This is a genomic window from Kitasatospora sp. NPDC001095 (assembly GCF_053598615.1).
The window spans coordinates 111568-166943 of the sequence record NZ_JBSFKQ010000008.1; the positions used below are offsets into that span (position 1 = coordinate 111568).

Below are 55376 nucleotides of genomic sequence, written 5' to 3' on the forward strand. Positions count from 1 at the left end.
CGAAGCGGTCGCTGAGCGGTCTGATGCTCGGCCAGCGCCTTGTTTCCATCGATGAGTCTCTGGTCGCCCTTCAGACCGTCTCCGACATAGGCGATCCAGTCCGAGTCTGCAAGTCGGCCATCGTCATAAGGGCCCTTGTCCGTGGAGAACGTGCTGAGGATGCCATCGCCGAGACTGCCGATGCCAGCCATCCGTTCCCCGCCGTAGGAGTGCCAGATGGCTTCGCGCTTCTCGAACTTCTCCCCGATGAGCGGCCGGAGGGAATCCGCCCACCGGCTGGTGAGGATGTCTCGAAGGCCGAGGTCCTCCAGGAGATTAGCGGGCAGCGGGTAGAAGAACCGCAAGATGAGTCCTGCTGCGGCTTCCGCAGCTATCTCCGGCTGCGCCTGGAGCAGTTGGTAGTCCGGTTCCGGGAACCCTGCCTTGGGGTTGATCCGGTTCAGCGAGTCGAGGGTGGGGCGCCGGGACCTGGTCTCGGTGGCCGAATCGCTGGGCTCGCTGGGTTCGATCTCCCAGAGGTCGTCACCGACGAGCGCGGTGAACGGATAGTGGGCGGCTTTCGAACCATCTCGAACATTGCCGTACTTCTCCAGGAGCGGGGCGAGTGCAGCGCGTGTCTCCGTCCACGATCGTTCACGGGGGGCGCCCGCGATCGCCTGACCGATGGCCCACAGGACCAGGAGCGGGCGGTGCGGGGCCGGTCCGGTCTTGCGCATGGCCGGACGGAGGCTCCCGACACGCCGGCTGAACGTTCGGGGCGGTTTTGTCGTCGCGAACCCTTCGCGTTCCAGCCACTTCAGGGCTTGCTTCGGACCACCGCTGAACTGTCCTTGTTTGAGCGCCTCTCCGCAGTCAAAGAGATGTGCCACTCCCGCGATGGCCTTGGAGTCGTAGTGGCGGCCCTCGTGAAGGAGGAGGTGGGCCGAGACCGCTCGGTACCCGTAAGTGTCACGGAAGACTTGTTCCCCGAGTCGGTCGTGTTCTGCGATTGCTTGCAGGATGCCTGAGCGCGTGATGCCACCGATCTCCATGGAGGAACGGTAGAGCACGCCTCCGACATGGCGGGGCCACGGGCCCGTGCTGGTGATGAGCAGCGTCTTCGCCGCTTGCCGGAGCGGTCCGGCGGCGGTGTGGTCGTGGGTGGCGGGGGACGGGGTGGGGGGTGAGGATCGGGGGGACCGGGCGGACCCATGAGAGTGGTGGGCGGATGGCTGAGCAGGTCGGGGAGTCGCGGGCGGAGCTGTCCTCGCGCCTGAACTGGCTGCGGGCGGCCGTGCTGGGGGCCAATGACGGCGTGGTGTCGACGGCCGGTCTGGTGACCGGTGTGGCGGGGGCGGCGGGTTCGCGGACGGCGCTGCTCGCGGCCGGGGTGGCCGGGCTGTTGGCGGGGGCGATGTCGATGGCGGCCGGCGAGTACGTGTCGGTCAGCACCCAACGGGACACCGAGCGGGCCGCGTTGGCGCAGGAGCGGCGGGAGCTCGCGGAGGATCCGGAGGGGGAGCTCGACGAGCTGACCGACTACTACCGGGGGAGCGGGCTGGCGGACGGGCTGGCCCGGGAGGTGGCGATGGCGCTGACCGAGCGGGATGCGCTGGCCGCCCACGCGCAGACCGAACTCGGCATCGACCCGGACGTGTTGACCAACCCCTGGGAGGCGGCGCTGGCCAGTGCGGCGGCGTTCACGCTGGGCGCGCTGGTGCCGCTGCTGGCGGTGCTGCTGCCGCCGGAGTCGTGGCGGCTGCAGGTGACGGTGGCGGCGGTGGTGGTGGCGCTGACCCTGTCGGGCTGGGCGAGCGCCCGGCTGGGGGGTGCCGGCCCGGGTCGGGCGGTCCTGCGCAACGTCATGGGCGGGTTGTTGGCGATGGCGGTGACGTACAGCGGCGGTGTGCTGCTGGAGCAGGTCGCCGGGTGACCGTGCTCCCCCGGCCTGCCGACCGGGCGCGGGCGTGGCCCGGGCACGCGGGGTGACGGCGCCGGGCGGCTCGACAGGCGAGCGGGTGCGGCCTGTGTTTGTGTGGCTGCAAACCGCTTGGGAGAGGTGAATCGCCGTGACCATGCCCCCGTTCGGATCGAACGATCCGTTCTCCGACCTGCTCAGCCGGTTCTTCGGGATGAGCCCGCTGGCCTCTCCGCCCGCCGTGCAGCGGGTGCCGATCGGGCGGCTGCTCAGCGAGTCCTCGCAGGAACTGCTGACGCTGGCCGCGCGGCGGGCCGCCGAGGACGGATCCAGCGACCTCGACACCGCGCACCTGGCCTGGGCGGCCACCCGGGTGGAGCCCTCGCGCCGGATGCTGGAGCGGGCCGGCATCGACCCGGACCGGCTCTCCGGCGACCTGGAGCACGCCCTGCCGTCCGGAAGTCCCGATGTGGTGGGCGGCCGGCCGGCGCTCACCCCCTCGGCCAAGCGCGCGCTGCTCGCCGCGCACGCCCGCTCGCAGGAGGTCGGCGCCTCGTACATCGGTCCCGAGCACATCCTCGGCGCGCTGCTCGACCAGGAGCGCTCGGGCGCCGGCGTGGCGCTGCGCAACGCCGCGCCCTCGCAGGAGGCGCTGAAGTCGGTGCTGGAGGGGCACGGCACCGGCGGTGAGCGCAGCAGCACGGGAGCCCACCCGAGCGAGACGCCGACGCTGGACGAGTACGGGCGCGACCTCACCGAGGAGGCGCGCTCGGGCCGGCTGGACCCGGTGGTGGGGCGGGCCGAGGAGATCGAGCAGACCGTCGAGATCCTCTCCCGGCGGACCAAGAACAATCCGGTGCTGATCGGCGAGCCGGGTGTCGGCAAGACCGCGATCGTCGAGGGCCTGGCCCAGCGGATCGTCTCCGGGGACGTGCCCCGGAGCCTGCGGGAGAAGCGGGTGGTCACCCTCGACCTGACCTCGTTGGTGGCCGGCTCCAAGTACCGGGGCGAGTTCGAGGAACGGCTGAAGAACGTGATCGACGAGGTCACCGCGGCCGAGAAGAGCGTCATTCTGTTCCTGGACGAGCTGCACACCGTGGTCGGCGCGGGCAGCGGCGGCGAGGGCTCGATGGACGCCGGCAACATCCTCAAACCGGCGCTCGCGCGCGGCGAGTTGAGCGTGGTCGGCGCGACCACGCTGGACGAGTACCGCAAGCACGTGGAGAAGGACGCCGCACTGGAGCGCCGCTTCCAGCCGGTGCTGGTGCCCGAGCCGAGCGTCGAGGAGACGATCGAGATCCTCCAGGGGCTGCGCGACGCGTACGAGGCGCACCACCAGGTGCGGTTCACCGACGAGGCGTTGGATGCCGCCGCGACGCTCTCCGACCGGTACGTCAGTGACCGCTTCCTGCCCGACAAGGCGATCGACCTGCTGGACCAGGCCGGTGCGCGGGTCCGGCTGCGCAGTCTGAGCGGGTCCACCGAGGCGACCGGGGTGCAGGACCGGATCACCAAGCTGAAGCGGGAGTTGGAGGAGGCCGTCGCGGACGAGGAGTTCGTCCGGGCCGCCAACCTGAAGACGGAGCTGCGGCAGACCGAGGACGAGCTGGCGGCGATCGCCGAGTCCCACGAGGGGGTCGTCGACGTGACGGCCGACGACATCGCGCAGGTGCTGTCCTCCCGGACCGGCATCCCGGTCGCGGAGCTGAACGCGACGGAGAAGGAGCGGCTGCTCAAGCTGGAGGAGCACCTGCACGAGAAGGTGATCGGCCAGGAGGAGGCGGTCACCGCCGTCGCCCAGGCGGTACGCCGCGGCCGGGCCGGGATGGGCGACCCGGAGCGGCCGACCGGCTCCTTCCTCTTCCTCGGCCCGACCGGCGTCGGCAAGACCGAGCTGGCGAAGGCGCTGGCGGCGCTGCTGTTCGGCGACCCGGACCGGATGATCCGCTTCGACATGAGCGAGTTCCAGGAGAAGCACACCGTCTCCCGGCTGGTCGGCTCCCCGCCCGGGTACGTCGGCTACGAGGAGGCCGGGCAGCTGACCGAGGCGGTGCGCCGCAAGCCGTACAGCGTGCTGCTCTTCGACGAGGTGGAGAAGGCGCACCCGGACGTCTTCAACCTGCTGCTCCAGGTGTTGGACGACGGACGGCTGACCGACTCCCAGGGGCGTACGGTCGACTTCCGCAACACTGTGGTGATCATGACCAGCAACATCGGTTCGCAGCGGATCCTCGACCGTGTCGGAAGCGTGGACGCCCGGAGCGGAGCTCCTGATCAGACACTCAGGGACGACCTGATGCGCGACCTGCGGCAGCAGTTCCGTCCCGAGTTCCTCAACCGGATCGACGAGGTGATCGTCTTCCACGCGCTCACCCGGAAGGACCTGCTGTCGGTGGTGGACCTGCTGCTGGAGCGCAGCCGGCGGCGGCTGCGGGCCCAGGACGTCCGCCTGGAGGTCACCGAGGCGGCCAAGGAGTACCTGGTCAACCGGGGTCACCAACCGGAGTTCGGGGCCCGGCCGCTGCGCCGGACGATCCAGTCGGAGCTGGACAACCGGATCTCCAACCTGCTGCTGGACGGTTCGGTGCGGGAGGGGGACACCCTGATCGCGGACGTGGGCGACGGGGAGCTGGTGGTCACCCTGGCGCGGCCGGAGGCGTCGGCGACCTTCGCGGAGGCGGGGGCGGGGGCGGGGGCGGGGGCGGAGGCGGAGGCGGGGGCCGGCGCGGCCGCCGCGGAGGGCTGAGGACGACCGGCCGAGGGCGTCCTTCCCAAGGGCGGACTCCCCATGGGCGTACTCCAGCGGGAGTACGCCTGAACGCCACTGGTGGAGGACGCGCGGGGACGGGGCGCGGGTCTAGCTTGTGGGCATGATGCCGCCCACGCCCCCGCCGACCGAGCCGCCCCAGGCACAGCGGCCGGCGGAACAGCCACCGGGGCAGCCGCCCGGGAAGCCACCGGAGCGGCCGCCCGACCCGTGGCGCCCGCCGTGGGCGCGTGCGGCCGGGGCGGGGTACCCGCTCGGGGTCGCGGCGGCGGTCGCGGTGCTCCAGGTGGTCGGCTCGACCTTCGCCGCGCACGAACAGCGCGGGCGGGCCCCGCTGGACGCCTTCGGCTACCTGCTGCTGCTGATCGGGCCGGCCCTGCTGGTGCTGCGCCACCGCCGGCCGGTCGCGGTGGTGGCCGGCACTTCGGTGGTCACCGCCGGGTACCTGGCCGCCGGGTACCCGTACGGGCCGGTCTTCGTGAGCTGGCTGATCGCCTGCTGCGTGGCGATCGGCTCCGGGCACCGCCGGGCGGCCTGGGCCGGCGCCGGCGGCGTCTACCTGGTGCACCTGCTCGGATCCTTCGCCCTGCCGGAGAGCTGGCAGCGTGCCGCCCCGCCGTCCGGCAGCGTCTGGCCGCAGGAACTCGGGCTGCTGGCCTGGCTGCTGCTGGTGATGGCGGGCGGCGAGCTGGTCCGGTTCCGGCGCGAGCGGATCGCCGCCCACCGGGCCTACCGACAGCAGCTGGAGGAGCGCCGGGCCGACGACGAACGGCTCAAGATGGCCCGGGAGTTGCACGACATCCTGGCGCACAGCCTGTCGCTGATCAACATCCAGGCCGGGGTGGCGCTCGCGTTGCTCGACCGGCGGCCGGAGGAGGCCCGCAGCGCGCTGGTGACCATCAAGTCGGCCAGCAAGGAGGCGCTCGGCGAGGTCCGCCAGGTGCTCGCCACGCTGCGCGGGCCCGGGGCGGCGCCACGCGGGCCGGCCCCGGGGCTGGACCGGTTGGACGAACTCACCGAGCAGGCGGACCGGGTGGGCCTGGAGGCGGAGGTGCAGGAGCGTGGGGAGCGGCGCGCTCTCCCCGCCACCGTCGACCTCACCGCCTTCCGGATCGTCCAGGAGGCGCTCACCAACGTGGTCCGGCACTCGGCGGCCCGGCAGGCGGTCGTGGTGCTGGACTGGACGGACCAGGCCGTGCTGGTGGTCCGGGTGGAGGACCCGGGGCCGGCGGTGCTCGGTGACGCGGGCGGATCCGGCAGCGGGCTGGTCGGGATGCGGGAACGCGCGGCGGCGTTCGGTGGCACCATCAGCGCGGGGCCGCTGCCCGACGGCGGCTTCCGGGTCCGGGCCGAGCTGCCGACACCGAAGGCGGAGAGCGATTGATTCGGGTACTGCTGGCGGATGATCAACTGCTGGTCAGGGCGGGCTTCCGGGCCCTGCTGGACCTCCAGGACGACGTCACGGTGGTCGGCGAGGCGGACGACGGGGAGGCCGCGCTGTGGCTCGCCCGCGAACTCGTGCCGGACGTCGTGCTGATGGACATCCGGATGCCGCGAATGGACGGGCTGGAGGCGACCAGGAGGATCGCCGACGACCCTGCGCTGTCCTCCGTACGGGTGGTCGTGCTGACCACCTTCGAACTGGACGAGTACGTCTTCGAGTCGCTGCGCTCCGGGGCGGCGGGCTTCCTGGTCAAGGACACCGAGCCGGCCGACCTGCTGCGGGCGATCCGGGTCGCCGTCGCGGGGGACGCGCTGCTCTCGCCGGGGGTCACCAGGCGGCTGATCGGCGAGTTCGCCGCCCGGTCGAAGGCACCCGAGGCCGGGCCGCAGGGGCTGCCGGACATCTCGATGCTGACCGAGCGGGAGCGCGAGGTGCTGGCGCTGGTCGGCATGGGGCTGTCCAACGAGGAGATCGCCCGGCGGCTGGTGGTCAGCCCGCTGACGGCGAAGACGCACGTCAGCCGGGCGATGCTGAAGGTCGGCGCGCGGGACCGGGCGCAACTGGTGGTGCTGGCCTACGAGTCGGGGCTGGTGCGGCCGGGGTGGCTGGGCTGAGCGGGCACGGTCCGTGAGCGGGTCGCGGTCCGTGAGCGGGCCTAATTCCGGCCCGGCGTGTCGCGGACGGTGCCTACTCTCCGGGGAGTATCCCAACTGCCGCCGCTGGTGGGACGCGTGATGAGACCTCTCGGAGGGACGCTCTAGGCACCTCGGGAACCACCCGAGGTCCTGGAGGCCCACCACCGAGGAGTTGAACCACCATGTACACCCAGCTGGCCGACTGGTACGGCCCCGGCCCGTGGATCGGCGGCGGAACGAAGGCGGTGGCGGGGCGGCTCAGCCCGCGGCCTGCGGGAAGACCTCCCGCAGCAGCGGGTCCGGCAGGCCGCGCTTGCGCCACTCGCGCGGGTAGCCGAGCGAGACCTCCGTGAACGGGACGCCGTCGTAGGTGGTCCGGCGCGGGATGTGGAGGTGGCCGTAGATCATTGCCGCGGTGTTGAACCGGGTGTGCCAGTCTGCGGTCAGCTCGGTCCCGCACCACTGGGCGAACTCGGGGTACCAGAGGATCTCGGTGGGCTGCCGGACCAGCGGGTAGTGGTTGACGAAGACGAGCGGGACGTCCGGGTCACAGGCCGCCAGCCGCTTCTCGGTCAGCCGGACGCGCTCGCGGCACCAGGAGTCGCGGTCCGGGAACGGGTCCGGGTAGAGCATCCGCTCGTCCGCGCACACGATGCCGCTCTCGTAGGCGGCCGCCAGGGAGGCCTCCTTGGTGGTCGTGCCGGGAGCACGGAAGGTGTAGTCGTAGAGGAGGAAGAGCGGGACGATGCGGACCGGTCCGCCGGGGCCCTCCCAGAGCGGGTACGGGTCCTCGGGAGTCACCACGCCGAGCCGGCGGCACAGCTCCACCAGGTGTTCGTAGCGGGCCACCCCGCGCAGCTGGACCGGGTCCTCCGGGTGGGTCCACAGCTCGTGGTTGCCCGGGACCCACACCACGCGGGCGAAGCGTTCGGCGAGCAGGCCGAGGGCCCACTCGATGCTGGTGGTGAGCTCGGCGACGTCACCGGCGACGAGCAGCCAGTCGTCGGGGTGGGAGGGTTGGAGCTTCTCCACCAGGTCGCGGTTCTCCTGGTAGGAGATGTGCAGATCGCTCACGGCGAGCAGCCGTCCCCCCGTCGGGGTGGGCCGCGTCGCCTGTGCGTCGCTGCGGTTCTCCGTGGTCACTCCTGCCCCCTGAGGTCGTCCGGCCGGTGCGGCCGATGGGCCCACTCTATGTGGCGGGCCGGGGGATCGGGGCAGGTTGACGGGATCAGTCGTTCGAACCGTCGGCCCGGGGGTCGAGGTTCGCCCGGTGCCTCAGGGGCGGACGGTGGCGCGGAGACGGATCGGGAGGTGCGGGAGGGACGTGCGGGAGGGACGTGCGGAACGGAGCGGGAGACGGAGTCAGGAGCCAGGAGTGGAAGGGGAGTTGGATCGGGTTCAGGAGCCGATGTCGATGATCACCCCGTGGGAGGTGATAACGGTGACGGCGAGGATCACCAGCGAGGTGATGCCGAGGGTCAGGCCGAGGAGGGCGCGGCCGCGTCGGCGGGTGCCGCGGAGCAGGGCCAGGGTGGCCAGGGTGATGGCGATCGGCCCGAGGACGATGTTGAACAGCAGTAGACCGGGCAGGCCGAGGAGGAAGGAGGCGATGGCGAGGCCGTCGGCCTCGGCTGTGCTCTGACGGGTGGTCGCCTGGCTGCGGAGCTCCGAGCGGCTGGTGCTCCGAGGGGCGATCGCCTGGCGGTCGGTGACGATGCTCATGGTGGTGCGGGTCCTCTCTGGGCAGTGGCCGCGGCGCGGCCGGGTCGGCGGTGCGGCCGGGTCAGCGGTGCCGGAGGCGGGCGATGCCCTCGCGTGCGCCGAAGGCGAGCAGCCAGGCGGTGATGGCGGCGGAGGCGGCGAGGAAGACCGGGAGCGAGGTGTGGGCGGCGGTGCCGATCAGGATGCCCATGGCGACGAGGGCGGAGAGCAGGATCACGGCTGGCTCCTTCGGCTGCGGCTGGGACTGCGCCGATTTCGGTTGACAACTGTTCACTGACTTCGTCGTCACTGTACGCCCGGCTGGCCAAGTTCAGCAAACGAATGTTTACTGAATGGCGTGAGTCACACCGTTGGGGCCAGGCAGGCCCAGAAGCAGCAGAGTCGGCGGGCATTGCTGGACGCCGGGCTGCACCTGTTGGCCGATCAGAACCTGGCGAGCCTGGGCGTCCGCGAGGTCACCCGGGAGGCCGGGCTCTCGCCGGCCGCCTTCTACCGGCACTTCCCGGACCTCGCCGCCCTCGGGGTGGCGCTGGTCGAGGAGTCGCTGGCCAGCCTGCACGTCATGATCCGCTCGGTGCTCGCCGAGTCCGGCGGGTCCGAGGAGCTGATCGACCGTGCGGTGGACGTGATCGAGCGGCACGTCCGCGAACACCGGGGGCACGTGCGCTTCCTGGCGCGCGAGCGGCACGGCGGAGTGCGGCAGGTGCGTGAGGCGATCGACGCCGAACTCGGCCGCTTCGCCGCCGAGGTGGGGGCCGCCCTGGCGCTGCAGTCGGAGTCGCGCGGGTGGAGCGAGCAGGACCTGCGGATGCTCGCCGAGCTGTACGTCGACCACATGGTCTCCACGGCCGCTGCCTTCCTGGAGGCGCTGGAGACGGACCCGGCGCGGGAGCAACGGATCGCCGCCACCGCACGTCTCCAGCTGCGCCTGATCAGCATCGGCCGGGAGCACTGGCGGGCGGGCTGAGCTCTTCCGTCGAGGAGTTGACGGACGCGTCGTGTGGTGGGTGGGCTGGGTCGCGGGTCGCGGGTCGCGGGTCGCGGGTCGAGGCGGGCCGGGCCTCGTGCCGGGTGGCGGCGGTAACCGGTCATTGCGGCTTGGGCGGTTCTTGGTGTTGCTTTGACTCTTGACAGTGGGTCATGTCCGCGACAGCTTTGGTGCACCCCCACCCGTGGACCCCCACAGCGAGAGGTCTCTCATGAAGAAGCCGCTCATAGGCATGGTCGCCACGTTCCTGGTCGCCGGTGCCACCGCCTTCGTCGGTGGCGTTCCGGCTCAGGCCGCCGCCCCTGCCGCCACGTCTGTCACGTCTGTTACGTCCGCTGACAAGTCCGTCGCCAAGCCCGTCGCCGCCGTCAACTTCGCCGGGACAGTCGCACTCAGCAACTGCTCCGGCTCGTTGGTGCGGATGCCCGGCTCGGCCGCGAGCGACCCGGCCCTCGTGCTCTCCAACGGGCACTGCCTGGAGACCGGCATGCCCGGCCCGGGTCAGGTGGTCCTCAACCAGTCCTCCAGCCGCAGCTTCACCCTGCTCAACGCGAGCGGCAGCGGTGTCGCCACGCTGCGCGCGACCAAGATCGTGTACGGCGCGATGACCGACACCGACGTGTCGATCTACCAGCTGAACACCACCTACGCCTCGATCCAGTCCCGGTACGGGATAGCCCCGTTGACGATCGCGGCCACCCACCCCGTCCAGGGCACCTCGATCAAGGTCGTCTCCGGCTACTGGAAGAAGATCTACTCCTGCTCGGTCGACGGCTTCGCCTACCGGCTGAAGGAAGCCGACTGGACCTTCAAGGACTCGCTCCGCTACACCTCCACCTGCAACGTGATCGGAGGGACCTCCGGCTCGCCGGTGGTCGACGCCTCGACCAACCAGGTGGTCGCGGTGAACAACACGATCAACGAGAACGGCGAGACCTGCACCCTGGACAACCCCTGCGAGGTTGACCAGAACGGCGCGGTGACGGTCCGCCCGGGCATCGGCTACGCCCAGGAGACCTACGGGATACCGGCCTGCTTCGCCGCCGGCAACCGCTTCGACCTCACCCTCCCGGGCTGCACCCTGCCCCGCCCGTAGAGCATCAGGGCAACCCGCTGACCAGCACTTTCCTCCCGATGGGCCATCCGCGAACGGCGGGTGGCCCATTCGGCCGTCCATCGGCCGGCCGCCGTACCGCCTGTCGTGGCGCCTGCTGTACCGACCGCACCGACCGCACCGACCGCTGTACCGCCTGCCACCCCGACCGCCGTACCGATCGCACCACCTGCACCGCAGATATGGAGAGTTGATGACCACCACCGTGAGAAGACTGCTGGCCTCCGCCCTGCTGATACCGCTGCTCGCGGTCGGCGGCCTGGCGAGCCCGGCATCCGCCGCCGACGGCCGGAGCGCTACCCAGGGCCCGCAGGGCGACCAGGGCGACCAGGGCGGCCAGGGTGACCAGAACGACCAGGGCAACGGCTCCCGCCACGGCCGGAGCCCCGCCGACGACCCGACCGCCGACATCAAGGACCGCCTCGCGGCGATCCCCGGGGTGACCGTCACCGAGGAGAAGCCGACCACCACCGGTCACCGCTACTTCATCGCCACCTACACCCAGCCGATCGACCACAACCGCCCCTGGCTGGGCACCTTCCAGCAGCGCTTCAGTCTGCTGCACCGCGGCTACGACCGCCCGACCGTCTTCTACACCAACGGCTACACCCTGGGCACCAACCCGTCCCGCACCGAGCCGACCCGGCTGGTGGACGGCAACCAGGTGTCCATCGAGTACCGGTTCTTCACCCCCTCCCGCCCGGACCCGGCGGACTGGTCCAAGGCCGGCATCCGCCAGGGCGCCGCGGACTCGCACCGGCTGGTGACCGCGCTCAAGCGGATCTACCAGGAGGAGTGGCTGTCCACCGGCGCCAGCAAGGGCGGCATGTCCTCGACCTACTACCGCCGCTTCTACCCGGGCGACGTGGCCGGCACGATCGCCTACGTCGCGCCGAACAACACCAACGTCAACGACTACGAGGCGTACAGCGAGTTCTTCCGCACCGTCGGCACGCCCGAGTGCCGGGCCCGGCTGAACGCCGCCCAGCGCGAGCTGCTGGTGCGCCGCGACCGTCTGGAGGCCCGCTACGTCGCCGACAACAAGGCGGCCGGCTCCACCTTCAGCACCCTCGGCACCCCGGACCGCGCGTACGAGGCCGGCGTGCTGGACGTGGTCTGGGCGTTCTGGCAGTACAGCCTGGAGTCCGACTGCGCCAAGGTCCCGGTGGCGGCCACCGCGACCGACGACGAGCTGTACGCCTGGTTCGACTCGCAGTCCGGCGTCACCGGCAACAGCGACCAGTCGCTGGCGAAGTACACCGCGTACTACTACCAGGCCGCGACCGAGCTGGGCGCGCCGTTCTTCGACGTCTCGCACCTCAAGGGCGTGCTGCACTACGACTACAAGGAGCTCTACTCGGTCCGCAGCTACGTGCCGAAGGAGATCCCGACCGTCTTCAACCCGAACGCGATGCCCGACATCGACCGCTGGGTGAAGCGCGAGGGTGAGCGGATCATGTACGTCTACGGCGGCAACGACCCGTGGGGCGCCAAGCCGTTCCGCCTCGGCCGGGGCAGCGAGGACAGCTACGTCTACACCGTGCCCGGCGGCAACCACGGCTCCAAGATCGGGCAGCTGCCCGCCGCGCAGTCGGCGGAGGCCACCGCCAAGGTGCTGGAGTGGGCGGGCCTGAGCGACCCGAACGCCGCCCGCTCGCTCGCCAAGTCGCCCGGGGCGGGTGCGGACTTCGGTCCGCTGGACGTCGAGGGCCAGCGGCTGGAGCAGGAGCGCCGCCCGCTGTAACGCCGACGCGCGCAGCAGGCGGTACCACCAGGCACGCAGTCGAGGAGGTCGCCCCGGGTTCCGGGGCGGCCTCCTCGCGTCGTTCGGGGAACGGCGGGCGCAGCCGAAGAAGCAGCGGACCGACCCCTCCCCGAAGCAATGAATCAGTGCTTCAATGCTTCCATGGCCTACCGACGCACGCCCGCCGTACAAGCCCGCCTGGACGCCCAGCGCGAAGCGGTGCTCCAGGCAGCGGTCGGCCTGCTCGCCGAGCGTGGCTACGGCGGCTGCACGATGGCCGCCGTGGCGGACCGCGCCGGGATCGCCACCGGCAGCCTCTACCAGCACTTCAGCGGCAAGGCCGAGCTGTCGGTGCAGTTGTTCCGCCGGGTGGTCACGCACGAGATCGACGCGGTCAACGCCGCCGTCGCGCTCCGGGACACCCCGCGGCAGCGGATCGCCGCCGTGGTCGAGACCTTCGCGGCCCGCGCCCTGCGCGCACCCCGGCTGGCGTACGCGCTGCTGGTCGAGCCGGCCGACGCGGTCGTGGACGAGGAGCGCCTGGTGTTCCGGCGGGCGTTCCGGGACGTGATCGCCACCGAGATCACCGCCGCGGTGGCGAGCGGCGAACTGCCCGAGCAGGAGCCGGTGCTGACCGCGGCCGCCCTGGTCGGCGCGGTCGGCGAGGCGCTGGCCGGCCCGCTCGCCGCCGCACCGGTCGGAACCGCCCGGCCCGGACCCGGCGAGTCCGGGAACGGCAGGCCCGAACCCAGCGAGCCCGGACGCAGCGCGCCCGGACACGGCGAGTCCGAACACAGCAAGAACACCACGGTGGTCCCCGCCCTGGTCTCCTTCACCCTGCGTGCCCTGGGAGGACGCGATGACAGCGACGCATGAGGTCACCAACCAGGTGCCCCTGCCGTACGGACACGACACCGCCGCCGACCCCACCCTGCTCGCCGCCCTCCAGCGGGCCGACGCCGGCTGGGCCGAGCCCGAGCTGCGCGAGCTGGGCCGGCTGGCCGGCTCCGAGCAGGCCGCCGAGTGGGGCCGGCTGGCGAACGAGAACCCGCCGGTGCTGCGCACCCACGACCGCTTCGGAAACCGCGTCGACGAGGTCGAGTTCCACCCGGCCTGGCACGAGCTGATGCGCACCGCCGTCTCGTACGGCCTGCACGCCGCGCCCTGGCGCGACGAGCGTCCCGGCGCGCACTCCGCCCGTGCCGCCAGGTTCTTCGTCTGGGGCCAGGTCGAGGCCGGCCACACCTGCCCGATCTCGATGACCTACGCCGCCGTCCCGGCGCTGCGCGCCAACCCCGAGCTGACCGCTGAGCTGGAGCCGCTGCTGGCCGCGCGGGAGTACGACTTCGGGCTGCGCGAGCCGCGCACCAAGCGCGGGCTGATCGCGGGTATGTCGATGACCGAGAAGCAGGGCGGCTCGGACGTCCGCACCAACACCACCACCGCCGCTCCGCAGCCGGACGGTACCTACCGGCTCACCGGCCACAAGTGGTTCACCTCGGCGCCGATGTCCGACCTCTTCCTGACGCTGGCCCAGGCGCCGGGCGGCCTCAGCTGCTTCGCGCTGCCGCGCGTCCTGCCGGACGGCAGCCGCAACCGCCTGCAGCTGATGCGCCTCAAGGACAAGCTCGGCAACAAGTCCAACGCTTCCGCCGAGTTGGAGTACGACGGCGCGGTCGGCTGGCTGGTGGGCGAGGAGGGGCGGGGCGTCCCGACCATCATCGAGATGGTCAACATGACCCGCCTGGACTGCACCATCGGTGCGGCCTCCGGCATGCGCTACGGCGCCACCCGGGCGGTCCACCACGCCCTGCACCGGCGGGCGTTCGGCAAGGCGCTGGTCGACCAGCCGCTGATGCGCAACGTGCTCGCCGACCTGGTGGTGGAGTCCGAGGCGGCCACGATCGTCGCCATGCGGCTCGCCCAGGCGACCGACCGCACCCTCGCCGGGGACGGGAACGAGGCGCTGGTCCGGCGGCTGGGCCTGGCGGTGGCCAAGTACTGGGTGTGCAAGCGCGGTCCGGCGCACTCCGCCGAGGCGCTGGAGTGCCTGGGCGGCAACGGCTACGTGGAGGAGTCCGGGATGCCCCGGCTCTACCGGGAGGCGCCGCTGGTGTCGATCTGGGAGGGCTCCGGCAATGTCGCCGCCCTGGACGCGCTGCGCGCCATGGCCAAGCGCCCCGAGAGCGTGGAGGCCTTCCTCGGCGAACTCGACGCCGCCGCGGGTGCGGACCGCCGGCTGGACGCGGCCGTCGCCGCGCTGCGCAAGGAGCTGACCGACCTGGGCGACCTGGAGTACCGCACCCGCCGACTGGTCGAGTCGATGGCACTGGCCTTCCAGGGCTCGCTGCTGGTCCGCTACGGCAGCCCGGCGGTGGCCGACGCGTTCTGCGCGAGCCGGCTGGGCGGCGACCACGGCGCGGCCTTCGGCACCCTGCCGGCCGGGGTCGACACCGGAACGATCATCGACCGCGCCCTGCCGGTGCCCGCGTGAACGACCGAACAGTGAACGACCGAACGGCGAACAACCGAGCAGTGAACGACCGAGCAGTGAACGACCGAGCGGTGAACGGCCACGAGGCGGACGGTCCGGAAACGGACGGCCAGGAGGCCGAGAGGGTCAGGGAGTTCTGGCAGACGCTCGGCCTTCCCGGGCTGATCGACGTGCACACCCACTTCATGCCGAAGAACGTTCTCGACAAGGTGTGGGCGTACTTCGACGCGGCCGGTCCGCTGGTGAACCGTCCCTGGCCGATCACCTACCGCGAGGCCGAGGAGCAACGGGTCCGACGGCTGCGGGACTTCGGAGTCCGGGCGTTCACGTCCATGCTGTACCCGCACAAGCCCGGCATGGCCGGCTGGCTGAACGCCTGGGCCGCCGACTTCGCCGCCCGCACCCCGGACTGCCTGCACACCGCGACCTTCTTCCCCGAGCCCGAGGCGACCAACTACGTGGCCCGGGCGATCGAGGACGGCGCCCGGGTGTTCAAGGCGCACCTCCAGGTCGGCGGCTACGACCCGGCGGACCCGCTGCTGGACGAGGTCTGGGGGCTGCTCGCCGAGACCGGCACCCCGGTGGTCACCCACTGCGGATCCGGGCCGGTGCCGGGCAGGTTCACCGGCCCGGGCCCGATCGGCACGGTGCTGGAGCGGCACCCGGGCCTGGTCGTGGTGGTCGCCCATCTCGGGATGCCCGAGTACCGCGGCTTCCTCGACCTGGCCGAGCGCCACCCGGCCGTCCGGCTGGACACCACCATCGCGTTCACCGACTTCGCCGAGGCCGACGACCCGTTCCCGCGCGAGGAACTGCGGCGCCTGCGCGGGCTGGCGGACCGCGTCCTGCTCGGCAGCGACTTCCCCAACATCCCCTACCGGTACGTCCACCAGCTGGAGGCGCTGGCCGGGCTGGGGCTGGGGGAGGAGTGGCTGCGGGCGGTCTGCCACGACAACGCGGCTGCCCTCTTCGGCGTCAAGCCCGAAGGCTGATCACCGCACCGCCGATCACCGCACCGTCCGCAGCACCTCCAGCGCCCGAGTGTGCAGCCCGGGCGCGGCGGCGAGGAAGCCGTCGGAGCCGGCCGTCCAGGCCGACCCGGCGGCGTCCGTCACCGCCGCGCCCGCCTCGCGCGCGATCAGGGCGCCGGGCAACAGGTTGCCCGCGTCGAGGCCGTACTCCCAGAACAGCGCCAGGTGCCCCGAGCCGACCTGGGCCACCTGGAGTGCGGTCGGGCCGAGGTTGCGCACCGCCAGGACCGCTCCCGCCATCGCGGACAGCGACTCGCCCGCCCGGCGCAGCGCCACCGGGTCGGCGGCCACCCGCGGCGGCTGGCTGGTGGCGGCGACGGTGACGGCCAACTCCCGTTCCAGGGGCGCGATCGGCCGCTCGTCCAGCCGGGCCCCGCCGCCGAGCACCGCCCGGTAGGTGCGGCCGTCCTGCTCCGGGGCGTGCACCACGGCCAGTACCGCCGTGCCGTCCCGCACCAGGGTGGCGGTCACCGCCCAGTGCGGCTGCCCGAGCAGGTACTGCACCGCGCCGTCGGTCGTGTCGCACAGCCACCACTCGCCCTCGGCGGGCACCGTGCCGTCCAGTTCCTCGGGCACCCAGCCGGCCTGCGGGCGCAGCGCCGTCAGCCGCTCCCGCAACGCTGCTGCGGCCGTGCCGTCCAGTTCGGCGAAGGCGGCCGCCGCCTCCTCGACGGTCCGCGCCGTGACCGGGTCGGCGGACCGGCGTGCCGCCAGCCCCGCCCCGACCTCGCGCACTGCGGCCTCCACACCGTCCGCCAGCGTCCACAGTTCCTTCGTCACGGCGACCCCTCCTCGATTCCTCACGCTCGATTCCTCACGCCGGGGCGGGGCTCCGGCCCGGCGTCCGCTCCGTCCGCTGCGTCCACTCCGTCCGCTCCGGCCGGTCGGTCGGGACAAGGAGTACCGTCAGGTTGCCGATCAGGACGCAACTACTGCCGAGAGTGACGGAAATCGGACACCATGGACCTCTCCACCACCGATCCGGACAGCGTGCTGGACACCCTGGACCGCCGCCTGGTGTGCGCCCTCCAGGTGGACGGAAGGGCCGAGCCCGGCCGGATCGCCGGGGTGCTGGACGTCTCCGCCCGGACGGTCACCCGCCGGCTGGGCCGGATGCGTCAGGCCGGGGTGCTGCGGGTGGTCCGGTTGCCGGACGTCGAGGACGCCGCCGTGGGTGCGCTGCTGCTGCGGGTCCGGGTGCTGAGCGGGCGGGTGGACGCCATCGCCCAGGCCCTCGCCGACCGCTCGGACGTCCCGTTCGTCGACGTGATGCTCGGCGGCCACGAGGTGGGCGCCGTGATGCTCACCGACGCCGGCTCCCGCGACCGGCTGCTGTACGGGCAGTTGCCCGCGACCGGTGCCGTCACCGAGACCACCACCCACGCCGTGCTGCACGCCTTCGCCGACGCCGGGCAGTGGCGGGCCGGGTACCTCACCGACGAGGAGGCCGCCGCACTCGCCAGGCCCACCACTTCCCGCCCGGCCGCTCCCCGCCCCGCCGCGCCCCCGCCGCTGGACGGTCTCGACCGCGCGCTGCTGGAGCGGCTGGGCGAGGACGCCCGGCAGTCCCACGCCGCGCTGGCCGGGGCCGTCGGCGCGCCCGAGTCCACGGTGCGCCGCCGACTGCATCGGCTGGACGAGGCCGGGCTGCTGCGCACCCACGCCACCGTGGACCCGCGGCTGCTCGGCATGGCCGTGGACGCCAACCTCTGGCTGGACGTGCCGCCCGGCCGGATCGCCGAGGTCGGCACGGCGCTGGCCCGGCACCCGCAGGTGCACGGGGTGTTCGCCACCAGCGGCCCGGCCAACCTGCTGGCCACGGTGTTCTGTCCGGACCACGGCGAGCTGTACCGCTTTCTCACCGACACCCTCGGCCCGCTCGGTGCCGCCCGGGCCGAGACCACCATCACCGCCCGCGCGGTGAAGCGGGCCGGCGTCCTGCTCCGGCAGCCGGCCCGGCGGCCGTAGCGGGCCGGTCGTCACCCGCGGGGGGACGGGCCCCCTGCCCCCGGCCCGGCTCCCGGCCCCTGCCCCCGGCCCGGCCCCGGGGCCCTGCCCCCGGTCCGCCGTTACCTGAGGGGTAATCGACGCCCGCCGCCCCACGGGGCAGGGTGGTGGCATCCGGTGCGGCCGCCACGGCCCCGGGATCCCACCCCCTGACAGGAGGCGATCCGCCATGTCCGTCCACGCGAACACCCTCACGCCCGCCCGACCCGGTTCCGCCTTCTCGCCGTGGACGGTGCGCGGCGCCCTCACCCTGGACGCCCTGGTCACCGGCGGCAACGGCCTCGCCTACCTGGCCTTCTCCGGCCCGCTCGGCGAACTGCTCGGCGCCGGCCGCACCACCCTGGTCGACCTCGGGCTCCTCCTCCTCGGCTACGCGCTCGCGGTCGGCGCGCTGGCCGCCCGTCGGCGGCCGCCGGTGCTCGGAGTGCGGGCCGTGATCGACCTCAACCTCGTCTGGGTGGTGCTCAGCCTGGTCGCGATGGAGCTGTGGCTGGAGCCGACCACCGCCGGGTTCGTCTGGATCCCCGCACAGGCTGCGGCGGTGGGCCTGTTCGCCGTCCTCCAGTTCACCGCCCTGCGGCGCCAGGCCCAAGGCCAGACCCGGGGTCAGACCCGGGGCCAGGGCTAACGGTCCGGCCCGATCGCGGCTTGCAGGAACCGCACGGTCTCCGCGTCGGCCGGTAGGAAGGTCTCCATGGCCAGCTCGGAGACGGTGACGTCCAGCGGGGTGTTGAAGGTGGCGATGGTGGAGAGGAAGGAGAGCACCTGCCCGTCGTGCCGGACCCGCATCGGCAGCGCGAACGGGAACCCGTCGGCTCCCCCCGGAGCGCCCGCAGCCGCGCCGCCGCCCGCCCCGCCGCCCGCAGCCGCGCCGCCGCCCGCCCCGCCGCCCGCGCCCGGGGCGTCCGCGGGGTCGCCGGCCGGCTCGGGGTAGCCGCGGACCTCCTCGTACAGCCGGCGCAGCGGCTCGGCCCGCACCAGTTCCAGCTGCCGTTCCATCCGCTCCAGCAGGTGCTGCCGCCACTGCCGAAGGTTGAGGATGCGCGGTGCCAGCCCGTCCGGGTGGAGGGTGATCCGGATCGCGTTGAGCGGCGGCTCCAGCAGGTGCGGGGCGATGCCGTCCAGCAGCAGTCCGAGCGCGCGGTTGGCCGCCAGCACCCGGAAGGAGCCGTCGACCACCACCGCCGGGTACGGGTCGTGGGCGGCCAGCAGCCGTTCCAGCCCGCCGCGCAGCGCGGACATCGACGGGTCGTCCAGCGGCGTCTCGGGGTAGTGCGGGGCGTAGCCGGCCGCGAGCAGCAGGGTGTTGCGCTCGCGCACCGGCACGTCCAGGTGCTCGGCCAGCCGCAGCACCAGCTCCCGGCTCGGCCGGGAGCGGCCGTTCTCGACGAAGCTGAGGTGGCGGGCCGAGGAGTCGGCCCGCAGCGCCAGTTGCAGCTGGCTGAGCTGTCGTCGCTCCCGCCAGCCGCGCAGCAGCGGCCCGACTCCGGTTCCCGTCGGGCTGCCCATGCCCGCCATGATCGTCATGGCCCAGGACGGTACTCGAACGACCCCGGTCGGCGGGAGGGGGCGGTGGCGATCAGGGGCCGGGGACCAGCGGCCCGAAAGCCGGGGGGCCAGGGAGCAGGGGAGCGGCGGCTCAGACGCCGGTGCTCGACCCCGGGCGGATGACCATGATCACCACGACCACGGCCCACAGCAGGTTGAACACCCCGGCGGTCATCGGCAGCAGCTTCAGGCCGCTGACGGCCTTGCCGTGCTGCTCGTCCGACGGGTCCAGTTCGAGCGCGTCCACGGCGGCCTGCTGGCCGGGCAGCACGAAGAGCAGCAGTGCGAGCGCGGCGAGGCCGGTCAGCACCATCGAGACGATCACCCAGGACTGCCCGAGCACGTCCATCACCTGGGCCAGGCCGATGCCGAGCACCGGCACCGCGACCCCGAGCAGCGCGTAGAGCTGGGTGATCCGGTGCAGTACGCGCAGCACACCGGCGTCGGAGGCCCGGTCCGGTCCGCCGGCCAGCGCGGCCTTCGCCCGGCGGGGGAACATGCTGACGGCCACCGCGACCGGGCCTATGAACAGGACCGACACGAGGACGTGCAGGCTCAGCAGGAACTTGGCCATGGCGGGGCACCCTTTTGAATCCGGTGGGCAGCTGGTAGGCGGGCGCGCGTCCGGCGTGCCCACGCCAGGCACGCTAACACCGCTTATCCACCGGCCCACCGCGCGGGCCCGCCCCGGCCCCGCTCCAAGGCCCACCCCGGCCCGGCCTCAGGGCCCGCCCCGGCCCCGCCCCAAGGCCCACCCCCCACCCCGATCAGCTCGAAGCCGTGAGCTCCACGATCCGGGGCGGGGCGGTGCTGACGGCCGCGACGGCGGCGACGTGCTCCGGGTCGGCCAGGTCGGTCCAGTCGAGCAGGTGCAGGTCCTCGTACCGGCTGCGCAGCGGCGCGCCCGGCGGGACGGCCAGCGGCAGGGCGGAGAGGTCGACCCGGCCGAGGGTGTCCAGGGTGGCCCTGCCGATCTTGATCAGCGACTCCTTGCGCACCCAGAGCCGCAGGAACGCCCGCTCCGGCTGCGGGTCGGCCTCGACGAGGGCGAGCTCGGCCGGGGCGAGCACCCGGCGGGCGACCGAACGCAGCGAGCCGCCCCGGGTGGACAGCTCGACGTCCACCCCGACCGGCTGGAACCCGGCACCGGCCGCGACCACGCCCCGGGTGTGGGAGAGGCTCACGTGCACCCCGGGGTGGTCCGGCAGGTAGGGCTTGCCGTGGTCGGCGAGCCCGCAGTCCGGGCACTGCTGGGCGAGGACGAGGCCGGCCATCGGCACGCCGAGCAGCCGGGCGGCGCAGAGCCGGACCAGCAGGTGCCCGGCGGTGAAGTCGATCCGCCCGGACTCGTGCCGGAAGCGCGCGGCGCGCTCCCGCTCCATGGCGGTCAGCAGGTGCTCGCCCGCCTCGGGGTGCCGCAGTACGGCGTCGGCGGACGCGACGGCGACGAGCGGTGCGCTCTCTTCCTGGGCCTCGGTGCTCATGCTTCCAACCTAAGGCTTCCCCCGAACTCGCGTCCGCCCGGGCGGACGCTGCTCCGTGCGGATGAATTTCGGATCAGATCTGAGGATCTATAGGGTGAGAATGTCTGATTTGATGTTTGATGTCCCGAATCTCTGGAATCGCCGAGCAGACGTCGCAGACGTCGCAGCAGCGCAGACATCACGTCACGGCAGGTCGTCCCGGCCTGCCCTTTCCCATGCACGGAGGAATTGTCGATGGGTCAGGCCACCGGTTCGCCGGAGCACAGAACGACCACCGTGAGAACTCCGGCCCCGCGCGGGCGCCGGTCCGCCCTGGTCGCGGTGGCGACCACCGTCACCGCGCTGCCGCTGGCCGCGGTCCTGACGGTCGGTTCGGCCGCTCCGCTGGCCCCGCCGCTGGGCGCCTGCTCCGGGCCCGACTGCCCCAGCACCTGGCCGCCGGCGCACAACGGCGACTTCCCCGGCCGGGACGCCACCGTCAACGTCTTCACCGGCGGCGACTACACCGTGAACGGCCGGGCCGCGGAGGCCGAGGGCAGGATCGTCGCGCTGGGGAACCTGACCGTCGACAAGAACGGCGGCGGCGCCTACAACATGGGCGTCGTCGGCGTCGGCTCGCGCGTGGTGCCGCCGAACGGCAGCGACTTCGTCACCACCGGCGGCGACGTCGACGTCAGGGCCGGCAACACCGTCCTGATCGGCGGCATCGACTCGCGCGGCCCGGCCTTCGGTCATCTGCGCCACGCGGGCTCGGTCACCGGTGCCGTGAACATCGACCCCACGGGTGAGTCGATCCAGGATCCGAACGCCGCCGCGCCCTACCGGTCGGTGCTGACCCGGATCGAGGAGGTCTCCGGCTGCGTCGGCCGGGCCGCCGCGACCGGCACCGTCGCCGTCACCTCCAGCGAGGCGACCTTCACCGGCGACGGGACCAGCGCGAAGCAGGTCTTCAATGTCACCCAGGACCTCGCCTCGCCGTCCGGCGGGCAGATCGGCCTGGTCTTCGCCGGCATACCGGCCGGCGCCACCGTCGTGGTGAACATGCTCGGGGACAACCCGGTCGTCAACACCTACACCGGCACCGGCCTGGCCGGGGACCAGACCACCGAGATGCGCTCGAAGCTCATGTACAACTTCCCGACCGCGACCTCGGCGCAGATCCTCGGCAGCGCCCAGTTCCAGGGCTCGGTCCTGGCAGGCAACCCCCGCGGCACCACGACCATCGCCCAGCCGGGCATGAACGGCCGGGTGTACCTCGCGGGCAGCCTGGTCCACACCGGCACCGGCGGCTACGAGATCCACAGCTACCCGTTCGACGGCGACCTGCCGGACTGCGCCGTGACGCCCAGCCCGTCGCCGACCTCGTCGACGCCGTCGCCCTCGCCGACGTCCCCGGCGCCCACCTCGCCGAGCCCCACCTCCCCGGCCCCGACCTCCCCGACCTCCCCGACCTCCCCGGCGTCCACCTCGCCGACCTCGCCGTCGGCCGGTGCGACGACGTCGAGCGCCGGCCCGGCCCCGACCGGCCTCCACCCGACCGAGGAGCCGACCGGCCACCCCGGTGGCGGCGGTCAGCTGCCCTCCACCGGCGCGGGCAACGCCCCGGTGGTCTTCGGTGTGGCGGGCGTCGGCCTGCTCGGCCTCGGCGGTCTGGCCGTGCTGGCCGCCCGCCGCCGTCGCGGCCGCCACGGCTGACGGCCGTACGGGCCGTACGGCCGAGAAGTCGGACAGCCGGGCAGTCGGACAGCCGAACTGCCGCGCAGGCCGCCCGAGTCGACCCGACCGGGCGGCCTGCGCCGTTCCCGCTCCGCCCTCGCCCCGCCCCGCCGTCGCGCCGAACGCCGCCCGGGTCGCCTACCGCCCGGCCGGGTAGTGGGCGAGGCCCGAGGCGAGCAGCCCGAAGGCCCGCTCGACCGCGGCCTCGACCCGGGTCCGTACCGTTCCGGCCGGTTCCCCGGCCACCATCGCCCGCCGGACCTCGCCGAGCACCGCCCGGTGGGCCCCCGCGACGGCTCCGGCCACGATCCGGGGGAGCGGGTCGTCCCGGCCGGCTCCCGACTCCTCGGCCAGGACGGCCGCCAGTGCCGCCTCGGCCCGGTCGCCGAGCTCCAGCAGTCGGGCCCGCAGGGCGGCGCTGTCCTCGACGATCCGCCAGAACGCCGCCATCCCGGGGTTCAGCCCGACCGTCGGTTCCCCCTCCGCGAAGGCCGCCAGCAGGTCGGCCCGGACGGCGTCCACGGCCGAGCTGCCCGCGGGGCGGCGGCGGACCACCTCGGCGAGGCGGGCGACCACCTCCTCCTGCCGGTCGAAGAACAGGTCCTCTTTGGTCGGGAAGTAGTTGAAGACCGTGTTCGGCGAGACCCCGGCGGCCCGGGCCACCTCGACCACCGTGACCCGGTCGAAGCCGCGCTCGGCGAACAGGCCCATGGCGGTGTCGGAGAGCAGTTCCCGGGTCTGCTGCTTCTTGAGTTCGCGAAGTCCCATGGCCGGATCCTATCCGTGAATCATGGTGTCACTTGAAACTTGCAGTGACACCAAAAATATCCGCTACGGTGACGGCATGACCTTCACCTTCGGCATCTATCCCGGCGGACTCCTCGGTGACGACACCGGCGTCATCGCGCCCGCCCGCCCCGACGAGCCGGCCAGGATCGCCGCGGCGCTGCACGAACTCCAGGGCGACGCAAGGGAGTTCCTGGTCCGCGCCTACCGCTCGTACCCGGGGGGCGAGCACACCCCGGAACGGCCCGAGCAGTACGCCGGGGAGGGCCGCCGGCTCGACCTGGTGGTGCAGTACCGGGAGCGCGGCGACGAGTTGGCGGGCTGGCTGGACTTCGTCCGGCGCACGGTCCGGGCCGAGGGCCACCGGCTCGCCCTGCTCCAGATCTGCGAGGAGCCCAACCTCGACCTCCCGCCCGTGGACGGGAGCATGCCGAACGTCCGCCGCGCGCTGGTCGAGGGCGTGGTCGCGGCCAAGGAGGAGGCGCTGGCCCGAGGATTCGACCGGCTGGCCGTCGGCTTCAACGCGGTGCCCTCCTTCGACCCCGCGGACACCTTCTGGTCCGAGCTCGGCCGGCTCGCCGACGAGCGCTTCCACCGTGCCCTGGACTACGTCGGCCTGGACTTCTTCCCGGACGTCTTCCGCCCCGTCCCGCCGGAGCAACTCGCCGACGCGGTAAGGGCGGTGCTCACCGACTTCCGCGAGAGCGCGCTGCCCCGGGCAGGGATCGGCCCCGGCGTCCCGGTGCGGATCTGCGAGAACGGCTGGCCCACCGGCCCCGGGCGGAGCGAGGCGCGGCAGGCCGAGGTGGTGGCGGAGGTGGTCCGGGCCGTCGCCGGGCTCGCCGCCGAACTCAACGTCACCGGCTACGCGTTCTTCGCGCTGCGGGACGCGGACAGCGCGGGCGCCGGGCTGTTCCCGCACTTCGGCCTGCTGCGCGACGACTACACGCCCAAGCCGGCCTTCGCCGTCTACCGTGAACTGGTCGCCGAGCTGACGCGATCCGGCGGGGCGGACGGCGAACTCCCGCCCCGTGCAGGCTAGTTCGCCTCGAAGAAGCGCTCCACAGTGCGCCGCCGGGCGGCGACGGCGTGCACCGGCTCGCCGATCACCCGGCTGGCCAGGGTGACGGCCAGCTCGCCGACGTCCCGGCGCAGCACCCGGGCCGCCTCGGCCCGGTCGGCGGCGATCCGGGCGCGGCCGGCGGTGAGCAGTTCGTCCCGGTCGCGGATGCCCTCCGCGCGGGCCGTGACCATCGCCGCCGCGCCGCGCTCGGCGTATTCCTCGCGGATCCGGGCCGCCTCGTGCCGGGCCTCGGCCAGCTCCCGCAGGCGGGCCTCCCGGGTGGCCTCGGCCTCGGCGAGCAGGGCCTCGGCGTGTTCGGCGCGCCCCTCGGTGGCCTCCCAGCGTTCGGACTGCACCCGTTCGATCCGGGGGAGCAGGTGGCGGCCGAGCGTCCACAGCAGCAGGAAGAACAGCGCCAGCCCCAGGAGCAGCGGGGCCGGTTCGGGCTTGAGCGGGCCGAGTTCGAGGTTCACGCACTACCTCCCCAGGGTGTGACGGTCCGTCAGTCCGGAGCGTTCCCGAGGACGAAGGGGATCGAACTCGGCCCGGACATGAGCTGCGTCACGACCGGCCCCGGCCCCCGGCCCAGGCCCCCGGTTCCAGGGCTCGGCCCCGGCCCCCCCGGCTCGGCCCCGGTCCCAGGACCCGGCCTCCGGCCCCCCGGCTCGGCCCCGGTCCCAGGACCCGGCCTCCGGCCCCCGGGCTACGTCACCTCGCCCCGGCGGGAGAAGCGCTCCGCCCGCCACTCGCCGCTCTCCAGTACCTCGGCCAGCTGCCGGGCCGCGTCCCAGACCTCGGTGTACGAGAGGTAGAGCGGGGTGAAGCCGAAGCGCATCAGGTCCGGCGCGCGGAAGTCGCCGATCACCCCGCGCTCGATCAGTGCCTGCACCACCGGGTAGCCGTCGGCGTGCCGCAGCGCGACCTGGCTGCCGCGCCGGGCGTGCTCGCGCGGGGTCACCACCTCGACGCCGTCCAGCCCCTCGGTCAGCGACACGAACAGGTCGGTCAGGGCCAGGCTCTTCGCCCGCACCGCGGCCAGGTCGGCCCGCTCCCAGATGTCCAGCGAGGCGCCGAGGGCGGCCTGGCCGAGCAGCGAGGGCGAGCTGGTCAGGAAGCGGCCGATGCCCGTCTTCGGGTCGTACCCGGGCTCGAAGGCGAACGGTCGGGCGTGGCCGAACCAGCCGCTCAGCGGCTGGAGCGGGCCGGCCGCCAGGTGCCGCCCGGCGACGTACAGGAAGGCCGGTGAGCCGGGGCCGCCGTTCAGGTACTTGTAGGTGCAGCCGATCGCGAAGTCCGCTCCGGCGGCGTCGAGTTCGACCGGCAGCGCGCCCACCGAGTGGCAGACGTCCCAGATCATCAGGGCGCCCGAGGCCCGTACCCGGGCGGTGATCCCGGGCATGTCCAGCAGCTCACCGGTGCGGTAGTCCACGTGCGAGAGGACGACCGCGGCGACGTCCCCGTCCAGGTGCCGGTCCAGCTCCTCCGGGCGGATCAGCGCGCTGCGCGCGCCCTCGACCAGGCCGGTCACGCCCTCGGCGATGTACAGGTCGGTCGGGAAGGCCTCGGCGTCGCCGAGCACGGTGCGCCGGCCGGGGCGCAGCCGCAGCGCGGCCGACAGCACCTTGAACAGGTTGACCGAGGTGGTGTCGCAGACGACCACTTCCGCCGGGTCGGCGCCGACCAGCGGCGCGATCCGCCGCCCCAGCCGGTACGGCTGCTCGAACCAGCCGGCGTCGTTCCAGCTGCGGATCAGCTCCCGGCCCCACTCCTCCTCGACCACCCGGCGCACCCGTTCGGGCGTGCGCGCCGGCAGGGCGCCCAGCGAGTTGCCGTCCAGGTAGATCACCCCGTCCGGCAGGGTGAACTCCTTGCGGAATTCCGCCAGCGGGTCGACGGCGTCCAGCGCCGCGCAGTCCTCGCGCGTGGTCATGCCCGTCCCTCCCTCGTCATCCGTGTGCACGGTTCGTCCAGTCCCGTCAGGGCGCGTCCGGTCCCGTCCCGGTCGTGCCCCGTCCCGCGGCCCGCGCCGGCGAGCCACGGCCCGTCGCAGTCCGTCACAGCCCGTCCCGGATCGTCCAGAGTTCCGGAAAGACGTCCTGCTCGGCCGACTTGCGCAGCCAGGTCAGCCCGCTGGAGCCGCCCGAGCCGGGCTTGCCGCCCATGGTCCGCTTGACCGCCGAGAGGTGGCGCTGGCGCCACCGGGTGACCCGCTCGGCCACGTCCAGCAGGGCCTCGCCGAGCGGCTGGAACGCGGCGAGCTCCGGCTCGGTGTAGACGCGCCTCCAGGCCGCCTCGACCTCAGCGGACGGCTGGTAGCGCTGCTCGGAGGGCGCCCGGTGCGGGGCCAGGCCGCGGCGGGCCAGCAGCGCCAGGGCCTCGTCGTACAGCCCGGGGGAGCGCAGCGCCTCGGTCAGCTCGGCCTGGGTGTCGGGCATCCCGTCGTACATCGCCAGCAGTGCGGCGTTCTTGTTGCCGAGCAGGAACTCCAGCCGCAGGAAGGCCGCGGACTGGAAGCCGGAGGCCTCGCCGAACAGCGCGCGGAAGGAGTTGAACTCGTGCGGGGTCATGGTGGCCAGCAGGTCCCAGGACTCCACCAGCACGTCCTGCACGTGGGTGCCCCGGCGCAGCGCGGCCAGGGCGGCGGCCAGGTCGTCCTCGCGCAGCGCCCGCCGGGCGAGCGTCCACTCGTGCCGCAGCAGGTCGAACAGCAGCTCCATCACCTGGGTGGTGACGATGAACGACAGCTCGGCCGGCTCCTCGCTGCGCGGGTGCTGCAGGCCGTGCAGCTCGTCCAGGCGCACGTACTGGGCGTACGGGGTGCCCCGACCCGGCGCTCCGTCCCGACCGAACGACAGGTTGGGTGTCTCCACCGTGTCGTGCCCCATCCCGATCCTCCTGCTCCTCCGGGCCCCGTCGCCCGGTCCGGTGAACCAGCCGGACTGCCGGGTTCCACCGGGTGCCCATTGTGCGGCGGCGGTGGCCCCCGCTTGAATGGGTGACGGGCATCGCAACCGCCCTTTGAGCTGTCGTTCGCGAGGCGTTCCGCCGATCCGCCTTACGAACGGAAACCCCTTGATCCCGACCGCCCGGGAGGCCGCCTTGGACGCCGTCGACCGCCGCCTGCTCGCCGAGCTCCAGGCCGACGCCCGGCTCTCGTACAACGAACTCTCCCGCCGGGTGAGCCTGTCCGCACCCGCGGTGGCCGAACGGGTCCGCCGGCTGGAGTCGGAGGGGGTGATCAGCGGCTACCACGCCCACGTGGACCTCACCCGGGCCGGGCTGCCGATCACCGCGCTGGTCCAGATCCAGTGCTACGGCCCGCGCTGCGTGCTGCGCGACCCGGACGTGCCGACCTGGCCGGAGGTGGTCCAGCTGCACCGGGTCACCGGCGGGGCGTGCTGCGTGCTGCTGGTCGCGGTGTCGACGATGGCCGAGTTCGAGGCGGTGTGCGACCGGCTCGGCGGCTACGGCCAGCCGTCCAGTTCGATGATCCTCTCCAGCCCGGTGCCCTGGCGGCCGGTGGTGCCGCGCTGAGCGCGGCCCGGGCGGTCCCCGGGCGGGTCCCGGCGGCCGCTGGCGTTGACGCGGGCGTCAAGGAGTAGGTTGCCCGGCATGCCGAACGAGCGCCACATCCTGCTGCTGCCCGGGAGCCTGCGGGCCGGTTCCACCAACGAGACGGTGCTGCGCACCGCGGCCGAGGTGGCCGCCGCCATCCCGGGTCTGCGGGCCACGTACTACGCCGGGCTGGCCGGGTTGCCGCACTTCAACCCGGACCACGACACCGACCCGCTGCCGGAGCCGGTGGCCGCGCTGCGGGCCGCCATCGAGGCGGCCGACGCGCTGCTGGTCTGCACGCCCGAGTACGCCGGGACGCTGCCGGGCGCGTTCAAGAACCTGCTGGACTGGACGGTCGGCGGGGTCGAGATCTCGGACAAGCCCACCGGCTGGATCAACGCCGCGGGCCCGGGCCGCGGTCTGGGCGCCGAGGCCGCCCTGCGCACCGTCCTCGGCTACACCGGCGCCGCGGTGCTGGACGAGGCCTGCGTCCGGCTTCCGCTGGAGCGCGGCGCGGTCGGCCCGGACGGGCTGGTCGCCGACCCGCTGGTGCGCGAGCGGATCGGCGAGGTGCTGGCCCGCCTCGTGGCGGGCTGACCGGCGGACTGACCGGCTGGCCGACCGACCGGCTGGCCGGCGGGACGGCTGGCGGGCCGGGCCGAGGGCGGCCCGGCTCAGTGCCCGTCCGGCAGGTGCACCCCGAGCCCGGACAGCCCCTCCAGGAACAGCTCGACGCCGACCGCCGCCAGCAGCAGTCCGAGCAGCCGGGACAGCACCTCCAGCGAGGTGCGGTGGGTGCGCCGCATCAGCGGGGCGAGCACCGCCACGCAGAGGTAGTTGATGACCGCGACGGCCACGTACGCCCCGGAGACGGCGGCCTTCCAGCCCCAGTTGTCCTGGTTGAGCGAGGCGACCAGGACGGCCGTGATGGCGAGCGGGCTGGCGATGTACGGCAGCAGCAGTTCGCGGATGCCGTCCACGAGCGGGTTCGCCAGGTGCTCGTCCTCGTCGCCGTCCGCGCCGAGGTGGACGCCGAAGACCAGCGCGACGGCGTAGACGAAGAAGATCGCCCCGCCGGCGAGCCGCAGGGACTGGTCGCTGATGTGGAACAGGGTGGTCAGTTCGTCGGCCCCGAAGCCGAGCACCAGGCCGATCACCGACGAGATGGCCGTGCTCAGGGCCGCCAGCCGGCGCAGCTCCAGGTTGCTCCTGGTCCCGGCCAGCCGGGCGAAGGCCAGCAGGGTCTTCGGTGGGCCGACCACGGCGAAGAAGGTGATGAAGGCGCTGCTCAGGTTGAAGACGAACATGGGCCAAGCATGACCGCGGGGCTGCGGGCGGCCGGACCGCCACGCTCCGCGTCCGGGCGTGGCGTGCGTCTCGTCGGCCGCGGTTCATTCCCGGTCGCGGAGGAATTCGCCCGGATGGCGGCCCCGGCTCGAAGGGGCGCGCGCTGTCGGGTCCCATGGAGGTAGGACTGCCGCCGAGCAGGACCACTCCGCCGCGGAAGCGAGGATGCGACATGGGCACGTGCCTGAACCGTAAGGACCTGGGCCTGCTGGCCCTGCGCGGCGCGGTCGGCGGGGTGCTGATCGCGCACGGCACCCAGAAGCTGTTCGGCTGGTTCGGGGGCGGCGGCCTGGAGGGCGCCACCCAGGCCATGGAACAGATGGGCTTCCACCCGGCGCGGCAGAGCGCGCTCGCGGCCGGCCTCGGCGAGGCGGGCGGCGGCGCGCTGCTGGTGGCCGGGCTGGCCACGCCGGCGGCCGGCGCGGTGGTGGCCGGGACGATGGCGGGCGCCGTGTCGGTGCACGCCCCGGCCGGCTTCTTCGCGATGTCCGGCGGCTACGAGTACCCGGCCTTCCTCGGCGCGACCGGGCTGGCGATCGGCCTGGCCGGGGCCGGCCGCTACTCGCTGGACCACCTGACCGGCCACGTCTTCGACCGGCCGTGGGTCGGCCTGGTGTCGTTCGTGGCGAGCGCCGCCGGGGCGTACGGCACGGTCGCGCGGCGCCGGCACGTGATGCGGCTGCGCGAGGAGCGGGCCGCGGTCGAGGCGGACGCGCAGGAGGGCTCGGGGCTCTCCTAGGGACCGGACCGTCTCCTGGGTTCGGCGGACCCGGCAGGGATCCGAGCGAGGCCCTGGCCGGGAGCCGCCCCGGGCACCGGCCCGCGGCCGACTCACGGCGGCGCGGCCGGGTCACCCGGAGGCAGCAGCCCTGCTGGCGGCGGTCCGCCGGTCCTCGGAGGGTGGGCGGGGAGGTGTGCCGGGCAGCCCGGCGCCGACCGGAAACGAGGGACCGCATGGACCGCCAGCCGCTCACCCGAGCCAGCCACCCGACCCCGCCGAGGGCCACCGCGCAGGATCTGGACGCGCCGCCGCTGGGCCGCCGACGGCGTGCGGTGGCAGGGGTGTTGGCCGTGGCGGTGGTCGGTGCGGCGACGCTCGCGGGCTGCTCCTCCGGGAAGAGCGCGGAGAGCGTGGCCTCCTCGGCGACGGCCGCGGTGAAGAAGGGCGCGAGCGCCGCCGCCTCCGCCGCCTCGGCGCTGGCCTCGGCGGCCGGCGGGGCGGGCTCGGCGATCGCCTCGGCCCAGGCGCAGGCCTCGGCGGCGGTGTCGGCGGCCTCCTCGGCCGTCGCCGGGATCAAGGGCGGGCTGGACGCCAAGGGGGACATCGCCGTCGGGGCGGTGACCACCGGTCCGGACGGCAAGCCGCAGGCGCCGTTGAGCGTCACCAACCACGGGCAGCAGTCGTACCGGTACGCGATCCAGGTGAACTTCACCGACGAGTCCGGCAAGGTGCTGGACGCGGCCGCGGTGACCGTCCAGGACGTGGCCCCTGGGCAGAGCGCCCAGGCCACCGCGCACGCCCACCGGGACCTCTCCGGCACGGTCAAGGCCGAGGTGGCCAATGCCGTCGGCTACTGATCTCCGGTTACGGGGCCGGGTGCGGCCGCCCAGGTCGGTGCGGGGGTGGAACCTTAAGCGGGTCTCAAGGCCCGACGGCCCCTCTTGACGGGTGAGTTGGTCTAGTCCATTTTTATTGCCCAGGTGCAGGGAGCCCCTGAACCGGCGTCAGCGACCGCGTGTCGCCGGCGCCGGTTCGGCACATCCCGGTAGTCCGTCATGGCCCGATCCGCTCGATTCCCCACCCATGCCTGTCATGTCCCGGTCGTCCGGCCCCACCCCGGACGCGCGCCCCCGGGACGGCGGGAACCCCCACAACCAGGAGTCACGCACCCATGCTGCGCTCACGCATTGAAAGGGCCGGGACCCCGGCTCCGCAGGGCGGCCGCCGACGTCGCCCCAAGAGCATGGCCGCCATCGCGGCCGGCACCACCGCCTCCCTGCTGCTCGGCGCCGGCCTCGCGCTGTCCGGCGGCGGCGCGGCCAACGCCGCGACCACCAACTCCACCGGTGCGCCCGCCACCAGCGGCGGCATCAAGGTCGCGTACTACGACCAGTGGTCGGTCTACGCGAACGCGTACTACCCCAAGACGATCCAGGACACCGGCGTCGCCGGGAAGCTGGACTACCTGATCTACGACTTCGCCAACATCCACCCGACCGACCTGGGATGTTTCGAGGCCACCAAGGCCGCGGACACGAACGACAACAACCCCAACGCGGGTGACGGCGCCGCCGACGCGTTCGCCGACTACCAGAAGAGCTTCGGCGCGGACATCTCGGTCGACGGCGTCGGCGACGTCTGGAACCAGCCGATCGCGGGCAACTTCAACCAGCTGAAGAAGCTGAAGGCGAAGAACCCGAACCTCAAGGTCCTGCTCTCGCTGGGTGGTTGGACCTACTCCAAGTACTTCTCGCCGGCCTCGGCCACGGACGCCTCGCGCAAGCACCTGGTGTCGTCCTGCATCGACATGTTCATCAAGGGCAACCTGCCCGTCGACGCGGGCTTCGGCGGTCCGGGCTCGGCGGCCGGCGTCTTCGACGGCATCGACATCGACTGGGAGTACCCGGGCGGCGGCGGCCACACCGGCAACATCTCCAGCCCGGCCGACAAGCAGAACTTCACGGCGCTGCTGAAGGAGTTCCGCACCCAGCTGGACGCGCAGGGCGCGGCCGACAAGAAGACCTACGCCCTGTCGGCGGCGGTCGGCGCCGGCCAGGACAAGATCATGAACGTCGAGACCGACAAGATCGGTCAGTACCTGACCTTCCTCGACGTCATGACCTACGACATGCACGGCGGCTGGGACGCGCAGGGCCCGACCAACCACCAGGCCGCGCTCTACGCGGGCCCGAACGACCCGTCGACCCCGGTCAAGCCGGGCAACGGCAAGTACTCGATCGACAACGCCATCAAGGCGTGGACGGTCGGCGACAAGGACTACGGCATCCCCGGCGGCTTCCCCGCCAACAAGATCAACATGGGGGTGCCGTTCTACTACCGCGGCTGGACCGGCGTGAAGGACAACGGCCAGCACGGCCTGTTCCAGCCCGCCACCCAGCCGGCGGCCGGTGCGGCGATGTCCGGCAACGTCCCCGGCATCCAGATGTACAAGGAGCTCGCGGGCTTCGTCGACAACCCGTCCAAGACCTTCTGGGACGACGCCGCGCAGGCCACGTACTTCTACGACGGCAACACCTTCTGGAGCGGTGAGGACGCCAAGTCGATCCAGGCCAAGCTCGACTACGCGCACTGCAACGGCCTCGGCGGCTCCTTCGCCTTCTCGCTGTACGACCTGGGTACCAAGACCGCCCTGTTCGACAAGATGGTGAGCGCCACCAACGGCTCCGCCACCGGCTGCCCGGCCCCGCCGTCCCCGACCGGTTCGGCGACCCCGACCCCGACCCCGACCGGCTCCGGCACCCCGAGCCCGACCCCGACCAGCACCCAGACCACGCCGGCGCCGGCCTGCTCGGCGGCCCCGAGCTGGGACGCGAACACCACCTACGCGGCCGGTGGCACCAAGGTCTCGTGGAAGGGCCACTACTACACCAACAAGTGGTGGACCATGGGCGACGACCCGAGCCTGAGCGGCCAGTGGGGCGTCTGGACCGACAACGGCCCCTGCTGACGGTCGACCGGCCGCCGAGGGCCTGACGGACCCTCGCAGCACCTGAAGTGACGAAGTCCGGCCCGCCGGGAGGATCATCCTCCCGGCGGGCCGGACCCGTTCGCGTTCCCGGAGCGGCTACGCCAGGTCGTCGGTGCGCCCGAGCGCGTCCGGCTGGCTCTCCTCGATCCGCCGCAGCATCCGGCCCAGTGTCGCGGAGAGCTCGGCGCGCTCCTCGCCCGCGACGTCCTGGAGGAACTCCTCCTCGAACACCGCCGCCATCCGCATCGACTCCAGCCACTTGTCGCGGCCGGTCTCGGTCAGCTCGATGATCACCCGAACCCGGTTGGTCTCGTCCCGCTCCCGGGTGACCAGGCCGTCGGCCACCATGCGGTCGATCCGGTGCGTCATCGCGGCCGGGGTGAGCCCGAGCCGCTTGGCCAGCTCGCCCGGCCCCAGCCGGTACGGGCTGCCGGAGACCACCAGGGCCTTGAGCACCTCCCACTCGGCGGAGGTGATCCCGAGCACGGTCAGCTGCCGGTCGTACGCCACGCCCATCCGCCGGGAGACCCGTAGGAGGGTCTGCACGATGGTCTCCACCTGCGGGTCGACAGTGGGGAACTCCCGCTGGTAGAGCGCCACTTGTTCGGCGATGCCGAGCTCCAGGCGGGTGGCCGGGGCGGGCTTGTCGGCATCCGGCCGCGGCTTGTCCGTAGTCATGCCGACCAGTCTCCCATGTGCGTGCACCCCTTAAGCCTTTGACTCCGCACTCTTCCGGTGCTAAGACTTTATCTCGTCAAACTTTAGCTCTGAAATCTTCTGGACTTAAGAGTATCCAGTCGAAACCAGGAAGGGATGTGCACGGTGACCGGCACGGTGAAGCAGCAGAGGCAGCGGCGTGGAGCGGGCGGCCCGCTGCGCCGCGTCCAGATCGGCAACGCGCTCAGCGCGTTCGGCAGCGGATTCACGCTTCCGTACATGTACGTGTACGTGGAGCAGGTGCGCGGGCTGGGGCCGGTGGTCGCCTGGATGGTGTTCACGCTGTTCGCGCTGGCCGCCCTCGCCGTCCTCCCGTTCATCGGCCGCGGCATCGACAGGTACGGCCCCCGCCCGGTGCTGCTGGCCGGTACGGCGCTCGCCGCCACCGGCGCGTTCGCCTTCGGGCACGCCACCGGCACCCCGGGTCTGCTGGTCTCCTCCTTCCTGTTCGGCGCGGGCGTCACGGCCTGCCAGCCGGCGCTCGCCACGATGATCGTCCGCTGCTCCACGGCGGCCACCCGCTCGCACGCCTTCGCGCTCCAGTTCACCCTGGTCAACCTGGGCATGGGCATCGGTGCGCTGGTCGGCGGCCAGATCGTGAACGTGGCCGACCCTTCCAGCCTCACCCGGCTGTTCACCATCGAGGCGGCCACCTTCCTCGGCCTCGCCCTGGTCACCGGCACCGCCCGGATACCGAGGGCCCAGCTGACGGCGGTCCACGAGAAGGCGGACGGCCCGACGGGCCTGCGCGCGCTGGTCGCGGACAAGGCGATGCTGCGGCTCTGCCTGCTCGCCGGGCTGATCTTCTTCACCTGCTACGGCCAGTTCGAGTCCGGTGTCGCGGCCTTCGCCACCTCCACCGTCCACACCGCGCCGTCCACCCTGGGCTTCGCGATCGGTGCCAATGCGCTGACCATCGTGGTGCTGCAGATGTTCGTGGTGCGGATCACGGCGCGCCGCCGCCGCACCACCGCGATGGCCGCGGCCGGCCTGGTCTGGCTCGGCGCCTGGGCGATGGCCCTGCTGGCCGGCCTGATCCGGACCGAGACCATGGCCGCCACGATCGCGATCGTCTCCGTCTACGCCCTGTTCGGCGTCGGCGAGTCGCTGCTGGCGCCCACCATGGGCCCGATCGTCGCGGACCTCGCCCCGGTCCGGCTGCTCGGCACCTACAACGCCGGGTACGCCCTGGTGAAGCAGATCGCGGTCGCGGTCGGTCCGGCCGTCGGCGTGCTGCTGGTCGGCTCCGGCGCCTGGCCGCTCTACCTCGCGGCCATGGCGGGCTGCACGCTGCTGATCGTCACCCTGGCGCTGCGGCTGCGCCCGTACCTCACGCCGGAGCAGGACAACGCGGCCCCGGCCGTGGTCCACACCGTCCAGGTCCGGGAACTGCAGACCGCCGCGTAGCGGAACTGCCCGCGAGGGCGTTCGCGACGGGCGCCGGCCAGGTCACCTGGTCGGCGCCCGTCGCGCTTGGCTTCGCGCGCACCGCCACATAGTGTCAGTGGCTGTTGACCGCCCGGCCCAGGCCGGAGCGGCGCGACCCCGGGCGGAGCCAGGACCCGGGCAGAGCAGACAGGCGAATCGGCGAGGCTATGACGCAAGCGGCGCTCACGCACCCACCGGCGGCCCCGGCCCCCGCGGCCCCGGCAGAGGCCTCGCGCGGCGGTCTGGTCCGCTGGGCGGCCGACCGCTCCGGCTGGCTCGGACCGATCGCCGTCGCGCTCTTCGCCGGCCTGCTGCGGTTCTGGAACCTCGGCCACCCCAACGCCTTCGTCTTCGACGAGACGTACTACCCCAAGGACGCGTGGTCCCTGCTCCAGCAGGGCTACGAGGGCACCTGGCCCGACCACGCCAACGCCGACATCCTGTCCGTCCCGCAGTCGATCCCGCTGAGCTCCGCGCCCGAATTCATCGCGCACCCGCCGCTCGGCAAGTGGGTGATGTCGATCGGCGAGCAGTTGTTCGGGCTGAACCCCTTCGGCTGGCGGTTCATGACCGCCCTGCTCGGCACCGTCACCGTGCTGATGCTGGCCCGGATCGGCCGCCGCCTCTTCGGCTCCACCCTGATCGGCTGCACCGCCGCGCTGCTGATGGCGGTGGACGGCCTCCAGCTGGTGATGAGCCGGGTCGGCCTGCTCGACGGCATCCAGATGTTCTTCGTGCTGGCCTCCTTCGGCAGCCTGCTGATCGACCGCGACCACGCCCGCGCCCGGCTCGCCGCGGTCGCCGAGGGCGGCGGCGACGCCGACGCGGTGCGGCTCGGGTGGCGCCCCTGGCGGATCGCCGCCGGGGTGCTCGTCGGCGCCGCCTGCGCGGTCAAGTGGAACGGCGCCCCGATCCTCGCCGCCTTCGGCGTCCTGACCGTCCTGTGGGACCAGGCCGGCCGCCGCGGCGCCGGCGCCCACCGCCCCTGGCGCTCCATGCTGCGCCGGGACGCCCTGCCCGCCTTCCTCGCCATGGTCGGCTCAGCCGTCGTGGTGTACGTCGGCGCCTGGAGCGGCTGGCTGGCCAGTGGCGGCAACGGCCAGGGCGGCTACGACCGGCACTGGGCCGACGGCCGCGCCGGGCTCTCCCCGGACAGCGTCCTCGGCATCCCGCTGCCGCAGGTCCCGATGAGCTGGGTGCCCGCCCCGCTGCGCAGCCTGTGGCACTTCCACTCGCAGATGTTCGACTTCAACACCGGCCTGAACCAGCCGCACACCTACCAGTCCAACCCCTTCGCCTGGCTGGTCGACGGCCGCCCGGTGTCGATGTACTGGGAGCAGATCCCGTACGGGCAGCACGGCTGCACCTCCTCGGGCGGCTGCGCGGCACAGATCCTCGGCCTCGGCACCCCGTTCCTGTGGTGGACGGCCTGCTTCGCGCTGGTCTACCTGCTGTGGCGCTGGTTCTTCCGGCGGGACTGGCGCTCGGGCGCGGTGCTCTGCGCGGTGGCCGCGATCTACCTGCCCTGGTTCAAGTACCAGGAGCGGACGATCTTCTCCTTCTACATGGTCGTGCTGGTGCCGTTCCTGTGCCTGGCCGTCGCCCAGATGCTCGGGGCGATGCTCGGCCCGGCCGGGTGCAGCCCCGAGCGCCGTCGGATCGGTGCGATCGGTGCCGGGGTGATCGTGCTCGCGATCGTCGGCTGCTTCGCCTTCTTCTACCCGCTGTACACGGCGGAGGTGATCCCCATGTCGTCCTGGCAGGACCGGATGTGGTTCACCAGCTGGATCTGACGGGCCGGACGTGACGCCGCCCTCGGCCCTGGTGCCCTCGGCCGGTCCGGTGGCGTCCGGTGGCCAGCTGCTGCCCGTCACCCCGGTGCTCGGGGTGGTCACGGCCGTGCTGCTGCTGGCCGCCGTCGCGGTGGCCGGGTGGGGCCTGCTCGGGCACGGCCACGCGGTGCTGCGGGCCGGACTGCGCGCGGTGGTGCAGCTGGCCGCCGTCGCCGCGGTGATCACCTGGGTGGTCGGATCGCTCTGGTGGTCGGCGCTGTTCGTGCTGCTGATGTTCTCGGTCGCGGTGCGCACCGCCGGGCGGCGGATGACCCGCGGCCCGGGCTGGGTCTGGGCGGCCGCCCCGATCGGGGCGGGGGTGCTGCCGGTGCTCGCCCTGCTGCTGGGTGTCGGACTGCTGCCGCCCGAGGGCCTGTCCGTCATCCCGGTCGCCGGCATCCTGATCGGCGGCGCGCTCAGCGCGACCTCGCTGGCCGGGCGGCGGGCCCTGGACGAGCTGCGGCTGCGGCGCGGCGAGGTGGAGGCCGCGCTCGCGCTCGGCTTCGAGGAGCGCGACGCCCGGCTGGAGATCTGCCGGACGGCGGCCGCGACCTCGCTCGTCCCGGCGCTGGACCAGACCCGGACGGTCGGCCTGGTCACCCTGCCCGGGGCCTTCGTCGGGATGCTGCTGGGCGGGGCCTCGCCGGTCCAGGCGGGGGCGGTGCAGCTGTTCGTGCTGATCGGGTTGCTGGCGGTGGAGTCGGTGGCGATCGTGGCGGTACTGGAACTGGTCGGGCGCGGGCTGGTCGCCGCCGAGCCGGAGGAGGGCTTCCGGTAGCGGGGGGCCGGTCGGCGCGGTCGGGTACGCTTGGGGCCGTTGAAGGGGAGTAGCCCTCCACCGGACCGTCGACATACTGGCCCCCAGGGGCCCGGCGCCCGGGGCACCGCCCGAAGGGGCGTTGCCGGCGAGACCTTCGGCCGCAGTGCTGTGACTATGACCAGTGCTGTCGGGCCGAAGCGTCCCCTGACGGGCCTGCGGAGGCCTGGCAGCCCGACCGAGGAACTCCTGATGAGTATCACCGTTGCCGCGTTGACCTTCGGCATCATCTTCCTGGCCGAACTGCCGGACAAGACCGCGCTGGCCAGCCTGGTGCTCGGCACGAAGTACCGCGCGAGCTACGTCTTCGCGGGCATCGCCGCCGCCTTCGCCCTCCAGGTGGGCATCGCGCTCGTCGCCGGGCACCTGCTCTCGCTGCTGCCGCACCGCTGGGTGGAGGGCGTCACCGGCGTGCTGTTCCTGGTCGGTGCGGCGATGCTGCTGTTCCACGGCGGGGGCGACGACGAGGACGGGCACGCGGCCAAGGAGCCGTCCTCGAACAGCTTCTGGAAGGTGGCCGGGGCCAGCTTCGTGGTCGTCGCGATCGCCGAGTTCGGCGACCTGACCCAGATCATGACCGCCAACCTGGCCGCCAAGTACGCCGATCCGCTGGCCGTCGGCATCGGCTCCTGGCTGGCGCTGTGCGCGGTCGGCGGGGTCGCCATCGTGGGCGGGCAGAAGCTGCTCAAGTACGTGCCGATGAAGCTGATCATCCGGGTGGCGGCAGCGATCATGGTGGCGCTGGCGGGCTACAGCCTCTTCGGGGCGATCACCGGCTGACGACTGCCCGGCGAGGCGCGGGTCGACGTGCGGGGCGGCGGCTGCCGGTGGGCGGCCGCCGCCTTTCGCGTGTCGCGGGTCAGGGGTCAGCAGCCCGGGTCGGCGGTGAGGGTGGCCTGGGTCTTGGGGCCGTAGACGCCGTTCTCGCCCTTGATCCGGTTCTCGCGCTGGTAGCCGCTGAGCACCGTCCTGGTCCAGTCGTCGAAGGTGCCGCTGACGATCGACTTGTCGACGAACCCGCATTCGGCCACGTACAGGCGCTGCTGCATGTCCCTGACGTCCGGCCCGGTCATCCCGACCTGGAGCAGCCGGGGGCTGGGCGTCGGGGTGGGCGTCGGCGTGGGTGCGGGCGTCGGGGTGGGGGCCGGCACGGGTGCCTGGACCGGGGGAGGCGGCGTCGTCGGCGCGACGGTCGGCGGCGGGGTGGCCGTCTTGGTCGGGCTCGGCTTGCGGGTGGGGGTGGGCGTCGGGCTCGGCGCCTCGCTGGTCGGCGGCGGCGCGCTCGGGGCGGGCGCGGCCAGGGTCGGCGGGTCCACCGGCGCGGGCGCCAGGGTGGTCGTCGGCAGCGGCTGCGCCTGTTTGGCCGACGGCTCAGCGGAGGGCGTCACCGCGTACGCGACGCCGATGGTGAGCGCCACCAGGGCGGCACCGACCCCGGCGAGCAGCCCCTTGCGCTGGGCGAGCGGGCGGCGCCCGGCCTGCTCGGCCGCCCGTCGGGCGGCCCGGCCGCCCCCCTCCGGGCCGGGCCCGGACGGGCCCGTCCGGAAGTCCTGGGCCTGCCCGAAGGGGAAGAGGCCGATCTCGTTCCCGGCCGGCGCCGAAGCCGGTGTCCGCGGCTGCGTGGCCGCCGCCGGGTACCCGCCCGGCCCGGCCGGCGGGACCGGGGGCAGCACGGTGGTGGCGTACGCGTCCGGGTGGGCGCCGGCGCCCGGGTAGGCCCCGTCCGGGCCGAACGGCGCCTGCTCCGCACCGAACGGCGCCTGCCCCGGGCCGACCGGCGGCAGCACCGTGGTGGCGTACGCGTCCGCGTCCGGTCCCAGCGGGGGAACGACCGGCGACCCGGGCGCGGCGGGCTGCCCCGGAGGCACCGGCGGCAGCACCGTGGTCGCGAACGGGTCGACCACCGGGGTGTTCGGATGCGCCTCGTCGGCCACCTGGTCGGCCGTCCGCGGGACGTACGGGCGGACCAGTGGCGGGCCCTCCAGGTGGGGCAGGACGGCGGTCTCGGTGAGGCTCGGGTCCGGGACGCAGCCGCACCCGGTGGAGCGTGCGGCGCCGCACGTCGGGCAGTGCTGGTCCGGCATCGGCCGGTCCTCCTCGGTTGCGCGTCGAATTTCGTGGGCGGTCGTTCGGGTCGTTCGGGTCGTCCGTCGACCGGCCGGCTGTCGTCCGGTCGTCCCGAGCACGCTCCGGGCGGACCCGGGCGGCGCGCGGACGCGCCTGATTATGCAGGACCGTCCGAGGGGTGGACAGGGGCGTCCGTCCCTCGGCGGAGTGTCGTGCCGGTGGGTGCCGGTCGGCCCTTCGGGGAACGCCCGGAGCGCGGCGGTTGTCCCCGGCGCTTACGCTCGGCTCAAACCGACGGAACGAATCGGGACGAAGCGACCAGCGCGGTCAGCTGGGAGTGACCATCCGCACGGCCCGGCCGACGGGCCCGCGACCCCATGGAGACGCCATGTCCACGGAGACGCCGTGACGCCCGCGGAGAAGCCGTGACGGAGCCGAGCACCGCATCCGACCGGAGCCCGGCGGGCGAGCCGGTCCCGCCGGCGGTCACCGTGTCCAACGTCTGGGTGCCGATCGGCGCCCTGCTGCTCGCGATGCTGCTCGCCGCCCTCGACCAGACCATCGTCTCCACCGCGCTGCCGACCATCGTCAGCGACCTCGGCGGCCTCCAACACCTCTCGTGGGTGGTCACCGCCTACCTGCTGGCCTCCACCGCCGCGACCCCGCTGTGGGGCAAGCTCGGCGACATGTACGGCCGGAAGCGCTTCTTCCAGGCCTCCATCGTGATCTTCCTGCTCGGCTCGGTGCTGTGCGGGATCGCCCAGAACATGGGCGAGCTGATCGCCTTCCGCGCCCTCCAGGGCCTGGGCGGCGGCGGGCTGATCGTGCTCTCCCAGGCGATCGTCGGCGACCTCGTCGCCCCGCGGGACCGCGGCCGCTACCAGGGCCTGTTCGGCGCCGTGTTCGGCGTCACCAGCGTGCTCGGGCCGCTGCTCGGCGGACTGTTCGTCGACCACCTCAGCTGGCGCTGGGTCTTCTACATCAACCTGCCGATCGGCATCGTCGCCCTGGTGGTGATCGCGACGGCGCTGCACGGGCTGGAGGTCCGGCGCGAGCACCGGATCGACTACCTCGGCACCGTCCTGATCGCCGCCGTCGCCACCTGCCTGGTGCTGATGACCTCGCTCGGCGGGACCACCTGGGCCTGGACGTCCTGGCAGATCGTCGGCCTCGGCGTGCTCGGGCTGGTGCTGCTGCTCGCCTTCGTCCTGGTCGAGCGGACGGCGGTGGAGCCGGTGCTGCCGCTGCGGCTGTTCCGCTCGCGGACGTTCAGCCTGGTCGCGGTGATCTCCTTCGTGGTCGGCTTCGCGATGTTCGGCGCGCTGACCTACCTGCCGACCTTCCTCCAGGTGGTCCAGCAGGTCTCACCCACCCTGTCCGGCATCCACATGCTGCCGATGGTGCTCGGCATGCTGCTCACCTCGATCGGCTCCGGCCAGATCGTCGCCCGCACCGGCCACTACCGGATCTTCCCGATCGTCGGGACGGCCGTGACCACCGTCGGACTGCTGCTGCTCTCCCGGTTGGACGAGCACAGCAGCACCGCCGAGATGAGCCTGTACTTCCTGGTCTTCGGGCTCGGGCTGGGCCTGGTGATGCAGGTGCTGGTGCTGATCGTGCAGAACTCGGTCGGCTACGAGGACCTCGGCGTGGCCACCGCGGGCGCCACCTTCTTCCGCTCCATCGGGGCCTCCTTCGGCGTCTCCATCTTCGGGACGGTCTTCGCGAGCGGACTGCGCAGCCGGCTCGCCGACGCCCTGGCCGGGGTGCCGCTGCCGCCCGGCTTCCAGCCGGAGGCCATCACCGCCGACCCGCGGGTCATCCCCCGGCTGCCGGCCGCCGTCCAGCCGGCGGTCTACCACGCGTACGCCGAGTCGATCACCCGGGTGTTCCTGTACGCGGTGCCGGTCGCGGGGGTCGCCTTCGTGCTGTCGCTGTTCCTGCGCGAACAGAAGCTGCGCTCCACCGTCACCGCCCCCGACCTCGGCGAGTCCATCGGGATCAACCCCGTGGAACGCAGCTCGCTGGACGAGATCGCCCGCGCCCTGTCGGTGCTGAACAGCCGGGAGGCCCGGCGCGACCTCTTCCGGCGGATCACCGAGACCGCAGGGCTGGACCTGCTGCCCGCCTCCAGCTGGCTGCTCCTCCAGATCCACCAGCACGGCTCGGTCGAGCCGGCCGAACTGGCCGAGGCGCGGATCGTCCCGATGGCCACCGTCGAGGAGGCCGTCCGGGAGGTGGAGGGCCGGGGGCTGGCGGCGCGGTCCGGCGGGCTGCCGCTGCGGCTCACCGAGCCGGGGGAGGAGACGGCCCTGCGGCTGGTGGCCGCCCGGCGCACCCAGCTCGCCGAACTGCTGGGGGACTGGGACGAGCAGCGGCACGCCGAGATCGCGGGGCTGCTGAACCGGCTCAGCTCCTCGCTGTGCGCGGACCCGCGGGACCGGCCGGACCCGTCGGGGCCCCAGGGGCCGTACCGTGGTGAGGGGCGGTCGTTCTGATGGTCCGACGGTTCGACGGTCCGATGGCTTGACGGCCCGTTCGGCGTGATGGGGAAGGGTGGTGCGGCATGCCGCTCGAGATCGAGCGCAAGTTCCTGCTGAGCGCCTTCGAGCCGCCGCAGACGGCGGTGCGGCAGCACATCGAGCAGGGGTACATCGCGATCAAGGACGACGGGACGGAGGTGCGGCTGCGGCGGATCGGCGGCAGCCGCGTCCTCGGCGTCAAGCGGAGCGCCTCCTCCGCGGAGGGTTCCCCCGTCCGGATCGAGGTGGAACGCGAGCTGGGGGAGCAGGAGTTCACCGAGCTCTGGCCGGCCACCGAGGGCGCCCGGGTGGTCAAGGACCGGTACACCTTCGAGGCCTCCGGTGTCACCGTCTACGCGGACGTCTACCAGGGGGAGTTGGCCGGACTGCGCACCGTCGAGGTCGAGTTCGGCTCCGAGGCGCAGGCGGCGGCGTTCTCGGCGCCGGAGTGGTTCGGCGCCGAGATCACCGGCGTGAAGGCGTACAAGAACCAGACCCTCGCGACCCGGGGAATGCCCGAGTCCTGACGCCGGGCGTGTTCGGCCCTACGGCGTGCCGAACCAGGGCGGGGTGTCGAGGCGGAACGGGTCGCCGGGGGCGAGCCGGCGCAGGCCGTCCACCAGCAGTCTCAGCTGCTCCTCGCCGAGGACTTCCGACCACTCCTCGCGCAGCTCGTCGAAGATCCGGGCCGAGCGGAGCAGGCAGTCCGTCCCGCGCTCGGTGAGCCGGACCACCTTGCGCCGGGTGTCGGCCGGGTCGGCGGCGCGCTCGACGTAGCCGAGCTGCTCCAGGTTGTCGACGGTCTTGCCCGCCGCCTGTTTGGTGACGCCGAGGCGGCGGCCGAGTTCGGAGGCGGTGGTGCCCTGCGGGCCGATCGCCTGGAGGACGAAGCCGTGCATCGGGCGCAGGTCGGGATGGCCCTCGCGGGTGATGCGCTCGTGCAGCTCGTCGATGATCGCCCGGAAGGCGAGCAGCAGGCGTAGCGGCAGATCAAAACCCGGCGGGGGTGGTTCACTTGGCACGATAGACGACCTCATTGACCATATGGACAACGGCATTGTCCAGCCTAGGGGGTTCCTTCGCGGTGCCCGCCCCGCCCACGCCTTTGGCGGCCCACCACCCGCCCGGCCGTGAGGTGTAGCAGACTGCTCCCGTAGGCAGTCCCCGTCACCGCACCGGCGGCCGCACCAGCGCGCCGGCGGAGCAGCAAGGAGCCCCCATGTCCGTCGTGAAGATCAACGTCCTGACGGTGCCGGCCGAGCAGCGCGAGGTGCTGGAGCAGCGCTTCGCCTCCCGGGCCGGCGCCGTGGAGAACTCGGACGGCTTCGAGTGGTTCGAACTCCTCCGCCCCGTCGAGGGCACCGACCAGTACCTCGTCTACACCCGCTGGCGCAGCGAGGAGGACTTCAAGGCCTGGATGGAGGGCCCGATGAAGGCGGCCCACCAGCACGGCGGCGAGGGCGAGGCCCCCAAGCGCCCGGCCGCCTCCGGCTCCACCCTCTGGTCCTTCGAGGTCGTCCAGTCCGCGGGCCCCAAGGCCTGACGTCAGGAGAGCGGTTGCGCGCCCCGGGGTTCCTCGAACCCCGGGGCGCGCTCGTGTGCCGAGAGGGGGCGGAGGGCCGGCAGGGGGGCGTGGTCGGCGGGCCAGAGGAGACGGAGGTGGAGGGGTGGGGGGTCGAGGGGGAGGCGGGTGAGGGTGCCGGCGACGAGGCGGTCGTGGACGGCGTGGGCGGGGAGAAGGGCGATGCCGAGGCCCTGTTCGGCGCAGGCGCGGGTGGCGGGGACGGCGCCGGTGTGGAGGCGTCGGACGCGGGGGCCGAGGAGGCGGTCGCCGGCGAGGCGGTAGGAGCAGGTGGGGGAGCCGACGAGGAGGCGGTGGCCGCGGAGGTGCTCGGGGGTGAGGGTGGTGGCGCGGGCCAGTGGGTGGGTGGGGGCCGCGACCAGGGCGAGGGGGACGGCCTGGAGGTCGAGGTGGTCGAGCGGGGCGGGTGGCAGAGGGAAGCCGAGCGCGCCGAGCGGGCCGGGGGCGTCCAGGACCACGGCGGCGTCCAGGGCACCGGCCGCGACACCGTCGAGGAGTGCGTCACGGGCGCGGTCGGTGTGGAGGGACAGGTGCAGGCCGGGCCGGCGGTCGGTGAGGCGGGCGAGGACGGCCGGGAGGTGGGTGGCGGCGACGGCTGCCAGGACGCCGAGGCGCAGGCGGGTCCGGGTGGCGACGGCGACGGTGACGTCGCGGCGGGCCTGTTCGGCCTGGTCGAGGAGGCGGCGGGACCAGGGCAGCAGCCGTTCTCCCGCCGAGGTGAGGGTGAGGTCGCGCCGCGCCCGGTCGAACAGCTCGGTGCCGAGGCTGAGTTCGAGGGTGCGGACCTGTTCGGAGACCGAGGACGGGGCCAGCCCGAGCGCCATGGCCGCGCCGGTGACGGTGCGGTGGATGACGACGGCCTCGAAGACGCGCAACTGACCTAGTTCCACTGGCTCCCCCGAACGCCCTCGCTCCCGGTGCTGCGGGACAGCGTAGGGGCGTACGGGGGCGAACGAGGGCGTTCCCGGATTCCGGCCGTCCGGGGGCGTTGGTGCCCCGGCAGTGGTGCTCTTGAGTGGGAAGTCGGACGGGCCGACTTCTCGCGCGGGGTCGTCCGCCCCCCCCGGCCTACCCGGCGAGCGTGCCGTCCAGGTACTCCTGCACCGGCGGGAACATCGGGAACGGCACGTACTCGGCCAGCTCGGCGTGGGACGCCCACACCACCCGGTCCAGCTCGTCGGAGTCCATCACCATGGCGGTGCCGCCGACCACCTCGCAGGCCGTGTACGCCATCCGCCGCCCGCTCTGCGGATGCACCCGCTCGCCGAGCAGCCTGGCCGCGGCGACGTGGAGGCCGGTCTCCTCGGCGGTCTCGCGGACGGCCGCCTCCTCGGGGGACTCGTTCGGCTCGACCTCCCCGGCCGGGAACTGCCAGGACAGCTCGCCCTCGGCGACCCGCCGCCGCACCATCAGCACCCGGCCGTCCTTGACCACGATCGCGACGGCGACGGTGGGGAGTTGCTCGGGGTTCTGCTCGGTCATCGCTCTGCTCCTCGGGCCTGCGCCGGGTGTCGACGCCATCTTGGCCCGAGGCCGCTGCCCCGGTCGGGTACCGGAGCGCGGCCGCATGTCGTGTCGGCTACCGGCGCGGCGGCCCGTAGACCGCGGCCGGCGCGCCGGTGGCCAGCGCCCAGCAGCGGTCCCCGTACGACCAGTGCCATCAGTATGTTCCGGATGTGAACCGGGACATCAGCGATCTCGTCTCTCCTCTTGGCCGACCTCTGCGGCTGATCGTCACTGGCGGCGGAACGGGTGGCCACACCTACCCGGCGCTCACTGCGATCCGCGCCCTGCGGTCGCGGCTCGCCGAGGTCAACGGCACCCTGGACGTCCTGTGGATCGGCACCGCCACCGGCCTTGAGGCCAAGGTGACGGCCGCCGAGAACATCCCGTTCAGGACCGTCGCCACCGGGAAGATCCGGCGCTCCGCCAACCCGCTCAAGCTGGTGTCACCCGCCAACGTCAAGGACATGGGCCGCGTTCCCCTGGGAGTGGCACAGGCCCGCTCCGCGGTCGCCGACTTCGGCCCGGACGTGGTGCTCGGCACCGGCGGCTACGTCGCGGTGCCGGTCGGGATGGCCGCCCGGATGTGCCAGCTCGGCCATCCGGCGGGCGCGCCGTACGACCGGGTTCACGTCACCGCGGCCGTGCAACGCGTCCCCGGGGCGCTGATCGAGCAGACGGCGCCCGGGGGCGTGATCCTCGTTCCGTACGGCACGGCGTTCTGCAACGGCGGGCTGCTGAAGCTCACCGTCGCCGAGGACGGCCGTTCTGCGAGCGGGCCGTTCGTCGAGGACGTCGCCTTCATGTGGGTGCGGGACCAGCGGCCCGGGAGCGGCGAGTTCGAGATCGGGGACGTCCGGTACGGTCCGTCCGCACTCGACCCCGCCGCTGTGGCTGAGCACACCGACGCGGCCTTCGCGATCGGGCTGCGGCTGCCGGGCCTGTTCCGGCAGGAGGTGTGGGCGGGCTACGACCGCTTCGGTACCGGCCGGTTCGAGGTCTGGGACGGGGTTTCGTATGCCCACTGCCGCTTCGCCGACTGGGACGGCAAGCACGCCGTCTCGCAGTCCGGCTCCCGCAGCCTGTGGGACGAGGTGACCGCCGCCCACTCCTGGTGGCAGCGCCAGGGCGAGCCGGGCCTCGACCGGTTCGGCCTGACCGTCACCGTCGAGGGCGAGCACCGGGTGTGGCTGGACGAGCCGGACCATGTGGTCGGTTGACTGCCGGATTGCGAGGCACGCCCCGGGCTCACGAGCCCGGGGCGCGCCGGGTTGTGCGCGCACGCGCCGCCCGAATGGGTGGTGGGAGTGGGAGCTTGATGGGACGTTACGGCATTACGGTGAACATTGCCGTGCCGGGTGCTCCACGGGGCGCTCGGTGCGTGAGCAAAAAGTGATCCCCGGCGGTGCGCCAACACCCCGGGGTTTGGCACCAGGAGCGAAGGACTCCCGAATGCAGATTCATCGTATCCCCAAGCATGCGCCCGGATACACGATCCTCGACAACGGCCACGTCATCCGTAAGCACTCGCTGAGTTGGGCCGCGCGCGGGCTGCTGAGCTACCTGCTCAGCCTGCCGGACGGCGCCCGCGAGGACATCCGCACCCTCGCCGCCAAGAGTGTGGAGGGGCGGACGACCGTCGCCCGAGCGTTGCGGGAGCTGGAGGCGGCGGGGCACTACGTGCGTCGTACGCTGCGGGACCCGCAGACCGGGCAGGTGCGGACGGTCGTCTCGGTGCACGAGGTGCCGGTGACGGGCAAAGCGGTGCACACCGTGCCGCCGCTTCCCGCACCCCCGGCCGCCGGTGTCCCAGCTCCAGGCGTGCCAGCTGGCGGGAGGGCGGGAGGCCCATCCAAGGAACCGGCAACCAAGGACGTGGAAGAGCCTTCCGTCCGTCCATCCGAGAAGTTGACGGCGGGCATGGCGCTGTTGCTCGAACTCGGCCGCCGGGAGCCGAGGATGGCCCTGGCGGGGAAGCCGCTGTGCGACCAGGCCGCGCGGGTGGAAGGGCTGCTGGCCGGTGGGTGGAGCCGTGAGGTGCTCACCGGGATTCTGTCGGCGCCCCTCCCGGACAGGGTCACGCACAGCGTCGGGGCGATCGTGGCGGCGCGGATCGCCAAGGTGCCGGCCGTTCCCGCGCCCCGACAGGCGGGCGACGGCCCGAGGAGGCACGAGTGCCCCGGGCGCAGCGGGTTGTGCGGGCGGCCCGTGGCCGGGCCCGGGCAGGTGTGTGGCGCCTGCCGGGCGGCAGCGGAGTAGAAGTGGCCCCCCGGGGGATTCTTCGGGCAGCGGGAGGGCCATGCCGGGCCGGGCGCGGAGGATCGGGCCTGTTGAGAAACCTGACTCCTGGCGGCCAACGCCTACTTCCGCGGCTCCCGGCGGCTCACGACTCCGGCGGGCGGAAGGTGACCGGGGCGTCGAAGGCGGCGCGGCGGGTCGTGCGGCGCAGGGCGCGCAGGACGGGGGTGCCGAGGGTCAGGCACAGGACGACGGTCAGGGCGGCCCTAGGCAGGTCCCAACCCAGGGACGTGGTCAGGCAGTACGCCGCGAAGCGGACCAGGTTGGCGGGCAGCGCGTCGCCCGGCACGAAGGAGATGGAGCCGGCCAGGCCGCCGATGTACGGCCAGCCCTGGAGGTTCATGATCGTGCCGTACAGCAGCGACGCGACGGCTCCGTAGCCGGCGAGCAGCAGGAGTTCACGGCGGCCACGCAGGGAGGAGGCCCCCGGCAGCAGGCCCGCGCCCAGGCACACCCAGCCCATGGCGAGCATCTGGAACGGCAGCCACGGCCCGACCCCGCCGGTGAGCAGCGCGGAGGCGAACATCGACAGCGAGCCGAGCACGAAGCCGAAGCCCGGCCCGAGCACCCGCCCGGACAGCACCATCAGGAAGAACATCGGCTCCAGTCCGGCCGTGCCCGCGCCGAGCGGCCGCAGCGCAGCGCCCGCCGCCGCCAGCACGCCCAGCAGGGCCACGGACTTGGCGTCCAGCCCGGGCGCCCCGCCGCCCGCCGTACGGCCCTCGGAGATCTGGGCGACGACGACGGCGAGGAGCAGCGGCAGCAGCAGCGCGAACAGCCACGGCGCGTCCGCCGAGTGGCCGACCAGCGCCGACTTGGTGGAGGCGAGCAGTGGCCAGCCGAAGGCGGCGACGCCGACGAAGGAGACGGACAGCAGCGCCGTTATCGACCGGCGCCCCAGCGGGACGGGACGAGTGCTCATGCGCCCAGCGCCTCCGCGACCTGCCCGACGGTGAGCCACGGCCCGGGCGCCAGCACTTTTGCGACCTGCGGGGCGAAGGCGGGGGAGGAGACCACCACCTCCGCCGTCGGGCCGTCCGCGACGATCTCGCCCTCGGCCAGGATCACCGTGCGGTGGGCGAGTTCGGCGGCCAGTTCGACGTCGTGGGTGGCGAGCAGCACGGCGTGGCCCTCGACCGCCAGCGAGCGCAGGATCTCCACCAGCCGGGCCTTGGCGGCGTAGTCGAGGCCGCGGGTCGGCTCGTCCAGGAGCAGCAGCGGGGGCCGGGCGGTGAGCACGACGGCGAGGGCGAGGGTGAGCCGCTGGCCCTCGGACAGGTCGCGCGGGTGGGCGTCGTCGGCGATGCCGGGCAGCAGGCGCTCGACCAGCGCGCGGCAGGTGCCGGCGGCGGCGCCCGCGTCGGTGTCGGCGGCGGCGCACTCGGCGGCGACGGACTCGCCGTACAGCAGGTCGCGCGGGTCCTGCGGGACGAGGCCGACCTCCCGGATCAGCTCGGCGGGCCGGGTCCGGTGCGGGGTGCGGCCGCCGACCCTGACGCTGCCGGAGGCGGGGGCGTGCAGGCCGACCAGGCTGCCCAGCAGGGTGGACTTGCCGGCGCCGTTGCGGCCCATCAGGGCGGTGATCTCGCCGGGGTGGAGGGCGAGGTCCACGCCGCGCAGCGCCGGGACGGGGCCGCGCCGGACGGCGAGGCGGTCGGTCACGGCCAGCGGGGACGCGGTCGGGGCGGAGGCGGGGGCCGGGCCGCGGCCGTCCAGTTCGGCGCGCAGCGGGGCGGCCTTGCGGCGGGCGTCGCGGACGGACAGCGGCAGCGGCCGCCAGCCCGCGAGCCGGCCGAGGCCGACCACCGGCGGGTGCACCGGGGAGTGCGCCATCACCTCGGCGGGTTCGCCGAGGACGGGCGGGGCGTCGGGGGTGAGCAGCAGCACCTGGTCGGCGTACTGGACGACCCGCTCCAGCCGGTGCTCGGCCATCAGCACGGTGGTGCCGAGGTCGTGCACCAGCCGCTGGAGGACGGACAGCACCTCCTCGGCCGCGCCCGGGTCGAGCGCCGAGGTGGGTTCGTCCAGCACCAGCACGCGCGGGTGCACGGTGAGCACCGAGCCGATCGCGACGCGCTGCTGCTGGCCGCCGGACAGGGAGTTCAGGGAGCGGTCGCGCAGGTCGGCGAGGCCGAGCAGGTCGAGGGTCTCCTCGACCCGGCGGCGCATCACGTCGCCCGGCAGGCCCAGCGACTCCATGCCGTAGGCGAGTTCGTCCTCCACCGTGTCGGTGACGAAGTGCGCCAGCGGGTCCTGTCCCACCGTGCCGACCAGGTCCGCGAGTTCGCGCGGCCGGTGCTCGCGGGTGTCCCGGCCGTCCACGGTGACCCGGCCGTGCAGCACCCCGCCGGTGAAGTGCGGCACCAGGCCGCTGACCGTCCCCAGCAGGGTGGACTTGCCGGAGCCGGACGGGCCGACCAGCAGGCAGAGTTCGCCCTCGGGGACGGTGAGGTCGACGCCGTTCAGCACGGGTGCGGCGGAGTCCGCGTACCGGACGGAGACCTGCTCGAAGGTGATCACGATGCCCTCCGGGGCGGGGTCGGGGCGGCGAACGCCGGTACCAGGCCGAGCAGGACGGTCAGCACGGCGGCCAGGGGCAGCGCGGGGACGGTCGGCGGGACGACGGTGGGGGCGAACGCGGCCGGGTCCTGCGCGGCCAGGTAGGTGGTGAGGGCCGCCACGCCCACTCCGGAGCCGGCGGTCAGCCACTCGGGAAGGGCCCAGGGGTCGGGTCGGTAGCGGCTCCTGGCGGACCGTCGGCTGCCGAGCAGCAGTCCGGCGAAGGCGGCGGCCAGGCCGAGCGCCAGGACGGGCAGCGCCCAGCCCGCGCCGTCGGCGGTCAGCAGCCCGTACGCGGCCAGGCAGATCCCGAGCAGCCCGGCCAGGGTGAGCGCGGCCGTCGCCCGGGCGAGCCGGCGCGGGACGTCGGCGGTGCGGCCGAAGCCTCGGGTGTCCATCGCGGCGGCCAGGGCGATGGACCGCTCCAACGCGCCCTCCAGTACCGGGAGTCCGACGCTCAGCACGGCCGCGATGCCCTTGTCGGTGCGGCCGCGCAGCCGGCGGGCGGCGCGCAGTCGGCGGACGTCCGCGATCAGGTTCGGCGCGAAGGTCATCGCCACGACGACGGCGACGCCCGCCTCGTAGAGCGCGCCGGGCAGGGTGCGCAGCAGGCGGGCCGGGCTGGCCAGGGAGTTGGCGGCGCCGACGCAGATCAGCAGGGTCGCCAGTCGCAGCCCGTCGTACAGCGCCGCGAGCAGCCCCTCGACGGTGACCCGCCCGCCGATCCGCACGCCCTGCGCCCAGGCGGGCAGCGGGAGTTCGGGCAGTGTGAACAGCACATGGGTGCCGGGGATCGGCGAGCCGAGGAACACCGCGAACACCAGCCGGATGCCCAGCACCAGCAGGCCCAGGCGCAGGAACGCCCCGTACGAGCGCGACCACGGCGCATCGCCGCGCCGGGCCGCGACCACGTACCCGGCGACGGCGGCGAGCAGTAGCAGGATCGCCGGATTGGTGGTGCGGGTCGCCGCCGCGCCCAGCCCGAGCGCCCACGACCACCAGGCCCCGGGGTGCAGTTGACGGGGACCGGTGGGCGGGCGGGTGCTACGGGCGGCGGTGCTGCTCACGGAGGTTTCCTGAGTGGGGGACTAGGAGTGACGGCGGCGGCGGGCCTGCCAGACGGCTCCGCCGGCGAGGACGGCGACCAGCGCGCTGCCGGCGAGCAGGCCGACGTCGGGGCCGCTGCCGCCGCCCTGGTCGGCCGACGCGGCGCCGGCGTCCGGCTGGGTGGCGCCCGCCGCGCCGACCTGGTCGCCGCAGCCCGCCTTCGGGTACCCGGCGATGGCGCACAGCAGCCCGTTGGTGTCGTAGCGCAGCGGCGGGGCGACGGCGGCCAGCACCTCGGCCGAGGTGGCGCGGGGTGCGACGCTCGCGCAGGCCGTGCGCTGTTCGGGCGCGGTCACCGAAGAGCCGGCGGCCGAAGAGCCGGCGGACGCGCCGGTGTCCTCGGCGGTCCCGAAGTCCAGCACGACGGCCACCCGCTTGCGCCCCTCCTGCGCGGGGGTGTTCGCGCAGATCCCGGCGAAGCTTCCGGCGGCCCGCGGCTTCGCGGCGTCCTGCCCGCCGTCCGGGCTCAGCGCGAACCGCCACCCGTCCACCGCCCCGTCCGGCGGCACCGCGACGGCGGGCCCCTGCTGCTGGTACGTCCAGCTGCCGCCCTCGCCGCCGCGCCAGAACGACCAGTACCGGTACCCGGCGGCCTGCGCGGGCGCGGCGCAGGCGAGCAGCAGCACCGCCCCGAGGAGGGGCGGGAGCAGCGCGGCAAGGCCGGTGGAGGACCGCCGGCCCGGGGCGGCGAGGGGAGCGGCGCGCATCAGAGGTGCTGGTTGCGCTTGCGCTGGAGGCTGAGCAGGAGGCCGCCGCCGACGCCGATGAGGAGGCCGACGCCGATGAGCCAGTACTGGCCGATGCCGCCGTCCTTCTTCTCCTTCGGGGCCTGCGTCGCCGAGGAGGCCGCGGCGGCCTTGGGCGTCGGGCCGAGGGCGGTGAGCCGGCCGGTCAGGGCGGCGGTGTCGCGCTGGGCGGCCTGGTCGACCAGCAGGAGGGTGGCGGTGGCGCCGGCGTCGGTGCCGTCCTTCGTCCAGGTGGCGCCCTCCTGGCCGAGCCAGTCGACGGCGCCGGCGGCCTGCTGGGGGTGGCCGCTCTGGATGAGGGCGAGGGCGGCCCAGGCGGTGGCGGTGTAGTCGGGGGTGGGGGCGGCGCCCGGGGTGGTGAGGCTGAGGTGGTTGCCGCCGGCCGCGAGCTGGGCGGTCAGGTAGGCGCCGACGGCCTCGCCGGAGTCCGCGTGGGCGACTGCGGACGGGGAGGCCGCCGCGGCGTCGGAGGCGCAGGCGAGGGCCTTGGGGGCGGCGTCGGCGCGCACCGAGGTGGCGGCCGGCAGGTGGCCGCCGCCGGCGGCGAGCGCGGCCTGGGCGCTGGCCAGGGCGTTCGGGGTGAGGGCGCCGGAGGCCGGGTCGGGCTGGTACGCGAAGGCGCCGCGCTGGTCGGCGGGGGCGGCGCAGCCGAGCTGGAAGAGGGCGAGCCCGTCGAAGGCGGACTTGCCGGCCTTGGCGACGCCCGCCGGGTCGGTCCTGGCGGCGAACAGCGCGTTGACGGCGAGCCCGGTGGAGTTGGCGTCGCCCGGGCTGCCCGGGTTGTAGGCCCAGCTGCCGTCGGCGTTCTGGTTGGCCTTGAGCCAGGCGACGCCCTTGTCGACGGCGTCCTGGTGCCCGCCGAGGGCGACCAGGGCCTGGACGGCGACGGCGGTGGCGTTGCTGTCCTCGGTCTTGGGGTCGCAGGCCGCGCCGGCGGCTCGGTACGAGGGCCAGCCGCCGTCCTCGCACTGCTGTCCGGTGAGCCAGCCGACCGCGGAGTCGGCCGGGGTGACCTTGGCCGCCGTGAGCGCGGTGAGCGCCAGTGACTGCCGCCAGACGCCGTCGTACGTCGGGTCGCTCTTGCCGTACAGCCCGTCGGTGGTGGGCGGGGTCGGCGCGGGGCTGTCGGCGAGGGCCGGGCCGGCGGCGAGGCCGGTGAACAGCGCGGCGGACAGGGCGGCGGCGCCCAGGCGGGCGGCGGTCAGCATGGTGCGGTGTGCCTTTCGGTGAGCGGTGGTGGCCCGGGCGGGGCCGTTCCGTAGTCCTCGACGGTGCCGGGCGCGTGCGTCCGGACTGGCCGCTCGCCCCTCCCCGGGTGTTCCGACTCGCCCGGGCGGCCGCGTGCGGCGCCGGACTCACGGTTGCGGGGTCAGCGCCGGATTCGCACCGGCTTTCCCCGGGGGAGGAGCGGGATGGAGTTCTGCTGCCTGTCGACTCTAGCCGCCGGGGCGCGCGCAGCGGCCCGGGCCCAGCAGGAACAGGTTCCAGTCGACGGGTGCGCAGGGGCTGTTCCTGGGCGCGGTGGTCGGCCGGTTCACGGCAGGGTGAGCAGCCGGGCCGCGGTGTGCAGGTCGGCCCGCACCTCGGCGATCGAGGCGCGGCCGGAGAGCCAGGCGACCAGCGCCGAGTGCCAGGTGTGCTCGATCACCCGCACCGCCGCGCGCTGGCTCTCGGTGGGCGGTTCGGACTGGCCGATCGCGTCCAGGATGAGCTGCCCGGTGGCGACGCTGACCCGGTCCACCTCGGCCCCGACCGAGCGGTCCGCGAAGGACAGCGCCCGGACCATCGCCTCGGCCAGCAGCGGTTCGCGCTGCAGCGCGTGGAAGGCCCGGGTGAGGGTGTCGGCGACCCTCGGCGCCGGTTCGAGGTCGGTCGGCGGGTGCCGCCGGATGTGCTCGCGCAGGCCCTGGAGCTGCTCCAGCATCACCGCGACCAGCAGGTGCACCTTGGACGGGAAGTAGCGGTAGAGCGTGCCGAGGGCGACGTGCGCGCCCTCCGCGACCTCCCGCATCTGCACCGCCTCGTACCCGCCCCGCACCGCCAGCGCGGTGGCGGCCCGCAGGATGCGCCGGCGCCGTTCGGCCTGGCTCGCGGTCAGCGGCGGCTCGCCGGGCGGCGGTACGGTCGGCGGGACCGGCGGCAGCGTCGGAGGAGGGGGTGGCGGCAAGGGTGCTCCCGGGCGGGCGAGAGTGGCGGCGTGCTCCACATGGTCGGCAGGATTCGCGTGGTGGGAATCACCAGCCCTGGCTCCTGAGGAAAAGCTACGGGCCGGTATCTTCGAGGTCTCTCATTGTTCACGTGGTCGACGGCGAGTTCCCCGGCCACTGAAACCTGATCTACTTTAGCGACCGGAAGCACGACCGGCAGCACCGTCAGCAGCTAGAGAAGAGGGCCCGGGATGATCGCGCAGCCGCTGCGGATTGCCCTGTTGTCGTACCGCGGTGACCCCTTCTGCGGCGGTCAGGGCGTGTACGTACGACACCTCTCCCGGGAGCTGGCCAGGCTCGGCCACCACGTGGACGTGATCGGCGCCCAGCCCTTCCCGGTGCTGGACGAGGTCGAGGGCCCCGGCTCGGTGCGCCTGGTCGAGCTGCCCAGCCTGGACCTCTACCGCGCCGACGACCCGTTCCGCACCCCGGCCCGCGACGAGTTCCGCGGCCCGGTTGACGTGCTGGAGTACGCCACCATGCGCACCGGCGGCTTCCCCGAGCCGCTCACCTTCTCGCTGCGCGCCCGCCGGTACCTGGCCGCCCACAAGGGCCGCTACGACGTGGTGCACGACAACCAGACCCTCGGCTACGGCCTGCTCGGCCTGGCCCGGCACGGCTTCCCGCTGGTCACCACGATCCACCACCCGATCACCGTGGACCGGCAGCTGGAGCTGGACGCCGCCACCACCCGGGGCAAGCGGCTCTCGTTGCGCCGCTGGTACGCCTTCACCCGGATGCAGCGCAGGGTGGCCGCCCGGCTGGACCACGTGATCACCGTCTCCGGCACCTCGCAGCGCGAGATCGCCGAGCACCTGGGCGCCGCGCCGGGCGCGATCTCGGTGGTGCCGATCGGCGCCGACACCCGGCTCTGGTCGCCGTCGGACGCGGTCGAGCGCGTCCCCGGCCGGATCGTCACCACCTCCAGCGCGGACGTCC

At 73.6% G+C, this 55376-nt stretch carries 53 protein-coding genes and 1 riboswitch (2 of these 54 only partly in view); of the genes, 29 read left to right on the forward strand and 24 right to left on the reverse strand.

Going from position 1 to position 55376, the window contains the following annotated elements; translation table 11 throughout:
- Positions 1-1031 carry the 5' portion of an HNH endonuclease gene (locus ACWDBB_RS10395; protein ID WP_449789174.1) on the reverse strand. The gene continues 658 nt to the left of window position 1, outside the view, so only the first 1031 of its 1689 coding nucleotides appear in the window; the start codon lies at positions 1029-1031; its stop codon lies beyond the left edge, outside the window.
- A 176-nt stretch (positions 1032-1207) separates the two neighbouring features.
- Here ACWDBB_RS10395 and ACWDBB_RS10400 point away from each other — a divergent pair, with 176 nt between their 5' ends.
- The 4 genes from ACWDBB_RS10400 (at position 1208) to ACWDBB_RS10415 (ending at position 6722) form a co-directional block, all read left to right on the forward strand.
- Positions 1208-1912 carry a VIT1/CCC1 transporter family protein gene (locus ACWDBB_RS10400; protein WP_449789175.1) on the forward strand — a complete coding sequence of 235 codons (705 nt, stop codon included), beginning with the start codon at positions 1208-1210 and terminating at the stop codon, positions 1910-1912.
- Between the two features lie 142 nt (positions 1913-2054).
- A complete protein-coding gene (locus tag ACWDBB_RS10405) occupies positions 2055-4643 on the forward strand; it encodes an ATP-dependent Clp protease ATP-binding subunit (protein WP_449789265.1) in 2589 nt (862 codons plus the stop codon).
- 124 nt (positions 4644-4767) lie between these two features.
- On the forward strand, positions 4768-6048 hold the full coding sequence (locus ACWDBB_RS10410) for a sensor histidine kinase (protein ID WP_449789176.1): 1281 nt from the start codon (positions 4768-4770) through the stop codon (positions 6046-6048).
- Entirely contained in the window at positions 6045-6722 is a 678-nt protein-coding gene (locus ACWDBB_RS10415; protein ID WP_449789177.1) for a response regulator, read from the forward strand. Before ACWDBB_RS10410 ends, ACWDBB_RS10415 begins: the two co-directional genes overlap by 4 nt.
- Positions 6723-7001: 279 nt before the next feature.
- Here the strand turns inward: ACWDBB_RS10415 and ACWDBB_RS10420 are convergent, their stop codons facing one another.
- The 3 genes from ACWDBB_RS10420 to ACWDBB_RS10430 all read right to left on the reverse strand — a co-directional run bounded on the left by ACWDBB_RS10420 (position 7002) and on the right by ACWDBB_RS10430 (position 8682).
- Positions 7002-7886: a metallophosphoesterase family protein gene (locus ACWDBB_RS10420; protein ID WP_449789178.1), complete on the reverse strand. Its 885-nt coding sequence runs from the start codon at positions 7884-7886 to the stop codon at positions 7002-7004.
- A gap of 255 nt (positions 7887-8141) precedes the next feature.
- A complete protein-coding gene (locus tag ACWDBB_RS10425) occupies positions 8142-8465 on the reverse strand; it encodes a DUF4190 domain-containing protein (protein ID WP_449789179.1) in 324 nt (107 codons plus the stop codon).
- Positions 8466-8526: 61 nt separating this feature from the next.
- Complete coding sequence (locus ACWDBB_RS10430; RefSeq protein WP_402412358.1) at positions 8527-8682, reverse strand: hypothetical protein; 156 nt, start codon at positions 8680-8682, stop codon at positions 8527-8529.
- A 120-nt stretch (positions 8683-8802) separates the two neighbouring features.
- Here ACWDBB_RS10430 and ACWDBB_RS10435 point away from each other — a divergent pair, with 120 nt between their 5' ends.
- The 6 genes from ACWDBB_RS10435 to ACWDBB_RS10460 all read left to right on the forward strand — a co-directional run bounded on the left by ACWDBB_RS10435 (position 8803) and on the right by ACWDBB_RS10460 (position 15797).
- On the forward strand, positions 8803-9432 hold the full coding sequence (locus tag ACWDBB_RS10435; RefSeq protein WP_449789180.1) for a TetR family transcriptional regulator: 630 nt from the start codon (positions 8803-8805) through the stop codon (positions 9430-9432).
- A gap of 232 nt (positions 9433-9664) precedes the next feature.
- A complete protein-coding gene (locus ACWDBB_RS10440; protein WP_449789181.1) occupies positions 9665-10549 on the forward strand; it encodes a S1 family peptidase in 885 nt (294 codons plus the stop codon).
- A 211-nt stretch (positions 10550-10760) separates the two neighbouring features.
- Positions 10761-12311: a S28 family serine protease gene (locus ACWDBB_RS10445; protein WP_449789182.1), complete on the forward strand. Its 1551-nt coding sequence runs from the start codon at positions 10761-10763 to the stop codon at positions 12309-12311.
- 162 nt (positions 12312-12473) lie between these two features.
- On the forward strand, positions 12474-13187 hold the full coding sequence (locus tag ACWDBB_RS10450; protein WP_449789183.1) for a TetR/AcrR family transcriptional regulator: 714 nt from the start codon (positions 12474-12476) through the stop codon (positions 13185-13187).
- Complete coding sequence (locus tag ACWDBB_RS10455; protein WP_449789184.1) at positions 13171-14805, forward strand: acyl-CoA dehydrogenase family protein; 1635 nt, start codon at positions 13171-13173, stop codon at positions 14803-14805. Before ACWDBB_RS10450 ends, ACWDBB_RS10455 begins: the two co-directional genes overlap by 17 nt.
- A gap of 71 nt (positions 14806-14876) precedes the next feature.
- Entirely contained in the window at positions 14877-15797 is a 921-nt protein-coding gene (locus ACWDBB_RS10460; protein WP_449789266.1) for an amidohydrolase family protein, read from the forward strand.
- A gap of 15 nt (positions 15798-15812) precedes the next feature.
- Here the strand turns inward: ACWDBB_RS10460 and ACWDBB_RS10465 are convergent, their stop codons facing one another.
- Positions 15813-16616, reverse strand: coding sequence for an inositol monophosphatase family protein (locus tag ACWDBB_RS10465; protein WP_449789185.1), 804 nt, complete (start codon positions 16614-16616; stop codon positions 15813-15815).
- 180 nt (positions 16617-16796) lie between these two features.
- Between ACWDBB_RS10465 and ACWDBB_RS10470 the strand changes: the two genes are divergently transcribed.
- Both ACWDBB_RS10470 and ACWDBB_RS10475 read left to right on the forward strand, forming a co-directional pair.
- A complete protein-coding gene (locus tag ACWDBB_RS10470) occupies positions 16797-17804 on the forward strand; it encodes an Lrp/AsnC family transcriptional regulator (RefSeq protein ID WP_449789186.1) in 1008 nt (335 codons plus the stop codon).
- 208 nt (positions 17805-18012) lie between these two features.
- Entirely contained in the window at positions 18013-18471 is a 459-nt protein-coding gene (locus ACWDBB_RS10475) for a hypothetical protein (protein ID WP_449789187.1), read from the forward strand.
- On the opposite strand, the gene ACWDBB_RS10480 is transcribed toward ACWDBB_RS10475, so the two are convergent.
- The 3 genes from ACWDBB_RS10480 to ACWDBB_RS10490 all read right to left on the reverse strand — a co-directional run bounded on the left by ACWDBB_RS10480 (position 18468) and on the right by ACWDBB_RS10490 (position 20875).
- Positions 18468-19370 carry a helix-turn-helix domain-containing protein gene (locus ACWDBB_RS10480; RefSeq protein WP_449789188.1) on the reverse strand — a complete coding sequence of 301 codons (903 nt, stop codon included), beginning with the start codon at positions 19368-19370 and terminating at the stop codon, positions 18468-18470. The two genes, ACWDBB_RS10475 and ACWDBB_RS10480, sit on opposite strands and share 4 nt — an antisense overlap.
- 112 nt (positions 19371-19482) lie before the next feature.
- Positions 19483-19965, reverse strand: a complete 483-nt coding sequence (locus ACWDBB_RS10485) for a hypothetical protein (protein ID WP_449789189.1) — start codon at positions 19963-19965, stop codon at positions 19483-19485.
- Positions 19966-20158: 193 nt separating this feature from the next.
- Positions 20159-20875 (reverse strand): 4'-phosphopantetheinyl transferase family protein, encoded by a 717-nt coding sequence (locus ACWDBB_RS10490; RefSeq protein ID WP_449789190.1) that lies wholly within the window; start codon positions 20873-20875, stop codon positions 20159-20161.
- Positions 20876-21151: 276 nt separating this feature from the next.
- On the opposite strand from ACWDBB_RS10490, the gene ACWDBB_RS10495 reads away from it, so the two are divergent.
- Entirely contained in the window at positions 21152-22570 is a 1419-nt protein-coding gene (locus ACWDBB_RS10495; protein ID WP_449789191.1) for a choice-of-anchor A family protein, read from the forward strand.
- A gap of 159 nt (positions 22571-22729) precedes the next feature.
- Here ACWDBB_RS10495 and ACWDBB_RS10500 read toward each other — a convergent pair whose 3' ends face one another.
- Entirely contained in the window at positions 22730-23359 is a 630-nt protein-coding gene (locus ACWDBB_RS10500; RefSeq protein WP_449789192.1) for a TetR/AcrR family transcriptional regulator, read from the reverse strand.
- A gap of 76 nt (positions 23360-23435) precedes the next feature.
- On the opposite strand from ACWDBB_RS10500, the gene ACWDBB_RS10505 reads away from it, so the two are divergent.
- Entirely contained in the window at positions 23436-24419 is a 984-nt protein-coding gene (locus ACWDBB_RS10505) for a hypothetical protein (RefSeq protein WP_449789193.1), read from the forward strand.
- On the opposite strand, the gene ACWDBB_RS10510 is transcribed toward ACWDBB_RS10505, so the two are convergent.
- The 3 genes from ACWDBB_RS10510 to ACWDBB_RS10520 all read right to left on the reverse strand — a co-directional run bounded on the left by ACWDBB_RS10510 (position 24416) and on the right by ACWDBB_RS10520 (position 27325).
- Positions 24416-24913, reverse strand: a complete 498-nt coding sequence (locus ACWDBB_RS10510; protein WP_449789194.1) for a F0F1 ATP synthase subunit B family protein — start codon at positions 24911-24913, stop codon at positions 24416-24418. The genes ACWDBB_RS10505 and ACWDBB_RS10510 overlap by 4 nt on opposite strands.
- A gap of 230 nt (positions 24914-25143) precedes the next feature.
- The gene (kynU, locus tag ACWDBB_RS10515; protein ID WP_449789195.1) at positions 25144-26370 is read right to left on the reverse strand and encodes a kynureninase; all 1227 of its coding nucleotides are present in this window, start codon (positions 26368-26370) and stop codon (positions 25144-25146) included.
- 124 nt (positions 26371-26494) lie between these two features.
- Entirely contained in the window at positions 26495-27325 is an 831-nt protein-coding gene (locus tag ACWDBB_RS10520) for a tryptophan 2,3-dioxygenase (RefSeq protein ID WP_449789196.1), read from the reverse strand.
- A 187-nt stretch (positions 27326-27512) separates the two neighbouring features.
- On the opposite strand from ACWDBB_RS10520, the gene ACWDBB_RS10525 reads away from it, so the two are divergent.
- Positions 27513-27974, forward strand: coding sequence for an Lrp/AsnC family transcriptional regulator (locus ACWDBB_RS10525; RefSeq protein ID WP_392869634.1), 462 nt, complete (start codon positions 27513-27515; stop codon positions 27972-27974).
- Positions 27975-28052: 78 nt separating this feature from the next.
- Positions 28053-28592, forward strand: coding sequence for an NADPH-dependent FMN reductase (locus tag ACWDBB_RS10530; protein WP_449789197.1), 540 nt, complete (start codon positions 28053-28055; stop codon positions 28590-28592).
- Positions 28593-28669: 77 nt separating this feature from the next.
- Here ACWDBB_RS10530 and ACWDBB_RS10535 read toward each other — a convergent pair whose 3' ends face one another.
- Positions 28670-29302, reverse strand: coding sequence for a MarC family protein (locus tag ACWDBB_RS10535; RefSeq protein ID WP_449789198.1), 633 nt, complete (start codon positions 29300-29302; stop codon positions 28670-28672).
- Positions 29303-29514: 212 nt separating this feature from the next.
- Here ACWDBB_RS10535 and ACWDBB_RS10540 point away from each other — a divergent pair, with 212 nt between their 5' ends.
- The 3 genes from ACWDBB_RS10540 to ACWDBB_RS10550 all read left to right on the forward strand — a co-directional run bounded on the left by ACWDBB_RS10540 (position 29515) and on the right by ACWDBB_RS10550 (position 33031).
- Positions 29515-30081 carry a DoxX family protein gene (locus ACWDBB_RS10540; RefSeq protein ID WP_392869628.1) on the forward strand — a complete coding sequence of 189 codons (567 nt, stop codon included), beginning with the start codon at positions 29515-29517 and terminating at the stop codon, positions 30079-30081.
- A 215-nt stretch (positions 30082-30296) separates the two neighbouring features.
- Positions 30297-30920 (forward strand): FxLYD domain-containing protein, encoded by a 624-nt coding sequence (locus ACWDBB_RS10545; protein ID WP_449789199.1) that lies wholly within the window; start codon positions 30297-30299, stop codon positions 30918-30920.
- 314 nt (positions 30921-31234) lie between these two features.
- Positions 31235-33031, forward strand: coding sequence for a glycosyl hydrolase family 18 protein (locus ACWDBB_RS10550; protein ID WP_449789200.1), 1797 nt, complete (start codon positions 31235-31237; stop codon positions 33029-33031).
- A gap of 117 nt (positions 33032-33148) precedes the next feature.
- Here ACWDBB_RS10550 and ACWDBB_RS10555 read toward each other — a convergent pair whose 3' ends face one another.
- On the reverse strand, positions 33149-33730 hold the full coding sequence (locus tag ACWDBB_RS10555; protein ID WP_449789201.1) for a MarR family winged helix-turn-helix transcriptional regulator: 582 nt from the start codon (positions 33728-33730) through the stop codon (positions 33149-33151).
- 144 nt (positions 33731-33874) lie between these two features.
- Here ACWDBB_RS10555 and ACWDBB_RS10560 point away from each other — a divergent pair, with 144 nt between their 5' ends.
- The 4 genes from ACWDBB_RS10560 (at position 33875) to ACWDBB_RS10575 (ending at position 38626) form a co-directional block, all read left to right on the forward strand.
- Complete coding sequence (locus ACWDBB_RS10560) at positions 33875-35176, forward strand: MFS transporter (RefSeq protein ID WP_449789202.1); 1302 nt, start codon at positions 33875-33877, stop codon at positions 35174-35176.
- 188 nt (positions 35177-35364) lie between these two features.
- Entirely contained in the window at positions 35365-36990 is a 1626-nt protein-coding gene (locus ACWDBB_RS10565; RefSeq protein ID WP_449789203.1) for a dolichyl-phosphate-mannose--protein mannosyltransferase, read from the forward strand.
- Positions 36991-37000: 10 nt separating this feature from the next.
- Positions 37001-37807 carry an ABC transporter permease gene (locus ACWDBB_RS10570; RefSeq protein WP_449789204.1) on the forward strand — a complete coding sequence of 269 codons (807 nt, stop codon included), beginning with the start codon at positions 37001-37003 and terminating at the stop codon, positions 37805-37807.
- Positions 37808-38035: 228 nt separating this feature from the next.
- Entirely contained in the window at positions 38036-38626 is a 591-nt protein-coding gene (locus tag ACWDBB_RS10575) for a TMEM165/GDT1 family protein (protein WP_449789267.1), read from the forward strand.
- Between the two features lie 86 nt (positions 38627-38712).
- On the opposite strand, the gene ACWDBB_RS10580 is transcribed toward ACWDBB_RS10575, so the two are convergent.
- Positions 38713-39930, reverse strand: coding sequence for a peptidoglycan-binding domain-containing protein (locus tag ACWDBB_RS10580; RefSeq protein ID WP_449789205.1), 1218 nt, complete (start codon positions 39928-39930; stop codon positions 38713-38715).
- Between the two features lie 516 nt (positions 39931-40446).
- On the opposite strand from ACWDBB_RS10580, the gene ACWDBB_RS10585 reads away from it, so the two are divergent.
- Together ACWDBB_RS10585 and ACWDBB_RS10590 are read left to right on the forward strand one after the other, a co-directional pair.
- Positions 40447-42411, forward strand: coding sequence for an MFS transporter (locus ACWDBB_RS10585; RefSeq protein ID WP_449789268.1), 1965 nt, complete (start codon positions 40447-40449; stop codon positions 42409-42411).
- 68 nt (positions 42412-42479) lie between these two features.
- Positions 42480-42962: a CYTH domain-containing protein gene (locus tag ACWDBB_RS10590; protein WP_449789206.1), complete on the forward strand. Its 483-nt coding sequence runs from the start codon at positions 42480-42482 to the stop codon at positions 42960-42962.
- Between the two features lie 18 nt (positions 42963-42980).
- Here ACWDBB_RS10590 and ACWDBB_RS10595 read toward each other — a convergent pair whose 3' ends face one another.
- A complete protein-coding gene (locus ACWDBB_RS10595; RefSeq protein ID WP_449789207.1) occupies positions 42981-43457 on the reverse strand; it encodes a MarR family winged helix-turn-helix transcriptional regulator in 477 nt (158 codons plus the stop codon).
- A gap of 197 nt (positions 43458-43654) precedes the next feature.
- Between ACWDBB_RS10595 and ACWDBB_RS10600 the strand changes: the two genes are divergently transcribed.
- The gene (locus ACWDBB_RS10600) at positions 43655-43978 is read left to right on the forward strand and encodes an antibiotic biosynthesis monooxygenase family protein (RefSeq protein WP_449789208.1); all 324 of its coding nucleotides are present in this window, start codon (positions 43655-43657) and stop codon (positions 43976-43978) included.
- Positions 43979-43980: 2 nt separating this feature from the next.
- On the opposite strand, the gene ACWDBB_RS10605 is transcribed toward ACWDBB_RS10600, so the two are convergent.
- On the reverse strand, positions 43981-44892 hold the full coding sequence (locus ACWDBB_RS10605; protein WP_449789209.1) for a LysR family transcriptional regulator: 912 nt from the start codon (positions 44890-44892) through the stop codon (positions 43981-43983).
- 193 nt (positions 44893-45085) lie between these two features.
- Entirely contained in the window at positions 45086-45499 is a 414-nt protein-coding gene (locus ACWDBB_RS10610) for an NUDIX hydrolase (protein WP_449789210.1), read from the reverse strand.
- A gap of 194 nt (positions 45500-45693) precedes the next feature.
- On the opposite strand from ACWDBB_RS10610, the gene ACWDBB_RS10615 reads away from it, so the two are divergent.
- Positions 45694-46740, forward strand: a complete 1047-nt coding sequence (locus ACWDBB_RS10615) for a glycosyltransferase (protein WP_449789211.1) — start codon at positions 45694-45696, stop codon at positions 46738-46740.
- Between the two features lie 232 nt (positions 46741-46972).
- Positions 46973-47779 (forward strand): helix-turn-helix domain-containing protein, encoded by an 807-nt coding sequence (locus ACWDBB_RS10620; protein WP_449789212.1) that lies wholly within the window; start codon positions 46973-46975, stop codon positions 47777-47779.
- Positions 47780-47903: 124 nt separating this feature from the next.
- Here ACWDBB_RS10620 and ACWDBB_RS10625 read toward each other — a convergent pair whose 3' ends face one another.
- From ACWDBB_RS10625 to ACWDBB_RS10650, 6 genes are all read right to left on the reverse strand, one after another.
- A complete protein-coding gene (locus tag ACWDBB_RS10625; protein WP_449789213.1) occupies positions 47904-48740 on the reverse strand; it encodes an ECF transporter S component in 837 nt (278 codons plus the stop codon).
- Positions 48737-50338 (reverse strand): ABC transporter ATP-binding protein, encoded by a 1602-nt coding sequence (locus ACWDBB_RS10630; protein WP_449789214.1) that lies wholly within the window; start codon positions 50336-50338, stop codon positions 48737-48739. Before ACWDBB_RS10630 ends, ACWDBB_RS10625 begins: the two co-directional genes overlap by 4 nt.
- On the reverse strand, positions 50335-51444 hold the full coding sequence (locus tag ACWDBB_RS10635) for a CbiQ family ECF transporter T component (protein WP_449789215.1): 1110 nt from the start codon (positions 51442-51444) through the stop codon (positions 50335-50337). Before ACWDBB_RS10635 ends, ACWDBB_RS10630 begins: the two co-directional genes overlap by 4 nt.
- Before the next feature lie 21 nt (positions 51445-51465).
- Positions 51466-52191 carry an SCO2322 family protein gene (locus ACWDBB_RS10640; RefSeq protein WP_449789216.1) on the reverse strand — a complete coding sequence of 242 codons (726 nt, stop codon included), beginning with the start codon at positions 52189-52191 and terminating at the stop codon, positions 51466-51468.
- Entirely contained in the window at positions 52191-53438 is a 1248-nt protein-coding gene (locus ACWDBB_RS10645) for a prenyltransferase/squalene oxidase repeat-containing protein (protein WP_449789217.1), read from the reverse strand. The genes ACWDBB_RS10640 and ACWDBB_RS10645 overlap by 1 nt, the downstream gene beginning before the upstream one ends.
- Positions 53439-53544: 106 nt before the next feature.
- Positions 53545-53626, reverse strand: a riboswitch (cobalamin riboswitch).
- A gap of 138 nt (positions 53627-53764) precedes the next feature.
- Complete coding sequence (locus ACWDBB_RS10650; RefSeq protein WP_449789218.1) at positions 53765-54397, reverse strand: TetR family transcriptional regulator; 633 nt, start codon at positions 54395-54397, stop codon at positions 53765-53767.
- A gap of 231 nt (positions 54398-54628) precedes the next feature.
- On the opposite strand from ACWDBB_RS10650, the gene ACWDBB_RS10655 reads away from it, so the two are divergent.
- Positions 54629-55376, forward strand: partial view of a glycosyltransferase family 4 protein gene (locus tag ACWDBB_RS10655; protein WP_449789219.1) — the 5' portion only. The gene runs 563 nt beyond the window's last position; only the first 748 of its 1311 coding nucleotides appear in the window; the start codon lies at positions 54629-54631; the stop codon falls past the right edge of the window.

Bases quoted from the DNA above. Each gene is read 5' to 3' on its own strand.
- ACWDBB_RS10400 (WP_449789175.1), top strand. From the start codon at position 1,208: ATGGCTGAGCAGGTCGGGGAGTCGCGGGCGGAGCTGTCCTCGCGCCTG.
- ACWDBB_RS10405 (WP_449789265.1), top strand. From the start codon at position 2,055: ATGCCCCCGTTCGGATCGAACGATCCGTTCTCCGACCTGCTCAGCCGG.
- ACWDBB_RS10410 (WP_449789176.1), top strand. From the start codon at position 4,768: ATGATGCCGCCCACGCCCCCGCCGACCGAGCCGCCCCAGGCACAGCGG.
- ACWDBB_RS10425 (WP_449789179.1), bottom strand. From the start codon at position 8,465: ATGAGCATCGTCACCGACCGCCAGGCGATCGCCCCTCGGAGCACCAGC.
- ACWDBB_RS10440 (WP_449789181.1), top strand. From the start codon at position 9,665: ATGAAGAAGCCGCTCATAGGCATGGTCGCCACGTTCCTGGTCGCCGGT.
- ACWDBB_RS10445 (WP_449789182.1), top strand. From the start codon at position 10,761: ATGACCACCACCGTGAGAAGACTGCTGGCCTCCGCCCTGCTGATACCG.
- ACWDBB_RS10450 (WP_449789183.1), top strand. From the start codon at position 12,474: ATGGCCTACCGACGCACGCCCGCCGTACAAGCCCGCCTGGACGCCCAG.
- ACWDBB_RS10455 (WP_449789184.1), top strand. From the start codon at position 13,171: ATGACAGCGACGCATGAGGTCACCAACCAGGTGCCCCTGCCGTACGGA.
- ACWDBB_RS10470 (WP_449789186.1), top strand. From the start codon at position 16,797: ATGGACCTCTCCACCACCGATCCGGACAGCGTGCTGGACACCCTGGAC.
- ACWDBB_RS10475 (WP_449789187.1), top strand. From the start codon at position 18,013: ATGTCCGTCCACGCGAACACCCTCACGCCCGCCCGACCCGGTTCCGCC.
- ACWDBB_RS10480 (WP_449789188.1), bottom strand. From the start codon at position 19,370: ATGACGATCATGGCGGGCATGGGCAGCCCGACGGGAACCGGAGTCGGG.
- ACWDBB_RS10485 (WP_449789189.1), bottom strand. From the start codon at position 19,965: ATGGCCAAGTTCCTGCTGAGCCTGCACGTCCTCGTGTCGGTCCTGTTC.
- ACWDBB_RS10490 (WP_449789190.1), bottom strand. From the start codon at position 20,875: ATGAGCACCGAGGCCCAGGAAGAGAGCGCACCGCTCGTCGCCGTCGCG.
- ACWDBB_RS10500 (WP_449789192.1), bottom strand. From the start codon at position 23,359: ATGGGACTTCGCGAACTCAAGAAGCAGCAGACCCGGGAACTGCTCTCC.
- ACWDBB_RS10505 (WP_449789193.1), top strand. From the start codon at position 23,436: ATGACCTTCACCTTCGGCATCTATCCCGGCGGACTCCTCGGTGACGAC.
- kynU (WP_449789195.1), bottom strand. From the start codon at position 26,370: ATGACCACGCGCGAGGACTGCGCGGCGCTGGACGCCGTCGACCCGCTG.
- ACWDBB_RS10520 (WP_449789196.1), bottom strand. From the start codon at position 27,325: ATGGGGCACGACACGGTGGAGACACCCAACCTGTCGTTCGGTCGGGAC.
- ACWDBB_RS10530 (WP_449789197.1), top strand. From the start codon at position 28,053: ATGCCGAACGAGCGCCACATCCTGCTGCTGCCCGGGAGCCTGCGGGCC.
- ACWDBB_RS10535 (WP_449789198.1), bottom strand. From the start codon at position 29,302: ATGTTCGTCTTCAACCTGAGCAGCGCCTTCATCACCTTCTTCGCCGTG.
- ACWDBB_RS10540 (WP_392869628.1), top strand. From the start codon at position 29,515: ATGGGCACGTGCCTGAACCGTAAGGACCTGGGCCTGCTGGCCCTGCGC.
- ACWDBB_RS10545 (WP_449789199.1), top strand. From the start codon at position 30,297: ATGGACCGCCAGCCGCTCACCCGAGCCAGCCACCCGACCCCGCCGAGG.
- ACWDBB_RS10550 (WP_449789200.1), top strand. From the start codon at position 31,235: ATGCTGCGCTCACGCATTGAAAGGGCCGGGACCCCGGCTCCGCAGGGC.
- ACWDBB_RS10555 (WP_449789201.1), bottom strand. From the start codon at position 33,730: ATGACTACGGACAAGCCGCGGCCGGATGCCGACAAGCCCGCCCCGGCC.
- ACWDBB_RS10565 (WP_449789203.1), top strand. From the start codon at position 35,365: ATGACGCAAGCGGCGCTCACGCACCCACCGGCGGCCCCGGCCCCCGCG.
- ACWDBB_RS10580 (WP_449789205.1), bottom strand. From the start codon at position 39,930: ATGCCGGACCAGCACTGCCCGACGTGCGGCGCCGCACGCTCCACCGGG.
- ACWDBB_RS10585 (WP_449789268.1), top strand. From the start codon at position 40,447: ATGCTGCTCGCCGCCCTCGACCAGACCATCGTCTCCACCGCGCTGCCG.
- ACWDBB_RS10590 (WP_449789206.1), top strand. From the start codon at position 42,480: ATGCCGCTCGAGATCGAGCGCAAGTTCCTGCTGAGCGCCTTCGAGCCG.
- ACWDBB_RS10600 (WP_449789208.1), top strand. From the start codon at position 43,655: ATGTCCGTCGTGAAGATCAACGTCCTGACGGTGCCGGCCGAGCAGCGC.
- ACWDBB_RS10610 (WP_449789210.1), bottom strand. From the start codon at position 45,499: ATGACCGAGCAGAACCCCGAGCAACTCCCCACCGTCGCCGTCGCGATC.
- ACWDBB_RS10620 (WP_449789212.1), top strand. From the start codon at position 46,973: ATGCAGATTCATCGTATCCCCAAGCATGCGCCCGGATACACGATCCTC.
- ACWDBB_RS10625 (WP_449789213.1), bottom strand. From the start codon at position 48,740: ATGAGCACTCGTCCCGTCCCGCTGGGGCGCCGGTCGATAACGGCGCTG.
- ACWDBB_RS10640 (WP_449789216.1), bottom strand. From the start codon at position 52,191: ATGCGCGCCGCTCCCCTCGCCGCCCCGGGCCGGCGGTCCTCCACCGGC.
- ACWDBB_RS10645 (WP_449789217.1), bottom strand. From the start codon at position 53,438: ATGCTGACCGCCGCCCGCCTGGGCGCCGCCGCCCTGTCCGCCGCGCTG.